Annotated in this window: 30 protein-coding genes and 1 pseudogene (1 of these 31 running past the window's edge); 8 read left to right on the top strand and 23 right to left on the bottom strand. The window is 36.3% G+C overall.

Going from position 1 to position 52,720, the window contains the following annotated elements; all coding sequences use genetic code 11:
• Window positions 1-78: 78 nt before the first annotated feature.
• Window positions 79-684, bottom strand: a pseudogene (locus GJU43_RS17215) (IS6 family transposase); the annotation flags it as partial.
• Between the two features lie 350 nt (window positions 685-1,034).
• Between GJU43_RS17215 and GJU43_RS17210 the strand changes: the two are divergent.
• Window positions 1,035-2,312, top strand: coding sequence for a glycosyl hydrolase family 18 protein (locus GJU43_RS17210; RefSeq protein ID WP_154342272.1), 1,278 nt, complete (start codon window positions 1,035-1,037; stop codon window positions 2,310-2,312).
• Window positions 2,313-2,545: 233 nt separating this feature from the next.
• Here the strand turns inward: GJU43_RS17210 and GJU43_RS17205 are convergent, their stop codons facing one another.
• The 10 genes from GJU43_RS17205 to GJU43_RS17160 form a co-directional block, all read right to left on the bottom strand.
• A complete protein-coding gene (locus GJU43_RS17205) occupies window positions 2,546-3,211 on the bottom strand; it encodes an IS6 family transposase (protein ID WP_154342270.1) in 666 nt (221 codons plus the stop codon).
• A gap of 291 nt (window positions 3,212-3,502) precedes the next feature.
• Window positions 3,503-4,426 (bottom strand): family 16 glycosylhydrolase, encoded by a 924-nt coding sequence (locus GJU43_RS17200; RefSeq protein ID WP_154342268.1) that lies wholly within the window; start codon window positions 4,424-4,426, stop codon window positions 3,503-3,505.
• Between the two features lie 49 nt (window positions 4,427-4,475).
• Window positions 4,476-5,867, bottom strand: a complete 1,392-nt coding sequence (locus GJU43_RS17195; RefSeq protein ID WP_154342266.1) for an endo-1,4-beta-xylanase — start codon at window positions 5,865-5,867, stop codon at window positions 4,476-4,478.
• Window positions 5,868-6,016: 149 nt separating this feature from the next.
• A complete protein-coding gene (locus GJU43_RS17190; protein WP_154342264.1) occupies window positions 6,017-7,120 on the bottom strand; it encodes a hypothetical protein in 1,104 nt (367 codons plus the stop codon).
• A gap of 10 nt (window positions 7,121-7,130) precedes the next feature.
• Window positions 7,131-8,654, bottom strand: a complete 1,524-nt coding sequence (locus GJU43_RS17185) for a RagB/SusD family nutrient uptake outer membrane protein (protein ID WP_154342262.1) — start codon at window positions 8,652-8,654, stop codon at window positions 7,131-7,133.
• Between the two features lie 62 nt (window positions 8,655-8,716).
• Complete coding sequence (locus tag GJU43_RS17180) at window positions 8,717-11,821, bottom strand: TonB-dependent receptor (RefSeq protein ID WP_154342260.1); 3,105 nt, start codon at window positions 11,819-11,821, stop codon at window positions 8,717-8,719.
• A 436-nt stretch (window positions 11,822-12,257) separates the two neighbouring features.
• Entirely contained in the window at window positions 12,258-16,418 is a 4,161-nt protein-coding gene (locus GJU43_RS17175; protein ID WP_154342258.1) for a two-component regulator propeller domain-containing protein, read from the bottom strand.
• Window positions 16,419-16,661: 243 nt separating this feature from the next.
• The gene (gene bglX / locus GJU43_RS17170; protein ID WP_154342256.1) at window positions 16,662-18,965 is read right to left on the bottom strand and encodes a beta-glucosidase BglX; all 2,304 of its coding nucleotides are present in this window, start codon (window positions 18,963-18,965) and stop codon (window positions 16,662-16,664) included.
• A gap of 553 nt (window positions 18,966-19,518) precedes the next feature.
• Complete coding sequence (locus GJU43_RS17165) at window positions 19,519-20,733, bottom strand: condensation domain-containing protein (RefSeq protein ID WP_154342254.1); 1,215 nt, start codon at window positions 20,731-20,733, stop codon at window positions 19,519-19,521.
• A 450-nt stretch (window positions 20,734-21,183) separates the two neighbouring features.
• Window positions 21,184-21,651, bottom strand: coding sequence for a helix-turn-helix domain-containing protein (locus GJU43_RS17160; RefSeq protein ID WP_229655072.1), 468 nt, complete (start codon window positions 21,649-21,651; stop codon window positions 21,184-21,186).
• A gap of 30 nt (window positions 21,652-21,681) precedes the next feature.
• Between GJU43_RS17160 and GJU43_RS17155 the strand changes: the two genes are divergently transcribed.
• On the top strand, window positions 21,682-22,476 hold the full coding sequence (locus tag GJU43_RS17155) for an SDR family oxidoreductase (RefSeq protein WP_154342252.1): 795 nt from the start codon (window positions 21,682-21,684) through the stop codon (window positions 22,474-22,476).
• Between the two features lie 105 nt (window positions 22,477-22,581).
• Window positions 22,582-22,902: a nuclear transport factor 2 family protein gene (locus GJU43_RS17150; RefSeq protein ID WP_154342250.1), complete on the top strand. Its 321-nt coding sequence runs from the start codon at window positions 22,582-22,584 to the stop codon at window positions 22,900-22,902.
• A 155-nt stretch (window positions 22,903-23,057) separates the two neighbouring features.
• Here GJU43_RS17150 and GJU43_RS17145 read toward each other — a convergent pair whose 3' ends face one another.
• Complete coding sequence (locus GJU43_RS17145; RefSeq protein ID WP_370455654.1) at window positions 23,058-23,354, bottom strand: winged helix-turn-helix transcriptional regulator; 297 nt, start codon at window positions 23,352-23,354, stop codon at window positions 23,058-23,060.
• Window positions 23,355-23,530: 176 nt separating this feature from the next.
• Here GJU43_RS17145 and GJU43_RS17140 point away from each other — a divergent pair, with 176 nt between their 5' ends.
• The 4 genes from GJU43_RS17140 to GJU43_RS17125 all read left to right on the top strand — a co-directional run bounded on the left by GJU43_RS17140 (window position 23,531) and on the right by GJU43_RS17125 (window position 27,868).
• A complete protein-coding gene (locus GJU43_RS17140; protein ID WP_154342246.1) occupies window positions 23,531-24,613 on the top strand; it encodes a Gfo/Idh/MocA family protein in 1,083 nt (360 codons plus the stop codon).
• Between the two features lie 424 nt (window positions 24,614-25,037).
• A complete protein-coding gene (locus GJU43_RS17135; protein ID WP_154342244.1) occupies window positions 25,038-25,946 on the top strand; it encodes an alpha/beta fold hydrolase in 909 nt (302 codons plus the stop codon).
• A 108-nt stretch (window positions 25,947-26,054) separates the two neighbouring features.
• The gene (locus GJU43_RS17130; protein ID WP_154342242.1) at window positions 26,055-26,918 is read left to right on the top strand and encodes an AraC family transcriptional regulator; all 864 of its coding nucleotides are present in this window, start codon (window positions 26,055-26,057) and stop codon (window positions 26,916-26,918) included.
• Window positions 26,919-26,950: 32 nt separating this feature from the next.
• Window positions 26,951-27,868, top strand: a complete 918-nt coding sequence (locus GJU43_RS17125; protein WP_229655071.1) for a hypothetical protein — start codon at window positions 26,951-26,953, stop codon at window positions 27,866-27,868.
• A gap of 112 nt (window positions 27,869-27,980) precedes the next feature.
• Here the strand turns inward: GJU43_RS17125 and GJU43_RS17120 are convergent, their stop codons facing one another.
• Window positions 27,981-28,739, bottom strand: coding sequence for a response regulator transcription factor (locus GJU43_RS17120; protein WP_154342240.1), 759 nt, complete (start codon window positions 28,737-28,739; stop codon window positions 27,981-27,983).
• Between the two features lie 118 nt (window positions 28,740-28,857).
• On the opposite strand from GJU43_RS17120, the gene GJU43_RS17115 reads away from it, so the two are divergent.
• Entirely contained in the window at window positions 28,858-30,237 is a 1,380-nt protein-coding gene (locus GJU43_RS17115) for a DUF4932 domain-containing protein (protein ID WP_154342238.1), read from the top strand.
• 249 nt (window positions 30,238-30,486) lie between these two features.
• Here the strand turns inward: GJU43_RS17115 and GJU43_RS17110 are convergent, their stop codons facing one another.
• The 10 genes from GJU43_RS17110 to GJU43_RS17065 form a co-directional block, all read right to left on the bottom strand.
• A complete protein-coding gene (locus tag GJU43_RS17110; RefSeq protein ID WP_154342236.1) occupies window positions 30,487-32,421 on the bottom strand; it encodes a family 43 glycosylhydrolase in 1,935 nt (644 codons plus the stop codon).
• Between the two features lie 60 nt (window positions 32,422-32,481).
• Entirely contained in the window at window positions 32,482-35,028 is a 2,547-nt protein-coding gene (locus GJU43_RS17105; protein WP_154342234.1) for an alpha-L-arabinofuranosidase C-terminal domain-containing protein, read from the bottom strand.
• Window positions 35,028-36,395 (bottom strand): glycoside hydrolase family 27 protein, encoded by a 1,368-nt coding sequence (locus GJU43_RS17100; RefSeq protein WP_154342232.1) that lies wholly within the window; start codon window positions 36,393-36,395, stop codon window positions 35,028-35,030. Before GJU43_RS17100 ends, GJU43_RS17105 begins: the two co-directional genes overlap by 1 nt.
• Window positions 36,396-36,542: 147 nt before the next feature.
• Window positions 36,543-38,963, bottom strand: a complete 2,421-nt coding sequence (locus GJU43_RS17095; protein WP_154342225.1) for a sugar-binding domain-containing protein — start codon at window positions 38,961-38,963, stop codon at window positions 36,543-36,545.
• A gap of 123 nt (window positions 38,964-39,086) precedes the next feature.
• The gene (locus GJU43_RS17090; protein WP_154342223.1) at window positions 39,087-40,673 is read right to left on the bottom strand and encodes a glycoside hydrolase; all 1,587 of its coding nucleotides are present in this window, start codon (window positions 40,671-40,673) and stop codon (window positions 39,087-39,089) included.
• Window positions 40,674-41,002: 329 nt separating this feature from the next.
• Window positions 41,003-42,640, bottom strand: a complete 1,638-nt coding sequence (locus GJU43_RS17085; protein ID WP_154342221.1) for a glycoside hydrolase — start codon at window positions 42,638-42,640, stop codon at window positions 41,003-41,005.
• Window position 42,641: 1 nt separating this feature from the next.
• On the bottom strand, window positions 42,642-44,243 hold the full coding sequence (locus GJU43_RS17080) for a RagB/SusD family nutrient uptake outer membrane protein (protein WP_154342219.1): 1,602 nt from the start codon (window positions 44,241-44,243) through the stop codon (window positions 42,642-42,644).
• A gap of 10 nt (window positions 44,244-44,253) precedes the next feature.
• Window positions 44,254-47,286, bottom strand: coding sequence for a TonB-dependent receptor (locus GJU43_RS17075; protein WP_154342217.1), 3,033 nt, complete (start codon window positions 47,284-47,286; stop codon window positions 44,254-44,256).
• Window positions 47,287-47,333: 47 nt separating this feature from the next.
• Window positions 47,334-48,731 carry a hypothetical protein gene (locus tag GJU43_RS17070; RefSeq protein ID WP_154342215.1) on the bottom strand — a complete coding sequence of 466 codons (1,398 nt, stop codon included), beginning with the start codon at window positions 48,729-48,731 and terminating at the stop codon, window positions 47,334-47,336.
• Between the two features lie 676 nt (window positions 48,732-49,407).
• Window positions 49,408-52,720, bottom strand: partial view of a two-component regulator propeller domain-containing protein gene (locus GJU43_RS17065; RefSeq protein ID WP_154342214.1) — the 3' portion only. 740 nt of this gene lie beyond the right edge of the window; 3,313 of the gene's 4,053 nt are visible here — the last part of the coding sequence; its start codon lies beyond the right edge, outside the window — the gene reads right to left on this strand; it ends in the stop codon at window positions 49,408-49,410.

The raw sequence follows: 52,720 nt of genomic DNA, 5'->3' as shown, positions 1-52,720 counted from the left end.
AATCTTGCACTGGGGTATAATTTGGAAATACAAATATCTAGATTTTAATATTTCCCCACAACAATATGCTTTGATCCTCTTTCTCTGCATATGCACAACTTCAATTCCACTCAATGTTCGTCTTGCAGATTCAAAGCTTTTAAAACCTAGTCCATTTTGTATCCTCCATTTTATAAATCGATGGTCCTGTTCTACAATATTGTTGAGATATTTACACTGCCGAATTTTAGCCTTTGAGAATGAACGTTTGTTATAGACTTTGATTGCTGCAGTATTAGAACCGCTTTTATCAATGTTTATTACTCTTGGCCGGCAATTATTAGTAATTGCTTTAATTAGAAAAGACTGAGCGCTCATTCTTTGTCTTTTTCTGGTCAAAAGAAGTCAACCGTATTACCTAATTTATCTACCGCTCGATATAAATAACACCATATACCTTTTACTTTGATATAATGTCTCATCCAATCTCCAGCTCGTCCCCACTCTGCCTTTTCTCTTCTTAATCTCTGACTCAAGCAAAGGTGTAAACTTATAAACCCAGCGCTGAATAGTAGCATGATCAACAGAAACTCCTCGCATTTTCATGATCTCTTCAACATCCCGATAGCTTAATGTAAACCTAAGTTTAAAATATACTGCCTGCAGTATAATAGACTTCGGATAGCAATGACCTTTAGTATTCATGAGTTTAAGAATTTAAAAAGGCAAAGATAAAACTTAGCTTTAGATGCGACAGAACCTGAATACTTCTTCTAAAGGAGCATCTTTAAAAAGCAATTCTAAAATTCGGTTTTTTAAAATCCATAAGACAAATTTGTGTTTATTTTATAATCTAATTTTATGTTTTGATTCTTAACCTTTAACTCTTCTTCTAAATCGTTTAAAATAATTAACTGCATCTTATTCCAAGATTATGCTTACTCATACATTAGAAAATCGTACTCATTACATTTTTTGCATTATAAAAGCCTATTAGTTGGTATTTTTAATAAAGAAATTAAAAACTAGGTAGAAAACTCTAAAATTCTAATCACATGAAAAGCAAAAAAAACTTTACCGGCGCCATCGGTGCGTGGCTGACTAATGAGCTACATCCAGCAAACGCGACCTACAGCTCACCCAACAGCAATTTTAGTTCTATTAAGCTCAACGGGATATACAGCACCCTTGATTACCTGAGCATCGGCTGGTTTGGAGTGGATATGAGTAACCCTAGCAGTCCCACCCTGCAAACCAGTAACACATATCTTGCACAACAGGTTTTAGATGCACGTGCACAAAACCCGGACATCACCATATTTGCTTTACTGGCCTATACACAAGAAATCACCAACGATCTCCAAACGATCATCAACAACCCCGCCCTGCTGACCACTTTTGCGACCAATGTTGCCAACTTTCTGGCTAACAATGACCTCAATGGTTTCGACATTGATTGGGAACAGCCCACGAGCCAACTCTCCCCTAAGCAATGTGGCCAATGGCTCAACGCATTGGGTAAGGCTTTCGGGGATAACTATTATCTGGCCATTTCGGCGAGTTCTAACCAGTCCGGTAATGTCAACAACCTGAATGCGGATGCTGTGAATGCCAATGTGGATGTGTTCAATTTGCAAAGTTACTGGGTTAGCGATCCTAGCGTATTTATTGCACACGGTATCAATGCCGATCTATTGGGATTCGGTGCTTATTTAGAAAGTGGTGTCACTGCGCTTTATGCTTCTCAGCAATACGCTGCTGGGATTCAGTACCAGAGTAAGCAATACCCTTACCAAACTATGATGAGTTGGCGGCTTGATTCTTCCAACTGGCCTTTCGAGCAAAGTCAGCAACTATTGATGCGGCCATACCTGACCGGCCAACCGGATGTGGTTGTGTTCGACGATGGAGCCATCTTGAATGCGCAAACTACTCCTACTATTATCCAAAGTATCGTTATCCGTAGCGGAGATGTTGTGGATGCCATCCAATGTACCAATGCCAGCAGCGACGGCTCGTATGTGGTACAACTATTACAACACGGTGGTGATGGCGGCAATGGGAATAATCCGATCAATCTCACAAATGGCCTCACCGCTTTCAGTTACGTAACAGGCTACTGGTACGGACAAAATGTGGTAGTTCAAATCACCATCAACGGCACAAGTTATCCCGCCACCATTAATCCCAATGTAGTTGATACACAAAATTTTCAGGTGACTGCTCCTGCGGGTAGAACTATTATTGCATTCAGCGGACAAACCTGTTATGTGAATTTGGCAGGCGGAGGTTTCAGTTGGGTGTTATCGCAGATCAACGGAGTATTCGGTTAGTGATTTTTTTTATTCCCTCTGGTGCTCGTATGCAACGAGTGCCTACATAATATTTAAAAGATAATTGTAGCGTTTGTAACGCGGGCTAATAAAAAAAGGTTCTTAATACGTTTTATTAAGTAGTAAGTATATAAAAAGCCACATTGCAAACGCTTTGATTTAGTTTATACAAGTAAAAGGGGGTTCTGTCGCATCTGTCAGAATCAAATATAACACTTTAAGTAATTTAAAAGTTAGGCCGCCAATTTACAGAATGATTTAAACATAGTTATCCCTGGTTCAATCATCTGATTCTTTCTCAGCATATGCACAACTTCAATTCCGCTCAATGTTCGTCTTGCTGATTCAAAGCTTTTAAAGCCTAACCCGTTTTGTATCCTCCATTTTATAAAACGATGATCCTGTTCTATAATATTGTTGAGATATTTACACTGCCGGATTTTAATCTTTGAGAATGAACGTTTGTTATAGACTTTGATTGCTGCAGTATTAGAACCGCTTTTATCAATGTTTATTACTCTTGGCCGGCAATTATTAGTAATTGCTTTAATTAGAAAAGACTGAGCGCTCATTCTTTGTCTTTTTCTGGTCAAAAGAAAGTCAACCGTATTACCTAATTTATCTACCGCTCTATATAAATAACACCAAATATCTTTTACTTTGATATAAGTTTCATCCAATCTCCAACTCGCCCCCACTCTGACTTTTCTCTTCTTCATCTCTGACTCAAGCAAAGGTGTAAACTTATAAACCCAGCGTTGAATAGTAGCATGATCAACATGAACTCCGCGCATTTTTATGATCTCTTCAACATCCCGATAGCTTAATGTAAACCTAAGTTTAAAATATACGGCCTGCAGTATAATAGACTTCGGATAGCAATGACCTTTAGTATTCATGAGTTTAAGAATTTAAAAAGGCAAAGATAAAACTTAGCTTTAGATGCGACAGAACCTACAACGATCATAGTAACAACAGAATTAAACTCAATTGAAAAGGAATGAGCCCGATACAATATCGAGCTCATTATTATCAAATTTAACTATAAATTCGCCTGAACTTTTGGGTGCAGTCTATTACGGAAAACCTCTTTTTAAAGTTGTATTTTGACGAATTGAATTCGAACCATCAGTACCAGCTGCAACATAAATATTTCTAATTTTTCGAAATCTGCTTTCTGCACTTATCAATTAGATTGGTCTTTTGTAAACCGTAACATCATCTACCCACATCATTACAGATGAAAATAAATTGATTTTATTGGGGTCTATGAAATTCGAATCTTTTGATCCAACATTTAGATTAAATATAATCGAGTGTGGTCCGAAATTATTTAAATTAAGATTTCCTGCACTACTATTGGTATACGTTGAAACCGTTACATTATCTACCTTTATAGTTACGGTTACGACATTGTCTTTCATTTTCCAAAAGGATTCATATAAATGCCATCCGCCATTTCCGTTTATATCAAAATTACCCGGATAGTTTCGCTCTGCAGAATTTCCGATAAGGTTTGTTCCGCTGGAAGTTCCATAGAAAAGATTTGAAGTAAAACGACTGGCATTAGGCGCAAAAGAGTACCCTTCCATGATGTCAATTTCTCCTTTGGTTGGCCAGGCATTTTGCTGCACAGACCAGAAGGCAGGCCAGGCACCGTACGTTTGTGTGAAAGATTTGTAAGTTCCGCCATCCATCGCTACTAACTTAATATTGGCGGAAAGCATATACTCTGTATTATTTTCAGGCTTATATTGATAATTAGAAGAAATAAATCCGGATTGATATTTGTACGTGCTCAATTTTGTAGTCTTGATTTCCAGACATTGCTTTCCATCTCTCCATTGCGTAGTTGGCACTGAACTGGCATAGTCGCAATACCACGAATTATAATCTGCTCGTTGCTCCTTTGTCCATTGTGACAGATTAGAACCTACATTGAATGTATCTTCAAATTGTTTGACCCATGGGGCACCGGCTACTTTGCCTGTACTTTTAGAGCTATTTACACTTGCCGATTGGTCTTCTGCCAATACGGGAGTTGTACTATCTGTGCAGGATGCAAATCCTAATACACATGATAATGCTAATGATAACAAATTTAATTTTTTCATAATTTTTTGTGGTTAATTAATAGTATAGTAAAGTAGTATGCTTTAAAATTTAATCTAAACCTTCGAGAAATCCGGTATGCGAACTTTTAATCGCAAAATTTGAATCATACAATAAAGGCCAGTCATTTCCCGGGTGATTTAGTTCTGTGCTATACGGAATCCACGATTCATTATCCTTCATTCCCCAAATCGTTAAAGCGTATTTATTTGCTGCGGGAAGTGCATTATAGATTTTTACCATTTCCTTGTATTTTTCTTTTTGAGCTAACCTTCTTTCATTTGTAAAAGTAGTGATGTCATTAAATTGATTGACTTGAATGTCTAATTCTGAAACATGGATTTTCAGACCCTTTGAGACCGCTCTGTTAATATCTGTTTCTATTTGAGTTTTTGTAGGGCTTAGATAAGTATTATGCATTTGGAACCCAACACCATCAATGAGTTTACTTGTTTTTAAATCATCTATAAGGCTAAAAACCTTGTCTTGCTTTGGGATATTTGTAGATGTTGCATAATCATTATAAAACAGTAATAAATTTGTATCACCTGCAGCGTTTGCAGCATTTTTTGCCCATTGAAAACAATCTTTCACATAATTAGGTCCCATTCGTCTAAGAAAAATAGTATTTCTCATGTTGCCGCCATTATCATCTACAGCTTCATTAACCACATCCCATGATTTTACTTTTCCTGCATAATGCGTCACAACATCGGTAATGTATTTTTTTACTTCTGCAGCAAATTCTGCATCAGTACCTGAAAAATCTGTTAACCATTTTGGTACTGAGTTATGCCATACTAAAGCGTGACCGTGAACATTGATGCCATTTGAATTTCCGTAAGCAACAATTTTATCTGCTACCGCCCAGTTATAAACACCGCTTGCAGTAGAAATTTGATCCATTTTCATTTCGTATTCGGCAGAAATACTGCTAAATTCATTTTTCAGAATAATATCATAAGGGCTTCCGCTGGTTAATTGCGAAGCTTTTATTGCCATACCAACAAAAAATGGATTTGCTACCTTATTGACTTTTACTTTTAAAAAAGCAGGGTCTTCAGGAATACCACTGGAACCCGTAGTTACAACACTAATCACATTTGAATACCCCGAAGTTTGCGTCTCTGATTTGGCTCTTACTCTGTAATAATATTGCGTACCTCCCGTTAAGCCAACTACAACTTCATTTAAATCAGTTACTTCTTTTGAATTATAATTGGGCACAAATGCTGTGAAATTTTCGGTTGTAGAAACATCCAGAAGATAGCTTTTAGAATTGGAAACATAATTCCATTTGGCTCTAAAACCATGATCATTCACGTCTTTGGGTGCGTTTGCAACCGGATTTTCTAAATTATCGGCCACTGTGCTGTCTTCTTTAGAACAAGAATTTAAAAAAAAGACAAGACTGGAAAGCACTAGTAAAAATTTAATTTTCATACTGTTTTTTTATTATAGAATATCTTCTGTTAATGAAAATACTCTCATTTATAATTTCTATTATATCGTTTTTGCCTGTTTACTTCTATAAAAAGGCTGCTTTGATCACAGCCCTTTTTTAGAAGCCAATTAGAACACAAACCAATTAATTATTGGTAACGAATTTTAATATTGTCAAATTTTATTACGCTAGGATTTGGCGTATCACTCTGTACAATTCCTACTTTAATTTCATTAACTTTAGAGGCATCTATTGTACTGGCAGTATTTGTTCCGAATCCATAATTATCTTTAAAATCGGCTAAGGATATGGTTTTTGTTGTCCAGTTTACATCGGTTACTTTAAAATTATAACCATAGTCTTTACCGTCAATAGTATTTAATTGAATGGCGAATTGAGCGCCTGTTACATTGGCACTTACATCAATATCTATAAAGGTTTTTGCAGCATCTTTATTGGTTGCACTTAGAAAATTAGTTCCGCCTCCTGCGCTGCTTCCGTTATAACCGTTGGCAGTTGAGCCAGACCAGGTAAGTGTTGCATAATTACCTGTTGGACCACCTGTAGTATTTGCGTTAAAACTATCGATATCGCCGTAAGCGTTCCAGCTTGTTCTGGTACCATTACCGTCAAAATCAGATACCAGAATTAGTGTCGCAAATTCTAATGTCTTTTTTGCTGTACCTCCGGGTGTAGTAATTACCAGTTCTGATCCGGAAACTGCATTTGCAGGTAAACCGATAATAATTGATGAAGATGATTTTAGCGTATAATTTAGTGCCTTTCCTCCTAAAGTTACCGAAGAAATATTATAAAACCACGTACCTCCAATTTCTAACGGAAATCCCGGAGTTGCCACAGCCGGAATTGTTTTTGTAATAGTGGGAACAGGCTGTAAAATCTCAATATTTTTGGTTACTGATCCGTTTCCGGTTATAAACGTAATAGGCTGTACACCAAATCTGCTTCCCAGTTTTTCATCAAAGGGTATGGTAAAAATAAACGCCTTATCTGAATTGTAATTGGGATTGAAACTAATGTCAATTTTATTATCCAGCGTGATTCTTTTTAATCCCATTAAACCTTTACCTTCGACTCTGACTTTATTTAATGGAAAAGCCTGATTCAACAGATCGCCCGGTTCAGCAACCATGGCATCTACATTTGCAGAAACCATGTCATCATTTTGGCAAGCTGTAAAAGACAACATTGCTAAAAGAATTATAATTCTATATTTTATTTTATTGATCATAGTAATAAGATTAATTGAAGTTAAAAGGAACCGGAGGCTCTAATAATGATGGATTAGTATCAATAGCAGATTGCGGTAATGGCAATTCAAAATAATTGCTTCCAGGAGTTATCTTTCTGGAAATCAATTCAGTTCTGGCATCATCAGAATAAAAACCAACTTCCTGCTGCGAAATAATTGCTGTTGCTTCAGCCAGGCCGCGGCGTTTTAAATCAAAGAAATATTGTCCTTCAAGCGCAAATTCAACTCTTCTTTCATTAAACAGATCCTCTCTGGTAAGTATCGTTTTAGCTGGCAATCCGGCTCTTGATCTCACTTCATTAAAAGCGCTTAAAGCAGCTGCAGAAGTAGTAGAACCTGCTCCGGCCAAAATCGCTTCGGCATGCATTAATAAAACATCAGAATATCGTAATATAATTGTGTTTTGTGATGTTCTCATAAAAAACACATCGTTTCTTTCGGCTGCAGAACCTACAATGTATTTTCTGAAATTAGCTCCTGTAGAAGAAAGGATTTTTTTGTATGTGAAACCTCCCTGATTTTTTAACAATTCAGGATAAAAGTCTCCATCAGTCATGATTGTGCTCTTTTTTCGGGTATCATTTGGCTCAAAACCGCTTTGCAATGAAACAGAAGGCAGGTAAACTCCCCAACCGTCACCACCTCCGGTTATGCCTGAGCCTCCCGGAACTATATAAGCCTGATTGGTGTTTTGAGTTCCCCATTCTGTAGCAACTGCTTTCCATTGCAGGGCAAACATACTCTCTGCACTATTGTTATTTTCAGGGCTGCTAAATAAGTTTCCGTATTCTTGTATTAACTTATACTGGTTTCCGATAATTTTCTGGGTTAAAGCTGCACTTTCTGCATATTCATTTAAAGTTAAATGCACTTTTGCAAGAATACCCATGGCTGCGAATTTGGTAACATATCCTTTTTTTACCGAAGTTTCAGGCAAATTTTCAATGGCAAATTCTAAATCTTGTTTGATGAATTTGTAAACATCTGCGACAAGATTTCTTTTTGGCTGCGCTGCCGTTCCTGCTTTATTAATGATAGGTACAGCTCCAAAAGTTCTTACCAAATAGAAATAGGCATTGGCTCTCATAAATCTTGAAATTGCTATGGCATTTTTATACGATGCTTCAGGCAATTCGCTCTTTCTGTCTTCGACCAAACTCATTAAATTATTGGATTGATCGATAACCGAAAATAACGAAACGTATCCTTCTGTCAGAATTGGGTTTTGTGAGGTTACCTGTGCATCTTTAAACTGTGCATAAGCACCATCAAAGGTAAAAGCGTTGCCGGCGTACATATCGCCTACCGCAATCAGGAATTTATCATTAAAAGTAAACCAGGGTTTAAAATACAAACTCTCAGCGATTCCGTCAAAAGCGGTAACTCCTTCCGGTAAATCGCCTGGTGTTAATTGATTTTCAGATGGTGCATCCAAAAAATCATCAGAACAGGAAAACAAAGACAGCAATGGTATCAGCATTCCCATCATAAAAAGTTTAAAAAGTTTTTTCATAACTACTATTTTTTATTTAACGACTGTAAATCATTAAGTTAATGTGTGTTTTAGCGTAAATTTTAGAATTCTAAATTTAAACCCATTGAAGTCGTTCTCGGTACCGGATATCGCCCAAGATCAATACCGCTAAGGGTGATGTTCTGATCTAAATTTCCTAAAGCAGGATCAAAACCGGAATATTTAGTCCAGGTATATAAGTTTTGGACATTTACATACAATCTGATTTTAGATATAATAGAATTTTCGAATATTTTCTTTGGTAAATCGTAGCCTAAAGAAACATTCTGAATTCTTAAATAAGAACCGTCTTCCACAAACCTGTTTGAGATTCTGCCATTCCCATTTGGATCATTCAGGCTAATTCTTGGTTCATTTGTATTTTCGTTTACTCCCGGTTCAAAAGCATCTAGAGCTCTTGTACTTACATTGGCAAACCTATCTCCAAATCCCGGATAAATACCATCTGTATAGTGACGGGTAAAGTTGTAGATTTCATTGCCCTGGCTTCCGGTTAAAACAACCGATAAACTAATGTTTTTATACTTAAAGTTATTGATAAAAGAATAGGTAAAATCAGGAATTGCGCTTCCTATAGCGGTTTGGTCTTTGGCATCGATTTTTCCGTCGTTATTCAGATCCTTAAAACGAATATCACCAATTCCTGTTCCTGTTTCCTGAGTTGGTCCTGCCGCTAATTCTGCCGCATTTTTAAATAATCCGTCCGTAACATATCCATAGAATTGTCCAACTGGCTGGCCTTCTGTAGTTCTGGTCACGTTATATAAATCGAATTGTACTTTTCCCAATAAAGATTTACCTGCACCCTGAAAACTGGTTAGTTCATTGTTGTATTTTGAAAAAATAATGGTACTGTCCCATGTAAAATTTTCGGTAATAATATTTCTGGTATTCAGGGTAAGCTCGATTCCTTTCGTTTCAATTTCACCGGTATTCAGGTAATAATTAAGCGCACTTTGATTCGATTCATCATTGATTTGTTTCGTCAGGAAATTAGAAGAATGTTTTACATAATAATCAAAATCTAATTTTACTCTGTTATTAAGCATTCCTAATTCAAAACCAACATCAAAGGACTTAAGTGATTCCCATTTAATATTTGGATTACCTAAATTATCAATTGTTGGCGATACACCTCCAAATGGAGATGCCGTCAGGGAAAGAATGGTCTGATATCTGTTTGCCGGAATATTTTGATTTCCAACAGAACCATAACCCGCTCTGAATTTTAAATAATTGACCGTAGAGGATAATGGTTCAAAGAACTTTTCGTTACTAACTGTCCAGCCTGCAGCAAATGATGGAAAATAACCCCATTTATTATTAGGTCCAAAGTTAGAAGAAGCATCTGCTCTTAAAGACGCTGAAAAAGAATAGCGATCTGAAAAGCTGTAATTTAATCTCGAAATATAAGATGTCATAGACCATCTTCCGGAACCATTTCCGTTAACTGCAGTATCTATATCGCCTATATTTAAGTTGGTAAAATCTTTACTTAAGAAATCGCCCGACCTGTAACCGCTTAAATATTCGTATTGGCTTTCCTGCGCTTCCTGACCTAACAAAAAGGTAAAATTGTGTTTCTCGTTAATGGTTTTATTATACGTTAAATAGTTTTTTAAACTCCAATAAAAACTTTGATCCTGTTGCTTGAATGATTTGTTTAAAAGTTCAGACACGTTTCCTAAAGTATAAGCCGGCGCAAAAGAGCTGCTTTTTGCAAAATTTAAATCATATCCCAATTCCGTTCTAAAAACCAGACCTTTGATAAGAGTGAAATCCGCAAATACATTTCCATTGATTTTATATCGGTCTGTTTTTGCGTTATTGTATTCTGATAAGGCAATTGGGTTGGTGGCCTCATTTGCCGAAGAACCTAAACCACTTGTAGGACCAGCAAAAGAACCATCAGCATATCTAACCGGTAATTCCGGAGATTGTCTTAAAGTATTCATGACTAAACCACCTCTGTCATCGTTTCTGACTACTTGCTGAGATGACTTACTTATGGACATATTGTTACCAATTTTCAACCATGATTTTACATTTGAATCTACGTTTAACCGCATAGACATTCTGTTGAAATCGGAGTTTAAAACAATTCCTTCCTGATCAAAATAATTTAAAGAGGTATAATATCTTGTTCCGTCTTTTTCTCCTGAAAATGATATTTGATGGTTGTACATGGCAGCAGTTCTAAAAAGCTCGTCCTGCCAGTTTGTACCTTTGCCTAATAAATCAGGTTTTTGATATTGATACGGAATTGGCTCACCATTTAGTTTGAAAATTTTTGCCTGATAGGCAGCATATTGAGGTAAATTTAAAACATCAACCGAATTGGTCACTTGCTGAGTCCCTAAATACGTTTCATACGAAAAAGTCGATTTTCCTTTTTTCCCTTTTTTGGTTGTAATCAAAACCACACCATTTGCGCCATTTGCTCCATATATTGCCGTTGATGAAGCATCTTTTAGAATATCGATAGTTTCGATATCCGAAATATTCAATCCCGACAAAGCCGAATTTTTAGTTTGTCCGTTTCCTCCTCCTAAAGCACTAAACGAAAAGGAGTCGTTGTTCTTGTCCGCAAAAACCGGTGTTCCGTCAATTACATACAAAGGTTCATTTCCGTTAATAGAAGTTATCCCTCTAATTTGAACCGAAATTCCTCCTCCCGGTGTACCTGAATTTTGCGTAACATTTACACCTGCAGCTTTACCTACAAGAGCCTGGTCGATAGAAGTAAAAGGCTTGTCCTGAATCTCGGAAGCTTTAATGGAAGAGACGGCACCATTTATATCTTTTCTTTTTGAAGTCCCATATCCGATTACAACTACTTCATTTAATTTTTCAAGATCATTAACCATGTTCACTTTCATCACTGATTTTGTGTCTGCCGGCAGGGACACATTTTTATAGCCTATATAGCTAAAGATCAATGTGCTTTTCGGATCTACATTGTTTAAGATAAAACCTCCGTCAAAATCGGTGGTTGTTGCATTTTTTGTTCCTTCTACAATTACACCAACACCGGGCAAGCCCAGCCCTCCTGATGTTACTTTTCCTTTAACAGTTTGAGCAAAGAAAAAATTTCCCCACATACACACTATTAAACACAATAGTTTTTTTAATGTTCTTTTCTGCATAAAATTTGGTTTAGAGTTGAGTTAAATAATTAGTTATTTTAGTTTGTAAAAAATATTTGATGCGTTGTTTTTTTGTCTGGCTTATTCTGTAAGTTTTGATAAAAAAACTATTTCTTAAATATTTCTTAACGAAAGTAAAATCTAGAGCAGTGCAAGTGTAGAACAGATGAAGCAAATCATGCATCATTTGATGCAAAACAGCATTTTAACCCGCTGTATTTAATTAATAAGACATAAAAACCGCTAAACAACCAATGAAGTATTAGCAAAAAGTTATACTTTAAAATATGTTTTGCGAAATTATATTGTAGTATTTTTATTAAAATAATAAGTTTAAGCAAATCCAAAAAATCACTTTTCCAGAAAAAGGTCAAAAAAAAAGCTCCGATTTAAAAATAGAAGCTTTTTGAATTATATTATTTAAATGGATTCTTTTCTAATCTTTTGATCCTGTTTGCTGTGTAGGCAGATGACCGTATTTAATTTTATAACATTTGGCAAAATACGAAGGGGATGTAAATCCTACCTTATAACTAATCTCATTGATGTTAACATTTTTATTGCCTTGTTCGAGCAATTGTTTTGCTTTTTCTAATCTTACATTTCTAATAAACTCATTTACTGAAACACCCGTTAGTGTTTTTATTTTTCGATACAATTGACTCCTGCTCAGGAAAACTTTAGAAGAAAGCAACTCTACACTTAAGTCCGATTCACTCAGGTTTTCATTAATAAAATGAAGAATTTTTTGAATGAAATCATTATCTAAAGAGGTTGTTTTTTCTTTCCCGTCTTTTGTAATACCGGTATAAAATTTATTAAACATTATTTGTCTGCTTGTAATAAGCTGTGCCAGACTGGATTTTAAAATATCCAATTCAAATGGTTTGCTCAAATACATGTCAGCACCAGAATCGATTCCTTCAATTCTGTCTTGTACCATTGCTTTTGCAGAGAGCATTAATAACGGAATATGACTTGTTTTCAGGTCTCCTTTTATATTTTTACACAACTGTAATCCGTCCATTACCGGCATAATAACATCTGTAATTACGATATCCGGCAATTTCTGAACGGCCAGTTCGTAACCTTTTTTTCCATTTTCGGCGGTAATCACTTTATATGATTTACTCAATTCCATTTTCAGATAATTTCGTAATTCAAGATTGTCCTCCACAATTAAAACGGTATATGCTTTTGCTGTATCTGCAGCAATTTCTTTCTTTGATTCGTTACTAATCTCTTCATCATCTGCCTCATATTTATTCGATTCAAACAAGAACTTATTTTTATTTTTTTCTATTTCAAAAACTTCATTCACTACTTCATTTTCCTTATAAAAAGAATTGCCTAAAGGAAATGTTACCATGAATTTTGTTCCTTCTCCCGGTGTGCTTTCAACATCAATATTTCCTTTATGAAGCTCAACAAATTCTTTTACTACTTCTAACCCAATTCCGGTGCTTCCGTAGTAATCTTTATTGAGGTTATTGACCTGATAAAATCTATCAAAAATTCTTTTCAAATCCTCTTTGTAGATTCCGGAGCCGGTGTCTGAAATTGTTATTGAAAAGGATGGAACTTTATTTCCATTAATTATTAATGAATGATGTGAATCTGATTCATTTACAGAAATGGCAATAAAGCCATCATCGGGAGTAAATTTAAAAGCGTTTGAGATGATATTGAATATTATTTTTTCCAGCATTTTAGGATCTAACCAGTCTTCAAGCTCTTCCAGTTCTGATTCGAAATCAATAGTTATGTTTCTCGCAGCTGCTTCCTCATCAAAGTAGCCTATAATTTCCTGTACAAATGCGATCACTTCAATTTTTTTAACCTGAAGGAAAATTTTGTTGAATTCTAATTTGTTAAAATCCATCAGCTCATTTATAAGTCTCGAAAGCCTGTCTGAGCTTTTATGTACCGTTTTTAATTTATTATGTATTTCGCGCGATACGTTCTTACTTCTTAAAATATCTTCGAGAGGGTTAATAATTAAGGTTAATGGTGTTCTGAATTCATGTGAAATATTAGTGAAAAACTGTAATTTTTTATTATTTAATTTCTCTAACTGAATTGTTTTTTCTCTTTCTAAAATTATGGCCTGTCTGGCTTTAAAACGATTTTGATAAATTTTGTTGAAATATATAATCAGGAAAACTACTATAGAGCTATATATTAAATACGCCCAAATGGTTTTCCACCATGGAGGAAGGATTTTTATTTTTAGCTCTAACTGAACATTGCTCCAGGAACCATCTGCATTGGCCGATTTTACTTTAAAAACATAATTACCCGGCTCCAGATTGGTGTATGTAGCTGTTCTGTTATTGCCTACATAATTCCAGTCTTTCTCAAAACCTTCAAGATAGTAGGCATATTGGTTTTTTCTGGAATAATTATAGTTGATCCCAACATATTCAATCGTAAAAACAGATTGTGCATGATTGAGAATAATTTCTTTGGTCTGAGAAATGACTTTGGTTAACGGAGAATTTTCTTCATTTGGTTTTACAGATTTATTAAATAATTTGAAATCACTGAAATACAGCCTAGGAGCTTTTTCTGTTTTTTTAATTTCATTGGGATTAAAATAGTTTACTCCTTCATAACCACCGAAATACAGTTCTCCATTTCCATCTTTAAAGACTGCATTATTATTAAAATCGTTATCAACAAGACCATCGTCTTTATTGAAATTGGTGCTTTGTTTGTTTTTAAAATCGAGTTTTGTTAATCCCAGTCCACCGCTTATCCATAAAGATCCATTATTATCAGAAATGATGGCGCGAACGGATTTTTCTTCAAAACCCGGAAAATCATCATAATTAGAAAATATCTTGTTTTTTTTATTATAACTAAACAGTCCTTCACCATCTGTACCGATCCATATTTTTTTATCGTTTGACTCATAAATTGATAAAATGGTCTGAATACCGTTATACTTCGTTTTATCACTGAACATCTGATCCCGCATTTTTGTTACTCTAAAACTGGAATCGGCAATTAAGTGTACCTGATATAGTCCTAAAATCGTTCCTACCCACAAAATATTATCAGAGTCTACAAAAACTTTTCGAATAAATGCCTGGTCTAAAGCGTTATCTGCAAATGGTTTAGTATCACAATGCACAAAGGTGTTCTTCCTATTGTCAAAATAATGAAGTCCTTTTATGAAAGTTCCAATCCAGATTCGCCCTCCTGAATCTTCTGAAAAACTAAAAATCCGATTTGATTTTAATCCGGCTGTATTTGTCGTATTGTAGTTTATGAATCGGGTAGTTCCATTTTTCAAAAAATAGATGCCACGGTCCCAGCTTCCTACCCAGATATTTTGTTTGCTGTCGATAAATATAGTCTGAATATCAACAGCATCAAGACCAGAATAGTAGCTTTGATTGTTTTGGTTAACATGGATGTACGTTTTAGCAGAAAGATTATAAATATCAAGTCCGCCGCCTTCATTACTTAGTATCAGATTGCCCTTTTTATCTTTTACAACTGAAGTTACATAACTAGTCTGCAGGGAATTATCATTATTAACAAGGGATTCAAGTGAGTTGAATTTATTATTAGGCTTATCAAATACACCAAGCCCTTTATTGAAATAACCCAGCCAAAGTCTTTTTTCTTTGTCTTCGTATAATGACCATACGGAATTGGATTTTAAACTGAAATTATTGTATTTACTGTGAAGGTATTTTTTCAGTACTTCTCCTTTGTTATTTACAACTAATAAGCCATCATTTTCGGTACCGCAAAGTATATAATCCTGACTGCTTTGTATAATAGATAAGATTTTATTTTTGGTAATAAAAAAATTCTCAAATTGATAGTTATCTGTTTCAGGTTTAATTTTTATCAGCCCATTTTCAGTCGTTCCCAGCCATAAATATCCAAATTTGCCTATAACAAGGCTTTCTACATCATCTAATAAAGGTTCTCTTTTAAACTTGTCTTTATAAACCTGCTTTACTTTTCCGTTTAGATCGATCTCTAAAAGTCCGTAACTGGTTCCTAAATAAAGTATTCCCTGTTTGTTTTTTACGGAACATTTGATTAAAAAGTTGGGTTTTTCCAGAACTTTTGAGTGCACTAAAGATGCTTTTAAAGTTTTTACATTTAATTTAAATAATCCAAAACCATACGAACCTAAAATGATGTCACCGTTGTTATCCTCAATAATGGTTTTAATAGTAATTGGCTGTTCGTAGCCTTTTACAATTGCATCCTGAATATTGATTTTGGTAAAGTTATCCAGATCCCGATTGTATAAACACAAGCCTTCATCTGTACCAATCCATAAGTTATTTTTAGAATCAATAAAAGTGGCATAGATAAAGTTACTGATTACTGAAGCCGGTTTTTTATCATGTTTATATCCAAAATAATTTACCCCGTCATATCGATATAACCCTGCGCCGTTTGTACCTATCCAAATAAAACCATTGTGATCCTGAATTATAGAAGAAATAGCTCTTTTTGAAGTAGTTTCCTGTATACTTCTAAATTGGTAGTTTTCAAATTTATCCTGAGAAAACAAACAATTTATAAGACCAAAACAGCACAGAAGAATATATTTGATATTTTTCATTTTACATTTTAATATTTATCAATTCTATTTGAAACAAAATTTACAATTGATTTATTTCATCATATCTAAAACAATATTAATAAAACTAAACAGAACACTTACTCTTTTTATCCGGATTTACCACATTGCTAAAAACCTGAGTAGATTAATAACCTTATAAGGATCAATCGTACTCAGGCTGTAAATTGATTAAAAACAAATTAAATAATAAAGATTATCTTTTGTTTTTAAGCTTGTTAGTATTTATTTTAGTTCGAATGTACTCATAAGTCCTTCAATAGAGTTCCAGCCAACCATAACATTAAACATACCGGATTCTGTTAAAAATTTACCATTGTTGTCATAAAATCCCAGTTCTTTATCTGTTAAAGTAAACTGAACGGTTTTCGTTTCGCCTTTTTTTAATGCAATAAGTTCAAAACCTTTTAATTCCTTAACAGGTCTAACCACACTGGCGGCGACATCATTTATATACAACTGAACTACTTCCTTTCCATCGGCATTTCCGGTATTGGTAACATCAACACTTAGTTCAATTTTTTCTCCTTTTCGAAAGGAAGTTTTTGCTAATTTCAGATTTTTATATTCAAAAGAAGTATAGCTTAATCCATAACCAAACGGGTATAATGGTGTTTTTTCGACATCAATATAATGAGACCAGAAAGCGTTCTGGTCTTTGTTGGCTGGTCGTCCTGTATTGTACAAATTGTAATAAATTGGACATTGCCCAACGTTTCTGGGGAATGACATTGTAAGCTTACCACTTGGGTTGTAATCTCCGTACAAAACCTGGGCAATTGCATTTCCGGATTGGGTTCCTAACTGCCACGCTTCAACAATAGCAGGAATATTTTCCTGTGCCCACGGTAATGCCAGCGGACGCCCGTTATTTAAAACCAAAATAATATTGGGATTTACTTTGTAAACTTCCTCTAATAATTGCTGCTGATTCCCCGGCAGTCCTAATTCCGTTCTACTGCGTCCTTCACCACTCTGAAAACCAATTTCTCCTAAAACCATTACTACAACTTCAGACTCTTTTGCGGCCTTTTTAGCGGCTTCAAATCCGGAAAAATCGGTAGTATTAATTTGGACTTCATCCACAAAAGCCTGTTTATTTAAAGCCACATCAGTTCCTTTTTCATATACTAACATGTTGTTTTTATATTGCTGCATTCCTTCAAGAACGGATACTGCTGTATGATCATCAGCGGCAATTCTCCAACTTCCGAGTGGACTGTTCTTGTCATTTGCCAAAGCACCAATTAAAGCGATTTTTACTCCTTCTTTTTTTAATGGCAACAGTTTTTCATTCCTCCCCGACGGGCTCGTATTCTTCAATAAAACAATTGATTTTTTAGCCATATCCAAAACAGCATCATTGTTGGCCTTGTTTCCAATACTTGATTTTTCGCGGGCCTCATCACAATATTTGTATGGATTATCAAACAAACCTAATTCAAATTTTACTCTAAGAATTCTGCGAACAGCATCGTCGATCAGGCTTTCTTTTACCAGTCCTTTTTTTACCAACTGAGCTAATTCTGTTACGTATACATTTGATTCCATATCCATATCAGAACCTGCAATAACGGCTTTTTGAGCTGCATCGGCTCCATCGGCTGCGTAACCGTGTGTAACCATTTCGGCTATAGAAGCCCAGTCAGAAACGACAAAACCATTAAATTTCCATGCTCCTTTTAAAATGTCTCGTTGCAAAAAACTATTTCCGGTTGCCGGAATTCCGTTTAATGTATTAAATGAATTCATGAAAGTACGAATTCCGGCATCGACTGCCGCTTTAAAAGGGGGTAATACAGTATTGTACAACTTAGAATTGCTCATATCAACACTATTATATTCTCGGCCTGCTTCTACAAAGCCATAACCTGCAAAATGTTTGGCGCAGGCAATGATAGAGGTATTAGCGCTTAAGCTCTCTCCCTGAAACCCTTTAACTCTGGCGGCTGCAATTTTGCTGCCCAGGTAAGGATCTTCTCCGGCACCTTCCATTACCCGTCCCCATCTTGCATCATTGGAAATGTCTACATTAGGTGCAAAAGTCCAGTTTAATCCCGAAGCAGAAGCTTCGACAGCAGCAACACGTGCCGAATTTTTAATAGCTTCTAAATCCCAGCTTGCAGCTTCTGCCAATGGAATAGGACTTAGGGTTTTATAACCATGTATAACATCAAAACCAAAAATTAACGGAATTCCAAGACGGGTTTCTTCAACTGCTATTTTTTGCACGGCTCTTACTTCTTTAACGCCTCTTATGCTTAGCATAGAACCTACCAATCCCTTTTTTATATTATTGTATTTTTGTTCATTAGAACCTGATTCGGGTTTTGGACCTGTAACATCCCATGAACCATTGTATTGATTCATTTGCCCTATTTTTTCTTCTAATGTCATTTCTTTCATCAAAAGTGAAATCCGTTCTTCAATTGGTTTATTAGCATCCTGGTGTGTTTTTGACTGAGCATATCCGTTTCCAAAAACGATTAGCATTAGAAATGCATACTTCTTAAATTTTCTTTTCCTCATTTTTTTAGTTTTTTGTAACGTTGTTAAAAACATGTAATAAAGATCAGATTGTAACTTTTTCTTATAATTTATTTTATATACTATAATTTTACAACCTCATTTACATGAAATCAGTAAATTCTGAGATTGTAAATGTAGTTTTCCGGAAGTAGTTAGTATAAAACATTTGAAGCATTATGTACGACAAATGATGTATTTACATAAATCTAAAAATAAAAGTGATTCCTTTTACTGAAATCAATGAAGAATGTTTCAGATTAGCTATTTTTAAAGTCGCCATGTAAGTCTGAAAAAAGCAAGAGTTTTAATTTTGAATAAATGCCGAATGACTATTACGTATTATTTCATTTATACTTTAAAATCATTAAATGCAGAAGACAACCAACAAATGCCATTCGTAATTATTTTTACCAATGTCTTAGCTCTTTAAAAAATATCAAAATGGCTGTCAGGTATGTTCAAAAAAATAATTGTATAAAATAACACCATATGATACATCTGCGCATCATATGGTGTTTCTTTAAAATTAAATTATCTTAGATGGTCTGAAATACTATTTGCAGGCTTCTCCCATAATCGTCTGCATTTCTTCTAATAAACCTGCAATAGGTGTGTCGCTGGTATTTGTGAGACAGAGATGACCATTGGTACTAATAGCCCCAATAGTCTGCTCCAGGCCCTTTCCTGAACGAACCATCGGGCCATATACCGATTTAAGTTTGAGTTTTCCAAAATCAGTTTTATATTTCACCTTTACCAGATTGGTCACCATTATTTGGTGATTGAATGCTTCTTTTAATGTATCTACCATCTTTTGGATATCTGTACTGTTGAAAGTCAGCGTTCTGAAAAAACCAAGATAGTTCTCTACATGTTCTTTCGTTTCGGTTCCGTTGAGACCTGATTTTGCCAATCTGGCTGTATCCCAGAAAGATTGCTTTTCTTCCGGCTCAAAATAAACAGGATGAGTCGTGATATTCAATCCGCAGTTGTCATCTAACTGAAGTACTTTTCTTGTACAGATCGGAGAGATTAATTCAATTTTTTTATCATCCCATTCTTTGCGAAGTTTTCTTCCTGCGATAACTACAGCAGCACAAATTGCCCCATGTACTGTTGTTTGTTCCAGTCTGGATCTTTCTATAATCTGCAATGTTTGTTGACTGGAGAACTTAATACTTTCGACTTTAGGAGAAACGACAGTCGGTTTTTTAAACACATATCCTAAAATTTCATTATCGGTAACTGCTGTATCCTCAGGAAATCCAAGTGTTTCATCGTTAGATTTCTGTGGTGCCAATACTTGCGGAATCTGGCCTGTAACTGCCTCCAGTAAATCCCTGAATAAATACATAAGAGAAGATCCGTCAGCTAATGTATGATTAGCCGCCAGGACCAATACGGTATCGTGCGGTTTTTGCAGCACAATCACTCTAAAAAGCGGTCCTTCTTCAGTATTGAACCGTACTGCTAATTCCTTTTCGACTACTTGCTCCCATTTAAAGCCGTTATCGATTTCTATGACTTTCAGTGGAATGACCAATGAGTCAACATGTTCGATAAAAGGTCTCTTAAATTCATCCATTCTAATTCTGACTGAAAGGTTGGGATGTCTCTTCTGAACCTGATTAACAGCCAGTCTCCATGCGGCACCCGATTCCCTTCCTTCTACTTCCGCTGCCAGAGCAAAGTCTTTAGAATCAATCTGATCCAACAGCCAGAACGTTTTTTCAAATGCCCCTAATGTGCGGTTTTGATGTTTTGTCATTTTTAAATAGTTTTTAATTTTTACTCATTTTTAGAGGATGATTCTATATCTGCCGGCATTACTAATTAACCAACATGACAGGTTTCATCCTCCGCAGCAAAATTCAGTAAAGACCAATTCTCTAAAAATGGATATAGTGCGGTTATTATAGTAGATTTTTCCCGCCTTACGTAATTTGGTGAACTGACAGCGGATAAAAGCGGCATCATAAGTAAAATGCAGAGCAATAGGAGTTGTAAAAACTACCAGCGCTGCATATTTGTAATTATTTATAATGCTATAGGAATCGTAAATGCTGTCCCTTCTAATAATTGAAGAACAGGCAGCAGAGAAAATTTATGTAATGATAAGGAGTATAGAGAGACGGAAATTTTGAAAGGAACTGATCTGAAAAATCTAATAAAAGAGGATAGATTTAGTTGAACAAAATTAATTCAGGCATTCTTAATTTTATTCAATATCGGTTGCTCCGGGAAATTTTTTAATAATTAAAGACTTCAGTCTCTCCTGATTCTGATCTCCCCATTGTCCTAAAGCACCTATAACAGGAATCAGACTCTCGCCAAATTCCGTCAGGCTGTATTCTACTTTTGGCGGCACTACGGGATATATTTTCCTGACAATAAGTTCATGTTCTTCCAGTTCGTTCAACTGGATATTTAAAACCCTGCGGGAAGCGTCAGGTATTTTGCGCTGTAATTCACTTGGTCTCTTATGACCTTCGTTGATAAACCAAAGCAGGCGTATCTTCCATTTACCGTATAATACTTCACCTATCAGGTCAAGTCCGCAATTTAAGTTCGGTATTGTTTTTCTTTCATACATATTGTAAAAGTACTGGTATGTTACGATTTGTGCAATAGGGGAAAAAATTATCCCTATCTGAATCGTAATTCCGTACTTGTGAGAAAGTTGCATACTTCTGAAATTTGTACAAAAGAAATCAACATGAAACAAATAGCAGATTATCAAAATGAGTTATCAGGCAAAATTGCGCTGGTTACAGGAGGAACTAAAGGAGCCGGCAGAGCGATAGCCGAACGTTTAAAAAATGCCGGTGCTACGGTAATCATCAGCGCGAGAAATCAGCCTGAAACACCAGATAAAGAGCTGCATTTCATTTCGGCAGATTTAAGTAAACCAGAAGCCGCGGCTAAAGTTTCGGATGAAGTATTGGAGAAATTCGGTAAGTTAGATATCCTTGTAAATAATCTTGGAGGCTCCGAAACTCCCGGCGGAGGCTTTGCTGCCTTAACCAATACGGATTGGGAAGAAACAATACAGGCCAATTTACTGGCACCAGTTCGTCTGGATAAGGCATTTCTTCCTGAAATGCTTAAAAACAAAAGCGGGGTAATCATCCATATTGCCTCTATTCAGGGTAAACTTCCTTTGTATGATTCCACGCTGCCGTATGCTGCCGCAAAAGCCGGACTTATTAATTATAGTAAAGGATTATCGAAAGAAGTATCTCCAAAAGGTGTACGTGTACTGACCGTTTCTCCAGGCTGGATCATGACCGAAGCATCGATACGAATGATGGAGCGTATTTCTGAAAGCAGTGCTATATCTATAGAAGAGGCTGAAAAAAGCGTAATGGCAGCTTTGGGAGGCATCCCTTACGGAAGACCAGCCAAACCTGAAGAAGTCGCAGAACTCGTGGGATTTTTGGTATCACCCAGAGCAGGTTATCTGACAGGAACAGAATATGTAATCGATGGCGGAACAATTCCAACGATTTGATTTTTAATATAGCTAATAGTTCCCCTGAAAGAAGAGGTCGATATGTCCCCTGAAATAATAGTAAATAAAATAAATAAGCATTAGTAACCATAAAACAGATACATTATGAACTTACCAGAAGTAATACAAGACTTAGTAAAAGCACAAAACAATTTTGACAGTTCGGCTTTTGCCGATTGTTTTTCTGAAACTGCAATCGTATTTGACGAGGGAAAAAATTATACCAGCAAAACAGAAATAAAAAACTGGATAGAAAAAAGCTCCAAGGAATACAATACGGTAATGAAACCGCTTGAATTTGAAGGAGATGCTGAAAAGGGAAATTTAAAAGCAGAAGTATCCGGAACTTTTCCAGGCAGTCCCGTGATTCTTACCTATAATTTAACGTTTAAAGGAAAGCATATAGAATCGTTGAAAATTAAGTAAAGTTGCGGAATCAGTCCTTAAATGATGATTATTCCATTAGGAGAATTACATACAATTGAATAATTGAGCTATTTAATTCTCCTAATTCTTTTGAGTCCTGATCCTGCCGGATTTTATATGCATCTCACCCGCATGTATTTGCAACATACTTATAGTTAAGGAATTAAACCTGAAGAAATCCATAAATGAACATCTTTGTGTTTTGCTCCCCAGTCATCCAGTTGCAGGCATATTGGAATGAGTGCACTGCTTAAAGGGGTCAGTTCATAATCAACCCGGGGAGGTACTTCATGATACACGGTTCGTATTAGTAATCCATCACGTTCCATCTCACGAAGCTGTAACGTTAACATCCTTTCAGTAATGTTTGGGATGATCCTTCTAAGCTCCCCAAAACGTTTTTTACCGTCACTTAAACGCGTTAAAATTGGCAGTTTCCACCGTCCGCCCATGAGTTGTACGGCGTAGGTGAGATTACAATCTGAAAGCAAATTTCGATTGATATTGTTTGTGGTATTTTCTTTTCTATTTGTCATTACTTACAAAATTGTATGTACATACAATGGGTTGTGTACATAACAAAATTATAGCGTTCTTTTTAATTTTACAATCAATTTAATAGAAATAAATGAAAACAGAAAAAATAAAAGTCGGCATAATAGGACTCAACCCTGACAGCCAGTGGGCATCAAAGTCGCATCTTCCTGCCTTACGGCAGCTGTCTGATACCTTTGAGATCATCGGAGTAGCAAATTCCACTCACGAAAGCGCGGTAAAAGCAGCAGCTGTATTACAGATACCAATCGCTTATGAAAACCCGGATGCCTTAATTGCATCAGCCGATATAGAGCTGGTTGTAATTACTGTAAAAGTTCCTTACCACTATAATCTTGTGAAGGCTGCGCTTGAAGCAGGCAAACATGTATACTGCGAACACCCTCTGGGCAACGGACTTACTGAAACGGAGCAGCTGGCAGCTATTGCGGCACGGGAAAACGTAGTTGCAGCAGTAGGGACGCAAATGGTTGTTTCACCGGAAGTAATTTATCTGGAGCATCTTATTAAAGAGGGCTATGTAGGCAAAGTTTTATCTACTACAATCATCGGCTCGGGGGGTCCCTGGTCAGATGAAGCAATTGCCGCTAACTATTATCTATACGATAAAACCAACGGCGCTACGATGCTAACCATTCCCTTAGGGCATACATTGGCCGGCGTTACTAAAGTTTTGGGCGGCTTTGACACGTTGGCAGCGAAAATGATAAACAATTTCACCACAGTAAAACTTACTGATAGTGGCGAAATAAAACCTAAGACTTCTGAAGACCAGATTATGGTAATAGGCCAATTGAAAAATGGAGCTGCAATTTCAATTCATTACCGTGGCGGCGTTTCAAGAGGCACTAACCTTTTGTGGGAGATTAACGGAACAGAAGGTGATATACAGGTAACAGGACCGCTTGGACATGGCCAGTTTGTACCATTGACAATTCGGGGAGCCCAGGGGAAAGACACGGAATTACAAACACTGCCAATTCCAAATGAAATGTATGAGGGTTTGCCTGATAATCCTGTAATTAGAAATGTTGGGGAGGTTTACAAAAGGATAGCTGCTGATATAAGAAATAAAACGAAAACAGCACCTACTTTTGAAGACACGGTCGCACTAGCGCACCTGCTCAATAATATTGAACAGTCCTCAAAAAGTTAACGTAATAAGCTTACACCTTAATTTACTAAAAACACCCGTGCTTAACAGGCTAAACTCTGAGCGGGATAGCACGCTACCGTATCTATTTGACACGCCTTAACTATAAAATAAACGCCCCGTTAAGTACTGTGGTTCTATGTGTTTTGGGCTATAAGGGATTTATCCGACAGGTACTTTTATTTCCTGTCTGATTCGTAATTCCGTACTTGCCTGTAAAGGCTCTATGTTAGATCTTTACTTTACTGGCTTACAAAGAGTTAAAAACTAAATACAGTTATTTTATGTGTCATAACGAGCCGTTTTTTGATGTAGGGAAAAATATACAATGGACTCTTCCAAATGTGCATTTTCAGGCCTTACTGTTTTACGCATCTTTGTACTGTAAATAATTAAAAATAATAGTAACTAATTAAAAACAAACAAAATGAAAACACTTATTTCAACATTAAGTCTTTTATGCATCTTTACTTTAAGCCAGCCGTTATTTGCTCAGTCAAAACGAGTTGCTGCATCAGCCGGAAGATTAGAATTTATTGAAGTTGAACCAAATGTAAAACTTCATGTAACCGACCTTGGAGAAGGACAGCCCATTGTATTAATACACGGATGGCCGCTAAATGATGCAATGTATGAATATCAATATCAATATTTTGTTGAAAAAGGTTTTAGGGTGATCGGAATATCGCTGCGAGGATTTGGGAAATCTGACAGACCTTATGGTAAATACGATTTTGATGTTTTCTCAGATGACATCAAGATTGTATTAGATAAACTTAAAATAAACAATGCGGTTCTTGGCGGTTTTTCTATGGGTGGTGCAGTTGTACTACATTATATGGCAAAATACAATGGAGCACATGTGAGCAAACTGGCACTTTTTGCCGCTGCCGCACCTTCCTGGAAACAGCGTGAAGGTCATCCGTATGGCGCTTCCGATGAAGCAGCAGCAGGATTAATACATACAACAAGAACAAACAGACAGCAATTGATTGAAGATTTTGGCAAAGCATTTGCGGCATCTGAAAATGCAATCTCAACAACTATGTCTCAATGGCTGGCGAATATTAGCTCTGATGCATCTCCTTATGCAACAACGCAGTCTATCATAGCACTACGAGATCTTGATCTTCGTCCTTCCTTATCAAAAATTAATGTCCCTGTAGCAATATTCCATGGTACGAAAGATAAACTATGTGATTTCGTGTTTGCAGAGCAATTACACAAAGGTCTTAAAAACGCTTACATTGTAAAATTTGAGAATAGCGGACATGCACTGTTTATTGAGGAAATGGAAAAATTCAATACAGAACTTGAAAAGTTTGCAAAGAAATAATTAGAGCCGGAGTTCCTTAAACCTGGTTATATAAAATAAAGATTAATACCCAATATTCAGTAATATTGCCGGTCGTAACGAGACCGGCTTTTAATAGAAGAATCGATAATGAAAGAACACATTTTTGATGTTAGCCTGAAAAAAATTGGCCTGCTGAAAGTAGATCATGACAGCCTCGAAATGATCAATTCTGAAGCTTACAAAGAATATATAAAAGTGCTGTACCTTTCTGGAAACTCTAAGGTCAAGGTAGATTTTCAGGTATACAATACTTCGGGCAGCTCTCTTTTTTTTATAAGTCCCAATCAGGTTCTGAGCCTCGAGGCAATAGGGGATCAGACTGGCTTTTTTATATTTTATAACAGTGATTTTTACTGCATTCAAATTCACGATGAAGAAGTAGCCTGCGATGGACTTCTGTTTAACAATATTCATAATATGCCTATGACGACTGTACCCGAGAAAGAGTCCGCATTTATCGACTATTTATTTGTTCAGATCCAGGATGAGTTTATTTTGAAAGATTCCTCGCAGGAGGAGATGATCCGTACCTATTTGAAACAAATCTTTATTAAATCAACCCGACTCTGGAAACTGCAGCATCTTGACGGTATAGTAGCACAGCAGCATAATGATCTCGAATGTTTCAGGCGTTTCACCCAACTGGTTGAAGCAAATTACAAACAAAAACACAGTGTCGCCGACTATGCTGATATATTAGCCATTGCTCCTAAAACACTCACCCATAAATTTAAGCGGATGAACCTCCCGCAGCCCAACGAAATTATAAAAAACCGCCTCATATTAGAAGCGAAAAGACTTTTAGTTCACACTTCTAAAAGTGCCAAGGAAATCGCATATGATCTTGGGTATGAAGACCCATCTTATTTTAGCCGGCTTTTTTTCATAAAAACCAATGAAACCCCATTTGGTTTTAAGAACAAATATCTCAGTATTCAGGGTTTAGCTTAAAGTCTTTAAAAAATCAGAAAAAAATTAAACTAATGACAAGTAAATATTTCGTATACCCCTTTCTATGCTTCTTCTTAACTGCAATAAGCAGTAATGCACAGCAGAACCAAGATCTGCAGATTAGTACATTGACCGAACGTACTCAGGCTGCACCGGAAAGTGTTTTTAAAAAATTTCGTGATGCAGGTATGGATCCTGTTCATCATAAATTAACCGATATTGAAAGGCAGAAGTTAAACAATGCCTTTGCTATTCTGCCTCCACTACATCAGAAAATTCTAAAAAAACATCTGCACAGTATCAGTTTTATGTATAATATGCCGAATACAGCCCTTACATCACCTGTTGCAACATCTGATTCCGTAAAAATGTATAATATCACTTTTCGTGCTGAAATTCTTAACCAGACTATTTCTGAGTGGACAACCTGGAAAGAAAACACCTGCTACCTAAAATCAGCAGACAATCAATATCAGGTTATGGTTGAAGCTGGTAATCTGGATGCCATTATGTACATTTTACTTCATGAAGCCACTCATGTTGTAGATGCCGCTTTAAACCTCACACCTCATCTGGATGAAAAAGATATTTGGGCCGGTTCAGCAGCCTTTACCCAAAACGTTTGGGATAAATATAATCAGCCTTCGGAGAACATCATGAATCCATTATTAGAGACTACATTATTTAGAAGCGGTAAGCCGATGGCTGTTTCACATGCATCAGATGTTTATAAAGCACTTCAGAAAACACCTTTTGTTTCGCTCTACAGCACAGCTTCATGGTTTGAAGATCTGGCCGAAGCCTTAACCATTTATCATCTGACCGAAAAAATGAAGCAGCCTTATAAAGTGGTAGTTCTGAAAAATGGAATTGAGGCAGCCAATTATGAACCCGCCAAGAATAAGCTCGTGAAAAAAAGGCAAAATAAATTGAAAATGTTTTACATATAAATTCAGTCCCTTAGCATTCAAACCAAATAAGATTTTAGTTTTTTTACTTATCAGACTATTTTTCCGCATAGCTATAAAAAATGCCATTGTTTTCCAATTTCATTTTTTATAGCTATATCAATTTATAATTTATAGCATATGAGAGCGCTTCAGCCATATTACTCGTTTCTAATTTTTCAAATATTTTTTTCCGATAATATTTTATATTATTATCTGTGCAATAAAGTTTGTCTGCAATTTGATTAATTTTCATTCCCTGGGCGTAAAATCGTAATACTTCAATCTCTTTCCTGCTCAATTTCGGTTTTAAATACTTCACCCATGTTCTGTCTAAGCTATTTAATTTCCATATATTATCAGAGCCATGTTTACTTATTATAATGTTTCCTGCTTGTTTTTGGCCTGAGATTGATACCACACATAATGATTTCCATAATTTGCCTTCTTCTGTAATAAAGAGTGGGGTTAATTGATGATTTACGAGTGTTTTTTTACCCGATTTATCAGTAAGACTAAAATCATATGAAATACAATACTCCTTTTTTTCAGCTAATGGTAGATTCCCGTAAAAATCAAATCCCAATTCATTAATTAGGTTAAGCATTTCCAAATCTTTTTCGGGCACATTTTTTAAGTAAAAACTGTAGCCCATTTTTAAAACTTCTTCAACAGTATAACCGCATAAAAAAAGTGGATTATCTGAAACATAATCAAAAGTCATTTTCTCATAGTCTATAATGTAAATGCTCTGGTAGGTAAGTTTTGAAAGCGCATCGGCTACTTCAATATAATTACCTAACTGATGTTTATCTGCCTCTGTAATTTTGTAAATAGAATTTCTGGAATAAAGCCCCGTCAATTGTTTCTCCATTTTTTAATTTGTTTCGCCAAACAAATTTACACTTTAGTGTAATTAATTTTTTCTCTTTTTTTAAAATATTTGCGAGATGGTTTAAAAACTTAACCCCTTACTTATATCCGTAACAATTATGAAAAATATAGTAATTTTCTTTTTGTCTCTTTTCTTTTTAAATTCATGCACCAGTACAAAGAACTGGCATAGTACACAAACAGATATTAAATGGCAGGCTGATTTTGATGAATTAACCGGTAAAGAGCATTTGTTCTTTAAGAAACAGCCAAACCGGCTGGTGTATTTAAGTTCTCAGCTAAAGTATACGTTGGGGGAGCTTTCTTTAAAAGACGGTAGAGAAATATTGGCCGACAATTTAACGATCACTCACAAAAAAATTAAACTTGATCATAACAGGAAGCTTAACATTACTGGCAACAAAGCCCGGGGATCTTTTATTTTAGAATATCCGGTATATGCTATTAAGCAGGTTAATGTAAATTTTAATAAAAATATTGAGCTCCTTGCATTATGCTATTTTTTCACCATTTATGAGGATATAGTTGCCATACCCGAAACTCAGACTATTGAGATTGACGGCAAACAGGTTAAGGTTAAAGATTTATATTCCTTAAATATTAAAATAGCGAATGAGTTTATACCCTATTTAAAATCAAAAAATTTATCAATTATACGCTCTTATTTTGAAAAAGATTTTTATTTACATTATTCTAATTTCCTTTTGAGTATTGATAGTTTCCCGCATGCTTTTGTGACCAGCGATACTCAATTTGTAAAACGTTTTGAGACAATAGACGATGCTAAAATCTTTGTTAAAGCGATGAATGATTTTTATACTGAAATTAATTTTGATCAATTTTTAGACAAGTATAAACTATACTACAACACAATGATTACAGAAGTAACAAAAAATCTTCCTGCAGAGAACTTTATTACAGAAATGGAACATTTTTATGGAAAACGCATACAAAATTACAATTTGTATCCCAGTCTTACAATGCCATTCAGCCAGGGTTTCGCGGTGGGTAGTTCTGATATGATAGGCAACATTTTTGGCAGTTTTAATATCCCTAAAGAGATTGATAACAACTCTAATCCTGATTTAGGTTTTAAGAACAATGTTGCCTTGAGGACGCTATGTGTACACGAGTTTGGGCATTCTTTTATAAATCCGGTAATTGATCAAATAGATGACAAGCATATTAAAGCTACAGAAAAACTTTTTGAACCGATTAAGGAAAAAATGTTTGCTCAGGGGTATAATGAATGGAAGATATGTCTTTACGAACACTTTGTGCGTGCGGGTGAAATTGTTATTGCAAAGCTTTTAGGAGATGATAATAAAGCCCAAGAAATTATGAATGATAACGTTACAAACAGATCATTTATTTATTTGCCGCAAATTGCTGAAAAATTAGAATATTGGTATTATAACGAATTTTTCACGAAGACATACCCGCAAAAAGTTGATGAAATTATATCGGAATTAAATTAGATCTTAATGCTTTGATTGCGACATCAAGTTGATATTGAAACCAGGTGGTCGGATGCAATCCGTGACACTTCCCTTATCACCCATAGAAAGAAAAATAACGCCAATGGAATACAAAGGCGTTATTTTTAATCTGCTTTTATGAGATACAATAGTAAAATCCTTTCTTGTTTTTGTCTACGCCTGATAGGAACTAAATCTTTTACTTTGATGCAGGCCTCATTAAATCTGCGGCCTGCGTAAACAAAAAATTTACTTTAAACTTTTAACTCCCTCATGGCTGGGAATTACTTGTTTTATTGTTCCGTCCGGGTTGAATTCTAATTTATCGATGCAGACTTCACGATGAAAACCTCCGGCATCGCCCATTTTTATTCCAGTCGGATAAGAAAATCTATGGTACACCAGGTACCATTCGTCTTTGTCAGGAATCTGTAATACTGAATTATGTCCGGTAGCATAAATTCCAATATCAGGATTTCCCTGTATTACAATATTATTTTCAGGAATTTCAATTGGGCCTGATGGCGATTTTGACGTTCCGTATCTTACTTTATAATTTGGACTTCTTGTATCATCTTCACTCCACATAAAATAGTATGTCCCGTTTCTATAAATCACATAAGTACCTTCGCGAAAGGTATCATCAACTTTAATTATTTTAGTACTTCCTGATTTTATTGAAACCATATCAGCATTCAATTCGGCAACAGCCATATAACCATTTCCCCAATACAAATAACTTTTACCCGTTTTTGGATCTGTAAAAACATCCGGATCAATTTCCTGGCCTCCTTTTATACCGTCCGGTCTTGTACTTACTAATGCTTTACCGCTATCCTTAAAAGGCCCGGTTGGATGGTCTGAAGAAGCAACACCTATTTTTTGAGCTGCCGTAAAATAGTAGAAATACTTGTATTTGCCTTTTATTTTTTTCTCTACAATACAAGGTGCCCAGGCATTTCTGTTTGCCCAGCTCACATCTTTTCTCAGATCAAGAATAATTCCTTCCTCCTTCCAATCCGTTAAATTATCTGATGAAAAAGTTTTAAAATAATTTCCTGACCACCCGTCAAACCCATCACTTGTTGGATAGATATAATATTTCTTTGTTTTATTTGAATATAAAATTTCAGGATCAGCGTAATAACCTTCTAAAACCGGATTATTATTTATTTTTGGAAATTTATCCGGCATTCCCCATTTCGCAATAAGCCTTTTCAATTCAGAACGTGTTATGGGCAAGATAGTTCCGTGACGCGGGTTAAAATCCATTGAAATGTCGTTATCAATAACGGTGAAATGCTCCAGATCTTTAGTTTTCGTAAACTGATATTTCCCTTTAGTGTAAACATCGTACATCAGGATATATTCATCAGAATTGTTTAGTTTGAAAACGCCTGAACCTTCAACACCATCTTTAGTTTGTTGCAGATAATTGTCGTTTTCAATCCATTTTCCTGAAGTTAAATCGGCGGTTGTTGCTACTTTTATTCCTGCTTTCTCCGTTTCAGTTTTGTAAAAAAGATGGTACACTCCATCCTTCTCAATAATATCCCCGTCAATACAAGCCCGCTCTGATTTTGGAACAAATAACAATTTTGGAGCACTTTCCAAAGCGGTGAAATCTTTATTCGCATAGGCGTAATAAATCTTATCAGGTCCGCCGGCATATTGCAAACTGAAATAAACCAGGTATTTTCCTGCTTTCGCATCGTAAATCGTTTGTGGCGCCCAGACACGTTTCAGGTTTTCATTTCCGGGAAAAGCAGTCTGAATATTAACGACGCTGCTTTTCCATTTCACAAGATCAGTGCTTTTAAGCAAAATCATCGCCCGATTGCTGTCCCAGCCTTTTGATGAAGTCATATCGGTCAAAACCATATAAAATGTTTTGCCATCTTCCCCTCGTAAAATATGCGGATCACGAACGCCGCCAGTTGAACTTATTGCTTTACTGTCAAGAACAGGTTTATTATTATTGAGATGGTAATAATGATAACCGTCGGCACTTATAGCGTATCGTACCGCTTCTTCTTCAACAGAATTTCCGGTGAAATAAACGAATAAATATGCTGTCAAATCTTTATCAGCAATAACAGGCGGAGTTCCTTTTGTAGTATCCTGTGCCTGTAAGCAATTAAAAATCGTTAAAAATAATACAAGGCTAAAATATGTTTTTTTCATTATGTATTCTGTTTATTATGGTTTTCCTCTTTCAAAATATGATTTTAAATAGTTGAAAAATTATTTGGTTTTAATACGAATTACAGTAAATGAATAAGCAGGCAATTCTTTTGAAAATGCTGCCGTTACTGTTAGAGTTTGGGACACTGGCCTGACAATTGTGCTCTCAGGGCTTCCGGAAAATGTAGTATAATTTGCTTTTTCAGTCGTCGTTACATTCGATAAATCTATTGAGGGAATTATTGTAACCGGAAGCATATTGACCAATTTTACAATTAAATCTCCTGAAGCATTATCCTGAACCACTGAAACACCAATTCGCTTATGAACTTCCTTATTAGTATCGGATAATTTTATTTTACGCTGCAAATAAATATCGCCCGGATTTTGGCCGTATAATTTCTGTACAAAATAATTAACTGTAGGTTTTACTTCATTTCCTGTAAAATAAATCAAATCCGGATTCCATTGTATGTGTTTCTCACGGGCTAATAAAGGCGCATAAGAAGCCATTGTAACTACATCACCATTTCGTTCAAGCGCTGTAAGATAGAGTGCCTCGGCTAAAGCGTTGTAAAATTTATTGCCACGAGATGCATATTCTCCCAAATACACTTTTGATTCAGAACGGTCGTAGCGGTCATAAAAATCCTGGTTATTAATGAACCAACCCGGACTCTGATAATAATGTTCGTCTACAATTGGAAGTTTTAAATCATTGGCAATTGCCCATCCTTCGTTATAATCTGTGCCTTCAAAAAAGGGTCCCACAGTACCAATAATGATAATTTCCGGATATTTTTCCTGCACTGCTTTTACAATCATTCTATAACGTTCTTCAAAAACATCGCTGATCAAATCTTCATTACCAATACCAACATATTTTAGATTAAAAGGTTTGGCATGCCCTGCTTCAGCGCGTTTTTTACCCCAAACACTTGTCACGGGTCCGTTGGCATATTCAATTAAATCCAGAACATCCTGCACGTATTCCTTCATGTCTTCCATCGGAATACCAAATTGTTGTCCGGCACCTCCGTCGGATGAATTTTGACACGGAACTCCTGCTGCCAAAACCGGAACAGGAAGGGCACCTAAATCTTCACAAAACTGAAAATATTCAAAATATCCTAATCCAAGAGATTGATGATACCCCCAAATATTGCGCATTGGAGTTCGGCTTTCTAAAGGTCCGATCGTGTTTTTCCAACGGTAAATATTTCCTATTCCATCACCGTGAGCCACACAACCTCCGGGAAAACGCACAAACTTCGGATGCAGATCGGCAATGGTTTCAGCCAAATCAGCACGAAGTCCGTTTTTATGATTTTTGAACGTTTTTTGAGGAAAAAGAGATACCATATCAACGGCAACTTCTCCATCAGAACTAATTTCTAAATGGGCATCGCTTACCGTTTTTGATACTTTTAGCACTGCGGTAATTTTTTTCCAGGAAGTATTTGGTTTTAGTGTGGCTTCCGCCAAAGTTTCTCCCCCGGACCCAACTAGTTTTACCGTAAATTTTGCTCCTTTTGCAAAAACACTAAAATCGTATTTTTCATTCGCTTTAAGCGGAATCCCATCAAAACCGGAGTTGCTGATTGTACCCTTTGTAAGTACGGCATAATGTGAATTATTAGGATGAACCGGTTTTTCCTTTTCGACCTTAAAATTTCCGCCCCAGGCCATTGTTTCATTCCAGTTTTTATCGCTGCCTTTTTTATCATGCAGCGAATATTCAAAATCACGATTCTGAATCAATTCAGCATATAAACCACCATCTGCAGCGTAATTAATATCTTCAAAAAAGACACCCGTAAGCATATTGCTTATTTTTTTAGAATCTTTTCCGTCAATGCTAATTTGAGCTGTTACAGGTTTCAGGCCAACAAACAGCAAACTATCACTTTTGGGTGAAATATTGTCTTGTTTGTCTCTTAATTTTGATGATTCCATGCTTTTAATCAACGCATCGATTAAAGTCCAGTCGACCGCAGTAATTGTTCCTTTTTGGATTTCTCCCTGTAATGTAATTTCACTAAATTGAGGCCCTTGATTGTCCTCTTTTATTGCTGTGGAATAGGTTTTAAAATCTTTGGTAACACTCGTATAATTTGCATTATCTGCCTTCCAGTGAATGGTATACGCTCCTTCTTTTTTGCTTACTTTTATATTTTGAATAATTGATTTTCCTGATTCTTTTTTCGTCACATTTTTCATTGCCTGAATGTAACTTTGTCTTGTCCAATTCATCAAATCTTTACTTGAAGCAGTTGCAAAAACATCATCCTGCACTCCCCAAAAACAATGAAAAATTCCGTTATCGTCCTGAATTAAAAAAGCCTCGGACATTGCTTTACCCGCTGGTCCCCAACTCCCGTAATCTGATTTTAAAAAAGGATGCTCAGGCCCTACACCAAACCAGTTTTTCTGATCTGCACTCCACGCAAAATGAAGCCCGTTTTTTCCATTATCTTTTAATGTCGAGTACGCGAAAAGATACACCTTATCCGGTTTGTCTTCTTTTGATTTTAAACCAAATGCAAACGAAATAAAAACGGAAAAAAGTACAATCAGAATTCGATAAGACAGTAAAAACTTCTTCATTATTTTTTAGCTTTTAATTGAAAAAGTACTGAACTATGAGGTTTTAATTCTGCCGAAATTGCTGCAGTGGAAACTTTTGATTTAGCACCTGTCCAAAGATTTAAAACGGTAACATTTCCTGAAATTCCGAGATCTGATACATTTACCGAAATCGTTTCTGTCGCAGTATCCGAGATATTGAATAACGCCAGATAAACACTTCCGTCTTTAGGATTTTTCGATGTCACAGCAATTTTTCCGTCTTTTTGAAAAAGCTGTTTTACTTCCGTGCTTTCCTTATGCATTTTTACGACCTCTTTGTTCGTTAGTAATGATAAAGTAAACGCATCGTTGCTTGGTAAATCTCCGCCAAAAAACAAGGGCGATTTAAAAATATTGAAGAACGTAATCAAGGTATATTGCTCGTCTTTTGTTAAGCGTGTCATTCTGTCCTCGCCACGTTCTCCCCTGAGTGAAATACGTCCTAATGGGATCATATCGCAGTCCGGCCAGGTTCCCGGAGCAATGTACGGATACCATTTTTCACTTACTTTCATTAAATGTGTAAGGTGTGGCCACGTATCCCAAACGTCGTCAACCATTCGCCACATATTGGCATGTTCAGTTACGTGCGGAGCTGCTTCGAAAGGCGTTTCTCCGGGCGAAGTACTCAGTACAATTTTGCGTCCGCATTTGTCAATTGCCTTTCTGATTAAGTTAATCTCACCTTCGTGATAGGGTCTCGATAAATCATCAATCTTAATAAAATCTACACCCCATTGTGCATAAAGCTCAAATAATGAATCGTAATATTCCTGTGCTCCCGGCTTATCAGCCAAGATCGTATAATTGTCTTTTAACCATTCGCATTGCAATGCCGTAGTATAAATTTGATCTGCTGTAATTCCGTTTGTTCCTTTAATTGGCAGTTTGTCCTCAACTGCTTTTTTAGGAATTCCGCGCATGATATGAATTCCAAATTTCAATCCTTTTTTGTGGATATAATCTGCCAGAGGTTTAAATCCCTGTCCGTCTTTTGCCGTTGGAAAACGATTTAAAGCGGGTTGATATCTTCCGTACTGATCGATTACATAACGTGGATCTGTCTGATTATAGCCACCTGCTTTGTCATTCTCCACAAACCATCTGATGTCAACCACAACATATTCCCAACCGAATTTTTTCAGGTTTTTCACCATATAATCGGCGTTGGCTTTTACTTCGTGTTCTTCAACAGTCGAACCATAACAATCCCAACTATTCCAACCCATTGGCGGTGTTTGTGCCCATTGTTTAAACTCTGAATTTTTCATTTTTTTAGTTTGAGCATTTGCAGCCGATACTAAAACAACACCTAAAACCAGAGCGATTCTATTTTTTATTTTCATCTTAATTTAAATAAATGTAAATACAACACTTTAAATATACTGTTTTTTTATTACAAACAATTAACCCGCCGGCAAAACCAAAAATGCTGACAGGTTAATTGACAATTTAAAAAACTACTAATTTTTTTTTATAAGCTCTGGAAAAACTTATTTTGTATTAATGGTAACCTCAGCCGGTTTTAACCACTGACTTGTAAAAGTAACTTTGATCGGTTGTGCTTCTCCGGTTGCCTGAATGTAGGCCGCAATATGCCCGTGAAATGCTCGCTGAACATTATCTGTATAATCGGTCATGTCGCTGTTATTTCCGGCCTCGAGTCCTAATAAAATTCCGGGTCCGTTAATTGTACAAGTCACTTCATTGTCTGAAAGCATCACTGGCAAACCATTTTGATCCTTGATCTGAACCATTATTTTGGCAACTCCTTTCTCTTTACTAATCGTGATATTGGTATCGGTAATTGTTAATTCAAAAGGCTGCTGTGTAGCATTAATAGCATATCTGCTCACTTCTTTGTCGTCACTGCTTAAACCAATTGCTTCTAATTTTCCAGAAGTAAAAGGTATATCCCAATAAATAATTCCCGTTTTTTCGTCGTATTGTTTTACTTGACCAACTATTTTTCCGTTTAATTCCAAACGTGCTTTCTGAGCATTTGTATAACACACCACACGAATATTTTCTCCTTCTTTGTAATTCCAAATGGCCCAGGCATCTTTAGAAACATCTTTGTCATTTTTCAACGGATAAGTTCCTATGTAAACCATTGGTTTATCTGACCATAATGACTGACGGAAATACCCTCTTGGCTTTATAACCCCTGCAAAATCAACTAATCCTGAGTAAAATCCTCTTGAAGGCCATCTTCCGGATTCTCCTAAATAATCAATTCCTGTCCATAAAAATTGTCCGAAAATATGTTTGTTATTTTTTACAGCCAGCCAGGGTTCCATATCATGAACATTTTCACTTCCAAAAATTACCCGGTTTGGATATTTTTCATGATCTGACTGGTATTTACTTTCGGTATAATTGTATCCTGTAATATCCAAAGCGCCGGGATATTCTGTTTCGTTAGACATTGCAACACCTGCTAATCCGGCCGTTACGGGACGGGATTTATCGTATTTTTTTACTGCTCCCACCAAACGTTTTGCAATTACGCCAAGACGCATGGCATCCGGTGCCTCCTTTTTATAACCTCCGTAAGCTGCTTGTCCGAAACCGTCTTTTCCTTTATCCAAAACCGGATGTGAATAAGGATCATTAGGATAATCTACTTCATTACCAATGCTCCATGCAAAAACTGAAAGGTGATTTCTGTCACGACGAACGAAGTCTTCAAGATCTTTTTCTCCATAATCAGCGAAAATATCAAACGTTCCTTCAAATCCCGGAGTTCCGTAATTCCAGCCTTCTAACCATTTACGTTTTGGAAATTCCCATTCGTCATAGGCTTCATTTAAAACCAATAATCCTAATTCATCACAAAGCTCATAAAAAACCGGGGCTTGCGGATTATGACTTGTACGTATGGCATTTACGCCAATTTCTTTCAGTGTTTTGAGTCTTGTTTCCCAAACTTCTCTTGGAACAGCCGAACCTAAAACTCCGGCATCGTGATGCAAACAGACTCCTTTCATTTTCATCCATTTCCCGTTTAATGCAAAACCATTATTTGGGTCAAATGTGAATGTTCTGAAACCTGTTTTGGTTACTGTTTCATCGATTGGTTTTCCGTCTTTTAAAACAGTGGTTTTAAGCTGATACAAATTTGGATTTTCCAAATCCCATAATTTAGGATTTTTTACGTTTATTTTAGCCGAGATTTTTCCGCTTTTATTTGAGGCTAATTCCATCTTACCGGAAGCTTTTGCTACAGATTTTCCGTCGTTTGCAATCAATTCATTTACTATTGTAAGGGTTGATTTTGCCGCTGAACCATTTTCAACCTCAACTTCAACATTTAAAGTGCCATTTCCATTTTTTACTTCCGGATAAGCGTAAACTCCCCATTGTGCAATATGAACCGGATTTGCATACACTAACCAGACATTTCTATAAATTCCCGAACCTGTGTACCATCTTGAATCGGCACTCTGGCTATGATCGACACGAACTGAAATCGTATTTTCTGCTCCGTATTTTATAAAAGGAGTTGCATCGTAAGCAAAAGAAATATATCCGTTTGGGCGTTTTCCTAAAGAATGTCCGTTGATAAAAACTTCACTTCTGTTGTAAACACCTTCAAAATACAAATAAACTTTCTCCCCTGTTTTATTTTGAGGAATATTGATTGATTTTCGATACCAGCCTATTCCGCCTGGCAAATAACCGGTGCAACTCGCTAAAGTCGGACTTAATTGTCCTTTTACACTCCAATCGTGAGGAACATTTACTGATTGCCATTTGGTATCATCGTACGTTGTTTTTTGAGCGTCAGGACTGTCCTGAAGACTGAATTTCCAGTTGTCATTGATTTTTTTTGAATCTCCAAATGATATCTGACTGAATGCAGACAAACACGAGAAGAGAAATACGGGTAATAAGATCTTTTTTGTAAACATTTCTTTAAGGTTCTAAGCTTTTGTTATTTTTTTGTTGTTATTTTTTTGTTTCAGGTTTCAGGTTTTTAGTCGCAGTTTTCAGTTTTCAGTTTTCAAACTGTGACTGAAAACTGCGACTGAATACTAAAACTCTAACTCCCCCACAAACGTTACAATTGATTTCGCAGGGATTTCCAGGTTGTCCATTTTCTGAATGTCAGCTCTTTTTAAATTAGACGTATCCGAGGTAATATAAGGAGTAAGTTCATTCCTTTTTACAGTTCCTCTTGATAAGTCAAACTTATATTTCTGACCCGATTTCCCACAGTTTACAGCGACAACAATCAGTTTTTTATTTTCAACATCTTTATAAGCGGTCAGCATCACATCGTTTGCTGCATCCAATTCGTTTTGGTTCGGAACATCCACTCTAAGCATTCCCGGGCGTACAAACAAAGAGTAGTTTCCTAATGCCCAAAGCAATTTCGAATCATGAAATTCGCCGTCATTTCTCACATAATCCGGGGCTGTTCCTCCAGTACTTTTCCCGTCATCGAGATAAATCAGACCATCTTTATAATCAACACGGGTAATAGCGGTCCACCATTGCCAGGAAGCGGCATTTGCAACAGCAATATCATTATGAATTAAACGCGCCACAAATAAAGCAGTCTGCATTCCTAAATCCCGTCCTCCGCCTGAACCTCCCGGAATTTCAGCTTCACCCGGATTTTCTAAAATGCAATACTCCGATTGCCAGTATTTTAATCCCGGGGTTTGCCTGATATTTGCCGCTATTAATTTTCGGCTTAAAACCTGTCGTTCCATTGGCCAGGTTGTAAAATAACTATGCCCTGAAATGACATTTTTTACATTGGGGAATTTTGAAATATTAGTTTTTGTTTTTCCGAAGAAATACTCCATCTGATTGTCGCGATTTTCTGCATTTACATTTCCATATAAATAATCAATTTGCGCAGCCTCGGCAATCACAATTTCCGTACTCATTTTTTTAGCACTGAGTTTTTCAGAAAGTGATTTTGTTACATCATAAATTTCCTGATTGGTTGCCGGTGTTCCTTCCTGACTGTTTGTATCACCTTCTTTTGGCATCCACTCCCACTGCGGCTCGTTTATCGGACTTACGTAATTGAATTTTATTCCCTCTTTTTTCTCCAAACCCTGAATACTTTGAACTAAGAAATCGGCAAATTTTGGAATTGCTCCATTTTTTAGATTCAGTTTATTCTTTTGAGAGGCAAAAGACAATCCGTTATTGGTCATATAAACTGGCGGACTGTTTGTGAAAATCAGAAATTTTTCCACCCCGCGTTTTTTAGCGGCCTGCAAAAACCATCTTTGGCCTTCCTGTTTCGAAAAATCGTAAGTTCCGTCAGCTTGCAGAAAAGATTCACTTCTTCTCCATTCGTCTGAAATTTTACTTTTTTCGCCTTGTTCTGCACTTCCTGCACCAAGATTAAACCTCCAGATCGAAAGCCCGATTCCTTTTGGATTTCCCTGTGCATCAATTTCTTTACTAAAAAGTAAATCGGCAATAGCATTCCTTTTTTGTTCCGGCCAGTTCTTTCCGACAAACTGGCATCTCCAGGCATCAGAAGCTCCGAAACCATCTATGGTTTGTACAACATTATCCGTGCTAATGGTAACGGCCCGCTGTCCGAAAGACAGCGAGCTCATAACCAGTAAAAATGATAGATATACTATTCTCATTATTTTATTATTCTTTTGTATTTAAATAATCATTCCGCAATCTTGTCATTTCGACAGAGGAGAAATCACACCAGGAACTCTACGAAAGAATTCGTTAATCATTGTCGAATACTGGATGTGATTTCTCCCTTTGGTCGAAATGACAAACTTTGTCGAGCTACTTGTTTCCTTCGACTTCGCTCAGGATGACAATATTATGGTTATTACTGCGGTTACAACCTTTGTCAAAGTTTAAAATTCTGACAAAGGTCTTTACGGTTAATCACAATGACTTTTTAGGCATATAACAAAAACCTTAGTCCCTTAGTAACTTAGCCCCTTAGAACCTCTTACTTATAAGTTCCTACATATGTCACAATTGACTTCGCCGGAATTTCAAAATTAGTGGCGTCAACTGCTGCCCCTTTTTTCAGACTCAACGTTTCAGAAGTCGTATAAGGCGTAAATTTATTGTCTGCCAAAGTTCCTCCTCTAAGATTCAATTTGTATGTTTTTGCCGATTTGCTGATATTCACCGCTACCACAACCAGTTTTTTAGTTCCCGCGTCTTTGTATGCCGTTACCATTACATCATTTACGGAAGCGGCATTATCTACAGTCGGAATCTGAACTCTTACCATTCCAGGTTTTACGAAGAATGAGAAGTTTCCTAAAGCCCAAAGTATTTTGGCATCTCTAATATAACCATCATTTTTGCAATAATCAGCATTTCCTGCTCCTTTGCTGGAACCATCATCAACATGAATTAATCCGTCTTTATAATCGCCGCGACTAATCGCTGTCCACCATTGCCAGGAAGTAACACCTCCCACTGCAATATCTGTACTAATAATACGAGCGGTCCAAAGTGCGGTCTGAATTCCTAAATCTCTTCCCGGGCCACCACCACCCGGAAGTTCAGCTGTTCCCGGACTTTCTAAAACACAGTATTCAGTTGACCAAAGACTTAATCCCGCCACTGACTGTGTTCTTACGGCAGCAGCCTGTCTTGAATTAACCAACTCCGTTAAAGGCCAGGCCTGCCAGTAGCTATGACCTGAAATTGTTTTTTTTACGTTACTTAATCCTGCAATATTTTTAGCTGAATTCACACCAAAGAAATAATCAATCTGGTTCGATCTGCTTTCTTTACCCGAAACGGTTTTATAAAGTGATTCGTAAGCTCCTGCTTCACCAACTACAATTTTAGCGTCTAATCCTTTTGATTGTAATTTTGGTGAAAGGATATTTACGAAACTATAGATATTAGCATTTGTAGCCGGAGAGCCTTCTTGTCCTGAACCATCCCACTCGTATTGCGGTTCGTTAAACGGGCTTACATAATCAATTGTTAAACCTTGTTCTGTTTTTAATTTATCTAAAGATGTTGCCCAGAAATCAGCTAAATCCGGCATTTTACCTTCTTTCAAATTATAAAATTCTTTGATGGTTGCGTGTGCTTTTCCGTTTTGAGTTAAATAAACCGGAGCACTATTTGTGAACGCTAATAGCTTGTCAACACCACGTTCTCTGGCGGCTTTCATGAACCAGACCTGACCGGCTTGTTTGTTCATATTATAGGTTACGCCATCTGTCGTGAAACATTCTGTACGTCTCCACTCGTCGCTAATATCACTAGCATCGCCTTGTTCTGTACTTCCTGTTCCAAGGTTAAAACGCCATAATGATAATCCAATTCCTTTTGGATTTCCGTCAGCATCTAATTCTCTGCTAAAAAGCAAATCAGCTATTTTATTTTTTTTATCCGAAGGCCAATTTTTACCTATAAAATTACATTGCCAGGCATCAGAAGCTCCGAAACTTTCCATCGTTTGAAGGTTTGCATCGAGATTGATACTCAATTCGGAGATAGTAGATTCAGCATTTGAATTTTGGTTGTTTTCAGAATCGCAACTCACTAAAATAGAGTTTGCGAAAAGCAAGCCTGCGCATAGCAGACTTACTTTATTGTTGTTGATAAACTTCATATTAGTAACCAGGATTTTGTGTAATTAAACCTCCGCTTAAATCAATTTCCAGCTGTGGTATTGGCCACAATAGGTTTTTAGCCGGATTAAAATTGATTCCTTTGTCTTGTGATTCTCTTAAGTTTGTAGTTTCATACGGATCTGCAGAATTCAGATTGTACTTAACAAAAGTTCCGTTTGGTCCCATTAAACCTTCAATAACCGGTCTTCCTGTTGATGGATCTTTTTCACGACGAATGTCATATAAACGTAATCCTTCGAAAGCCAATTCAAGACGTCGTTCTTTATAGATTTGTTTTAAAAGTGTTGGTCCTGCCAACCCTGTTTTTGGATCTAATTTTACACGCGCTCTGATAATATTGATATCTGCCAAAGCATCTCCGCCTGTATGGTAATTCGCTTCTGCTCTTGTCAAATACATTTCGGCCAGACGAATCAACGGAATATTCAATGGTAAATGCCCGTCTTTTTTATCTAATGCACGGCGCGTAGCTATCGGAATATAATATTTACGGCAAATACGTCCGGATTTATTATCGTTTAAACTGAACTTATGTGTCGGGTTTAAAACCTCATCTCCATACGCTGCTTCTCCCCATTTGGTGATCGTACTTCTGCGACGGATTACATCATTTTCAGAAAGATAAGCGTTCTCTAAATCACTCGTTGGCATACACCATCCCCAACCATCAAGAACATCCTGAGCATCATTACTGGGAAAGTTTTTCTTATCCTCGCCTCTTGCACCTGATAATGTTGGCAACATCGAACCTAAACTTTTGTCCTGAACTGATGATGATTGTGCTTCAAGAATGGATTCTACTCCGTTATGATTGTTTACATTCCAGATGTTTAAGAAATCACTTTCCAGAGCATAAGGTCCTTCTGAAATCACTTTGTTTGAATATTGTTTTGCTTCTGCCCATTTTTCCTGAAATAAAGATACACGAGCCAATAAAGCGTACGCTGCCCATTTGTTTACTCTTCCTTGTCTGTTTACCGGAATGTTTTCTAATTTTGAGGCAGATTCTTTAAGATCGGCTTCAATTTGTGCATAAACAGCAGCAGCAGAACTGCGTTGTAATTTTAAATCGGCAGTACCCAGAGATTTTGTATATAACGGAACTCCTCCAAAAAGATTCACTAATTCGTAGTAACAATAAGCACGAACGAATAATGATTCTCCCATATATTGATTTCTTTGAGTTTCTGAAATTGGTGATGCGGCCATTTTCTCCAAACCAATATTAGCCGATTGAATCGTGTAATAATGAGCGGTATAAATACTGTTCATATCCCCCATATTATCAGGCGTAATAATGTATTGCGAACACGGTCTGTGCGCACTGTTATCCTGACCGGTGTTACCCATCCAGGCATCATCTGTAGCCATTTCGTTGGTAACTCTTGGCGCTAGTAGTGCATACCAATCATTAGGAATCAACAATCTTCGTGTTAATTCATTAACGTAATTCTCACATTCTTGTGCAGTTTGAAAGTAGTTCTCTAAGGTTTGAGTCCCTCTTTCTTCTTTTTCTATAAAATCACTGCATGAAACTGCCAGTAATGAAAAAGTTACTATTGCTATTATTATTTTTTTCATGTCGTTTTTATTAAAATGCTACATTAAGACCCATCAAAATTGTTGGCTGAACCGGATAATTCCATCCTCCAAAACCTGATCCTTTAACTCCATCATCCTGCTTAGGATCTCCACCTGCAACTTCAGGATCAACTCCGGTGTATTTTGTCCAGGTCCATAAATTTTGACCTGACAATGAGATTCTCAATTTGTCTAAACCAAATTTATTGTAGAATGAAAATCCAAGCTGAAGGTTTTTCATGCGCACATAAGAACCGTCTTCTACATAAAAAGAAGAGAATTTAGTGTAGTTTTCGTTGTTATCGTCTTTAGACAAACGCGGAACATAATTTGAGGTTCCTTCGCCATGCCAGGCCATTTGCTCTAATCCATTAACTTTATTGGTTAAACTTGCACCGTTGTATAAGTCTGAAATGTTCTGATTGACAATATCGTTTCCTATACTTGAATAGAAATTTGCTACCAAATCAAATTGTTTGTAGGCAAAATTTAAATTCAAACCAACATTATAATCTGCCCATGGAGAACCAATTTTAGTTCTGTCTTTATCGTCCAGTTTTCCGTCGCCGTTTACATCTTTAAAACGAATATCTCCTAATTGTGCATACGGCTGTAATTTGGTTCCGTGTTCGTCTGTGTGCGCATTTAGTTCCGTTTGATTCTGGAATAAACCATCGGCTACATATCCATAAAAATATCCCGGTTCTTCACCTTGCACGGTTAATGTTCTGTTTCCTGCTCCGTATAATCTTTCTCCGTTTGCAGATAATGACAACATTTTTACATTTACGGTGGTGAAAGTCACGTCAACTCCATACGTGAAATCTCCTTTTTTGTCTTTGTAAGAAACCAATAAATCAATTCCGCTGGATTGCATTGATCCGACATTTGTCCAGATTGTTGAATAATTTGGAAAACCACTGTAGGTTGGAAATTGTTTCTTAAACAACATATCTTCTGTTTTCTTCTGATAATATTCTAATGATCCGGATAGTTTGTTTTTCCATAATCCAAAATCAAGTCCGAAACTGATATCTTCAACCGTTTCCCATTTAATGTCTTTATTCGCCATTGATGACGGAAAAGAAGTATCTGTAACCACCGATCCGATAGGATAAAAACCTTGCCCTATGTTTGATTGATAAACGGCTGTTGGCAAGCCTTGATTACCTACTTTACCCCAACCTGCCCTAAGTCTTAAATCGCTTAAAACATCTTTTGCAGACGACATAAATCCTTCATTTAAAATTCTCCAGGAAACGGAAGCCGAAGGAAAATTTGCCCATTTGTTATTGGTCATAAATTTTGAAGAACCATCACGTCTAAATGTTCCTGTAAAGTAATATTTACTGTCGTAGTTATAAGAAAAACGCGAAATATAAGACATCAGAGAACTTGACCAGCTGTTACCGCCACTATTACGATTTTTGGTTGCTGCATTCAACTCTCTCATTTCATCACTGTTGTTAGGAACGCCTTCTCCATATCCCCAAAGATCCTTGCCATTGTACTCTTCCATAGTATTACCTACCATTAAAGACACATTGTGTTTGTCTGCAATTGTTTTAGAATAGGTAATTGTATTTTGCCATGTCCAGTCTACATTTGTTGTATTCCATCTTTCGATCGTATTAATCTCTGCTTTTTCATGTGCTGCATCGATAATGAAATCGGGGTTAAATCGGCTTCTTACCTTATCTCCGACTTCTATAGAAGCTTGTGTCCGAAACACTAATCCTTTGATTGGCGTGTATTGCAGGTATCCATTTGTGTTTAAATTGTACTGATCTGTATAATCGTCATAACGTTTTACAGCTGCAACGGGATTCCAAATGTATGATGGAGAACGTGCATAAATACTGTATTCGTTTTCTAATCCTGTCAATTGATCTGCGGGTTTGTAGATTGGCGTAATGGGATCGATTTTATCAAAATCTGCCCAGTTTCCAGGCCCTCCGTAAGTTTCATAACGCGGGTTTAAAGTAACTCCTGCTGAGAATTTATCCGAGAATTTAAAATCATTATTGATTCTCATCGTAATTCTTTCCCATCCTCCAACTTCGTAAATAGATTCTGAGTTATAATAGTTTAAACTAATAGAATAAGTATGTTTGTCTGAACCTCCGCTAACTCCAAGAGAAGCATTGGTTACGGGAGAAGCCTTTCTAATTCCGGCATCCCACCAATCTGTAGTTTTTCCTCTGTATTGAGACGGATTAGGCAAATAATCAGCATAACCTGAATTGTTATACGCTTTATTCATAATCGAAGCATAACTCTCGGCATTTGCCATATTGTAGGGATTATTCATCAATTGCATACCGGAACTCGTATCAAAACTGAATCTGGTTTTTCCAACTTTACCTTTTTTAGTTGTAATCAGAATAACTCCATTAGAAGCACGGGAACCATAAATGGCACTTGCCGATGCATCTTTTAAAACCTCCATCGATTCAATCTCATTATTACTCAGGAAATTGATACTTGTTCCCATCGGAATACCATCAACCACATAAAGTGGGTCTGTACTCAGGTTTACGGTCGAAATACCTCGAATTAAAACCCTGGGTTGTGCTCCGGGACCACCCTGCCCCGTAATCTGAACACCGGCCACTTTACCTTGTAATGATTCTGCTACATTACCAACGGTCATGGTTTGAAGCTCTTTTCCTTTTATGGAAGAAATCGAACTTGTTACATCGCTCTTTTTAACAGCCGCATAACCAACCACTACAATTTCATCTAAAGCCTGGCTGGATTCTTCCAGAACCACCTCTAAAACTGTTTTATCTCCAACCGGTATAACTTTAGTGGTAAAACCAACAAATGAGAATTCGATCTGAGCATTTTTATTAGGAACTGAGATGGAGAACTTTCCGTCAAAATCTGTTGCAGCAGCTGTCCCTGTTCCCTTCACAATTAGGTTAACTCCTGGAATTGGTATCGCACCCTTATCCTTAACAGTCCCTTTTATTGTTATTTGCCCAAATGTTGCTACACTGCACAACATGGCAATAAATAACCCTATAAATCTATATTTCATAGTAAGATTTTTTTTTAATTAAATGTTATAACTAAACGTATAACAGCTTATTTTTTCGTGATAAAGACTCTTTCTAACTCGGTATCAAGTACAACTTTGTAAACCCCCGGAGCTGCAGGATATTTTGCATTTCCATTTTCTCCCGGCGACATTGTAGCAATACCATTTTTGATTAATCTCCAGGACGGACTCCACCACTGACCTGTAAAAGTCGCTTCCAAAGTTCCTGTCAAAGTATATTCGCCAAGTAATTGGTACGGGTTATCTGGGTTATTTGCCAAATGCAGTCCGGTTTGAACCCAGGCAGTCCAGGTATCCCAGTCGGCACCCTGAATCCCTCCGCCGCAAACACTCACGAAAGGTCTTCTTTGCGCTTCTACATCGTGCCATAATCCGTTGGCAACATCTGCCCAGACTTTGCTCGAAGGTGCATATTTAGTAACCGTATAAACTAAGGTATTTGGATTTACTTTTATGATGTAATACCCTTTTGAAGGTAAAACAATTGGAGCGGATGCAACATCATCTGTTAAGTTTCCTGACTCATTCAGACCAAAACAATGTGGGGCAAAATCAGATTCCTGTCCTAAGAAATAAATTTCTTTATTGTCTTTATCGGCATAATATTTAAATTCGAAGTCTTGTCCGTTTTTCTCATGGAAATACATTGGAACGCCCACAGCATCCGTTGTAAGATTAGTACCTTTTGGCTGGTCACATAAATAAATCGCCGGATACTCATTTGTAGCCACAATATTTATATTTAAAGTTCCCGTATTAGGAATTGCGAATTTATCTTTTGCCGTAATGGTTAAAACATAATTGGCAGCAGTTACCGGTAAGGTATAGGTTTTATTAAAAGTATACGACTGAGGGCTGTTGGATAACTGAACCATCTCATCGATACCCAATTCAGCACATTTTACCTGAACATAATCGATACCTGAATCATCGTTAACAACAAAATTTACAGGCATTTCTTTACTAGTAGATAACAGAATAACGGCGCCTTCTTTAGGTGAAATCATGCTAATGGCAGGAGCTGCAAATTCTCCGTCTAAACGTAAATTAATAGCTTCATCAATTGAATTTCCTGAAACGTCTGTTATTGTCAATTTGATTTTAAAAACTTCAGAAGTTCCTCTATTGGCCGGAATTTCGAAAAAATAACTCAAATCATACGATTTCAGTAATGGATTTGTAGCAAACGTGATTACTTTATCAAGGGATAATTCAGGAATTTGAATTTGTACACTCTTTAATCCCAGATCATCTGCCAAAGTGGCTTTAATTTCAAATTTTCTGGTTGGTGCCCCATAAATTTCTTTTGTAGCAACAACAACCGTTGGGTCGTCTGAACTGGGAAATCCAGCTTCATTATTTTGACATCCTGTAAAAAGGACAGCAAAAAGGGCAAGAAAAAATAAAAATACATTTTTTTTCATTTCTTTAATTTTAAGGTTGGTTAGTTAGTTTTTATTCTAAAAGCGATAGTTTGTAATGAATTCTATTGTTCCTTTTTAGGAGCAATGTCGATAGCGATTGTTTTTTGTGGGAAAAAAATCAGGGCTAGTAAAAATTGATTTTTCGGTTTTTATCATAATTATTCAGGTTTGGTTAAATGTTAGTCTTTTTTATATTTTCCTGTTTACACTTCTCTATCTTATTTTTTGTGTTTCGGTCCCGAATCTGTTTTTGATTTGTAAACCCGCAGTTTTTAAGCTGCGGGTGTAGTCAATAATACACAAAACCAACTTTTACATCTTTTATCTTAAAGAAAGCTCAATTCTTTAAGCAGACGAAAACTTAACAAAAAGCAAAAACTTAATTTTACACAGTAATGCAACTTAACCATTACTATAAGTGCAAAGAAATGTTTAATTCAAACTTTTAAGGAGGGGTAAAATGGAAAAAAAAGGAGGTCAAAACAGCAATTAACTATTATTTTAGATTAAAATTAGTGAGTACGAAAAAATAGTCGCTTATTTTTACATAATACGCAATTATTAATTTAAGCTCTGTTTTTAAACTAAAACGTTTGAGATTTATAAAAAGAAGTCTTTTTTCTGATCTGAAAAATAAAAAAGACCTCACAAAACGACACAATTGGTACACTAAAATTTAGTTGATGATATTCAAATCGGAGTTAAAAGAGCTCTTATATTTTTTAATATATTCTGATGGCGTCATTCCAAAAAGTTTTACAAATTGCTGCCTGAAATATTTCGGATCTTCAAAACCTACCTGAGCACTTGCCTGCGCAATATTGATATCTTCTGTTAGCATCAGCATTGCTGCCCGCCTGATTCGGACCGAGCGAATAAAAGCATTTAAAGTTTGCCCTGAGATGATTTTAATTTTAGTGTATAACGTTCTATGGCTCATTCCCATTTCTAAAGCAAAGTTTTTAATTGTAAAATCTCTTTTATGGATATTGGATTCCACGATATCAATGCATTTTTTTAAGATTTCCTGATATTCCACCGGAACTTTGAGCGTGTTTTCTTTAAGGGTTATACTGTCCAGAAAATATTTACGTAAATTACTGCGATTCTTTAATAAAGACTCTACCCGGGCCACAAGTATATCATCGTCAAATGGTTTTACGATATAATCATCGGCTCCGTCACTTATTCCCTGAAGATGGGTTTCAGGATTTTTTGATGCCGTCAATAGTATTACCGGAATATGAGACAATTCATTATTTTCTTTAATTTTTCTGCACAACTCAAGACCGTCCATTTCTTCCATAGTAATATCGCTGATTACTAAATCCGGCAGGTGTTTTTTGGTTAGTTTTAAACCTTCTTCCCCATTTTCAGCACTATAAACGATATAGGTTTCAGAAAATAATTTAATCAGATATCCTCTTATTTCGGCATTATCGTCAATAATTAAAACGGTTCGTTTGTCTGTCAGCATCATTTTCTGAAAATCATTTTCTGAAACACTGTTAGAAGACGAATTGTTTTCATCCATTTCATCCACTAAAAGTTCATCAAATAATTGGCTTCTTTGCGGCACAACATTTGTAATTTCAATGTTTTCAAAATGACTGTTTCCTTTTAAGAATGTCAGTTTAAATTTGCTTCCTTTCCCAATTTCGCTGGTACAGCTTAAAGTTCCTTTGTGTTTATCTACAAAATATTTCACAATATAAAGTCCAATTCCGAAACCCGTTCCAACAGCTGCTTTTGAATTTATTTGCCTGAATTTTTCGAATATAACAGCAATATCTTTTTTCTCGATTCCGTCACCGTTATCAGAAATTTCGAGTTCAACTTCATGCTCATTTTCAGCAAGTTTAAGATTGATTTCTCCTCCAATTGGTGTATACTTAAAAGCATTCGACATTAGATTGAATAAGGAAATTTCAATTTTCTCATAATCGCCTATGATTTCAATATCATCATCCGGAATAGTAAAATTGTAATTGATATTTTTCTCTTTTGCCTGATTTACAAAACACTGATATACTTCATTGCAAAGGCTATTTACATTGATAGCAGACAATCTGAGCGAATCAGCATCATTTTCGGCTTTACGAAAAAGCAACAGCTGATCAACCAGACTCAAAAGCCTTCGGGCATTTCGGTGTGCAATCGCCAAATCACTTCCGGAAGAACCATTTTGAACGCTTTCTTTTTGAACTGCTTTTTTTAGCGGATTTATAATTAGCGAAAGGGGCGTACGAAATTCGTGCGAGATATAGGTAAACATTGACGATTGTTTCTCTGCTACTTCCTTTTCTTTTTTCCTTTCTAATTCTGCAATCTTTACTTTATATTTCAGTTCTTCTTTGTTTTTATTGTACGCTATGTAAGCAAAAACAACTCCGATGCCTGCCAATAAATATAATGTGTAAGCCCACCAGGTTCTGTACCAGGGTGGTAAAACAAAGACTGTAATCAGGCTTTCTTCTTTATTCCAGCCTCCTTTAAAATTGGTTGTTTTTACCTTAAACGTGTATTTCCCTTCGGGTAATCTCGAATAATTTGCTTTTCGGGACTGACCTACAAAATTCCATTGCTCGTCCCAGCCCTCTAAATAGTAAGCGTAATTTATTTTGTCGGCATTATTATAATCTAATGCGACAAATTCGAGCGATAAAGTCGTTTGATCGTATGGCAGACTTACTTCTTTGATTTTTCCCGAATCCCATTTTGAAACTAAATCCGTTTTACTTTCTTCAATCGGCTGATTGTTGACATAAAAATCACTCAGCAATAAATTATTTTCCTGATTAAAACTTTTAATTGCTTCCGGAAAAAAGATATTAAATCCATTTATTCCTCCAAACAGAAATTCTCCTGTTGACAATTTTAAACCGGCATTAAAACTGAACTGATTGCTTTGAAGTCCGTCATTTACGGAGAAATTCCTAAATGTTTTTCTTTTCTTATCAAATCTGCAAACACCATTATAAGTGCTCATCCATAAGTTTCCTTCTTTATCTTCAAGCAATCTTAAAATCGTATTTGAAGGTAAGCCATCGTCGGTAGTAAATCTTTTAAACGTTTTTGTTTTCCGGTCAAATAATAACAATCCTCCTTCTTGTGTGCCCAGCCAAAGATTTTTATCCTTATCTTCATGAATACATCTTACAGGATTTCCAATTGTAATTTTATTGATTTTTTTCGTCCTTTTTTCAATAGAAAATAACGACGTATAATTTCCTCCCCAAAGTTTTCCGTCGCTTGTTTCAGTAATACATTGCAAATTATTGATTGAGGAATCAAAAAGAGTAAAGCTGTTTTTTTTTCTGTCAAAAATGTAAAAAGAGCCTTCGTTGGTGGCACTTGCCCAGATATTTGCCTGAGAGTCTTTGTAAACGAACCAAATATTTTTTTCGGTTTGTTTCGTAAACGGATTGTAGCAGGAATATTGCGTAACTGTATTCGTTTCGGGATTAATCCGGTTTACGCCGCCCGCCCATGTAGACAGCCAAATATCATTGTTATTGTCTCTTATAATACTGGTAATAAAACTGCTCGAAAGTTTATTGGCATAATTTATATACGTATTGTTTTTTCGATTCCAGTATTTTAAACCGGCACCATCTGTTCCTACCCACAAATTATTTTTTTCGTCTTCGCAAAATGACAAAATAAAGTTTTCTGCAGGATCATTTCGTTTTGCATTATATCGAATACTTTTAAAATATTTAGGTGCATTGCTCAGCATACTTATACCACCGCGCAAAGTTCCGATCCATTTGTTTCCTGCTTTATCTTCGAATAAACTCCAGACCGAATTGCTTTTTACCAGCTGATTGTTTGTAACAGCATTGTAAGAAGTCACTTTTTTATTTGTTCCAATGACTTTATAAATACCACAGCCATCTGTAGTGATCCACATTTCCTTTTTCTTATCAATAAGAATATCGGTCACGCTGCATTTATTGGAAAAATAATTATCTGAAAGTAAACGTGAT

The organism is Flavobacterium sp. LC2016-23 (assembly GCF_009674775.1).
GTDB lineage: Bacteria > Bacteroidota > Bacteroidia > Flavobacteriales > Flavobacteriaceae > Flavobacterium.
This window is presented reverse-complemented; position numbering and strand designations above follow the sequence as displayed.

What these genes read in the sequence shown, in the direction of transcription:
- GJU43_RS17130 (WP_154342242.1), top strand. Translation starts at nt 26,055, where the DNA reads ATGAAAGAACACATTTTTGATGTTAGCCTGAAAAAAATTGGCCTGCTG.
- GJU43_RS17095 (WP_154342225.1), bottom strand. Translation starts at nt 38,963, where the DNA reads ATGTTTACAAAAAAGATCTTATTACCCGTATTTCTCTTCTCGTGTTTG.
- GJU43_RS17200 (WP_154342268.1), bottom strand. Translation starts at nt 4,426, where the DNA reads ATGAAAAAATTAAATTTGTTATCATTAGCATTATCATGTGTATTAGGA.
- bglX (WP_154342256.1), bottom strand. Translation starts at nt 18,965, where the DNA reads ATGAGGAAAAGAAAATTTAAGAAGTATGCATTTCTAATGCTAATCGTT.
- GJU43_RS17145 (WP_370455654.1), bottom strand. Translation starts at nt 23,354, where the DNA reads ATGGGCGGACGGTGGAAACTGCCAATTTTAACGCGTTTAAGTGACGGT.
- GJU43_RS17155 (WP_154342252.1), top strand. Translation starts at nt 21,682, where the DNA reads ATGAAACAAATAGCAGATTATCAAAATGAGTTATCAGGCAAAATTGCG.
- GJU43_RS17080 (WP_154342219.1), bottom strand. Translation starts at nt 44,243, where the DNA reads ATGAAAAAAATAATAATAGCAATAGTAACTTTTTCATTACTGGCAGTT.
- GJU43_RS17110 (WP_154342236.1), bottom strand. Translation starts at nt 32,421, where the DNA reads ATGAAAAAAACATATTTTAGCCTTGTATTATTTTTAACGATTTTTAAT.
- GJU43_RS17210 (WP_154342272.1), top strand. Translation starts at nt 1,035, where the DNA reads ATGAAAAGCAAAAAAAACTTTACCGGCGCCATCGGTGCGTGGCTGACT.
- GJU43_RS17180 (WP_154342260.1), bottom strand. Translation starts at nt 11,821, where the DNA reads ATGCAGAAAAGAACATTAAAAAAACTATTGTGTTTAATAGTGTGTATG.
- GJU43_RS17140 (WP_154342246.1), top strand. Translation starts at nt 23,531, where the DNA reads ATGAAAACAGAAAAAATAAAAGTCGGCATAATAGGACTCAACCCTGAC.
- GJU43_RS17165 (WP_154342254.1), bottom strand. Translation starts at nt 20,733, where the DNA reads ATGACAAAACATCAAAACCGCACATTAGGGGCATTTGAAAAAACGTTC.
- GJU43_RS17120 (WP_154342240.1), bottom strand. Translation starts at nt 28,739, where the DNA reads ATGGAGAAACAATTGACGGGGCTTTATTCCAGAAATTCTATTTACAAA.
- GJU43_RS17150 (WP_154342250.1), top strand. Translation starts at nt 22,582, where the DNA reads ATGAACTTACCAGAAGTAATACAAGACTTAGTAAAAGCACAAAACAAT.
- GJU43_RS17075 (WP_154342217.1), bottom strand. Translation starts at nt 47,286, where the DNA reads ATGAAATATAGATTTATAGGGTTATTTATTGCCATGTTGTGCAGTGTA.
- GJU43_RS17100 (WP_154342232.1), bottom strand. Translation starts at nt 36,395, where the DNA reads ATGAAAATAAAAAATAGAATCGCTCTGGTTTTAGGTGTTGTTTTAGTA.
- GJU43_RS17115 (WP_154342238.1), top strand. Translation starts at nt 28,858, where the DNA reads ATGAAAAATATAGTAATTTTCTTTTTGTCTCTTTTCTTTTTAAATTCA.
- GJU43_RS17105 (WP_154342234.1), bottom strand. Translation starts at nt 35,028, where the DNA reads ATGAAGAAGTTTTTACTGTCTTATCGAATTCTGATTGTACTTTTTTCC.
- GJU43_RS17175 (WP_154342258.1), bottom strand. Translation starts at nt 16,418, where the DNA reads ATGAAAAATATCAAATATATTCTTCTGTGCTGTTTTGGTCTTATAAAT.
- GJU43_RS17135 (WP_154342244.1), top strand. Translation starts at nt 25,038, where the DNA reads ATGAAAACACTTATTTCAACATTAAGTCTTTTATGCATCTTTACTTTA.
- GJU43_RS17185 (WP_154342262.1), bottom strand. Translation starts at nt 8,654, where the DNA reads ATGAAAAAACTTTTTAAACTTTTTATGATGGGAATGCTGATACCATTG.
- GJU43_RS17125 (WP_229655071.1), top strand. Translation starts at nt 26,951, where the DNA reads ATGACAAGTAAATATTTCGTATACCCCTTTCTATGCTTCTTCTTAACT.
- GJU43_RS17085 (WP_154342221.1), bottom strand. Translation starts at nt 42,640, where the DNA reads ATGAAGTTTATCAACAACAATAAAGTAAGTCTGCTATGCGCAGGCTTG.
- GJU43_RS17205 (WP_154342270.1), bottom strand. Translation starts at nt 3,211, where the DNA reads ATGAATACTAAAGGTCATTGCTATCCGAAGTCTATTATACTGCAGGCC.
- GJU43_RS17090 (WP_154342223.1), bottom strand. Translation starts at nt 40,673, where the DNA reads ATGAGAATAGTATATCTATCATTTTTACTGGTTATGAGCTCGCTGTCT.
- GJU43_RS17160 (WP_229655072.1), bottom strand. Translation starts at nt 21,651, where the DNA reads ATGCAACTTTCTCACAAGTACGGAATTACGATTCAGATAGGGATAATT.
- GJU43_RS17190 (WP_154342264.1), bottom strand. Translation starts at nt 7,120, where the DNA reads ATGATCAATAAAATAAAATATAGAATTATAATTCTTTTAGCAATGTTG.
- GJU43_RS17070 (WP_154342215.1), bottom strand. Translation starts at nt 48,731, where the DNA reads ATGAAAAAAAATGTATTTTTATTTTTTCTTGCCCTTTTTGCTGTCCTT.
- GJU43_RS17195 (WP_154342266.1), bottom strand. Translation starts at nt 5,867, where the DNA reads ATGAAAATTAAATTTTTACTAGTGCTTTCCAGTCTTGTCTTTTTTTTA.